Genomic DNA, 57671 nt, shown 5'->3' on the forward strand with positions numbered 1-57671 from the left:
GACCACCCATGAATCATTGAACAATTGATTCGGGAATCCTATAAATCGCGGCAAAATCAACAATCTGCCAAAGTAGTGCTAAGCTGTCCGACATCATTTTCAGCTTGCCTCGGCCCGCGCCGCAGCGTTCACTCCGGCTCCAGCCTGCTGACAACATGCGGGCGACAAAAAGCGTGGGGGGAGACTGATGCGGGGGCTGTGGGCCGGATTGCATAATCATGCGATCGTCATTGCTGGGCTGATCGCCTATGGGTTGATCGCGCCGCTAAGCGCCCAGCCGTTTCCGTCGCGGCCGATCACCCTCGTGGTGCCGTTCGCGGCGGGCGGTCCGACCGATACGCTGGCGCGCATCCTGTCCGAACGCATCGCCGCTGAATTGCACACGTCGATCGTGGTGGAGAACATCGCCGGCGCCTCCGGCAGCATCGCCGGCGCCCGCGTCGCGCGCGCAACGCCTGATGGCACCACGATCACGATCGGCCATTGGGGCACGCATGTGCTCAACGGCGCGATCTTCAAGCTGCCATACGACGTGATCGCCGATTTCGAGCCGGTCGCGACGATCGCGATGGGCACGCAGCTCATCGTCGGCCGGAAGACGCTCGAAGCCAACACTCTGAAAGAGATGATCGCGTGGCTGAAGGCCAACCCCGGCAAGGTGACTGCCGGCACGGCCGGCGCCGGCACGGGGGCCCACGTCGCCGGTGTCTTCTTCAAGGAGAGGACCGGCACCGACTTCCAGTTCGTGCCGTATCGCGGCGCGGGGCCCGCCATGATCGACCTCGTGGCCGGGCAGATCGACATCATGTTCGATCAGGCCTCGAACTCGCTGCCGCACTACAAGAACGGTGCGATCAAGGCGTTCGCGGTGACGTCGCCGACGCGGCTCGCCTCCGCGCCCGATATCCCGACGGTCGACGAGGCGGGGTTGCCCGGTCTCTACATCTCCTACTGGCACGGCATCTGGGCACCGAAGAACACGCCGAAGGAGATCGTCACAAAGCTCAACGCGGCCATTGTCACCGTGCTTGCCGATCCCACCGTCAAGCAGCGGTTTGGCGAATTGGGGCAGGAGATTCCTCCGCCCGATCAGCAGACGCCCGCAGCGCTCGGAGCCTTCCAGAAGGCCGAGACCGAGAAATGGTGGCCGATCGTGAAGGCCGCCGACATCAAGGCGGAATAATACCACTGCCTCATCCTGAGGAGCCCGCGGAGCGGGTGTCTCGAAGGATGCGCCGCAAGCGAGAGCAGGGCCTGCGTGGTTCGCCCGGCGATGCAAAGCATCGTCCGGAGACGCGCGTTCCGCGCTCCTCACCATGAGGAGAACGACAGCCTCGCGGCGTTAACCTTTTCGTGCGCACGACGACCGGTCTGTCACCAAAACCTCGCTGCGGTGCGGGATCACAATGCTTGCCGCAGTTTTCTGCGTCCTTGATCTCAGGTGAGTGCTGGCCGACAATGCTCGCCCTTCAATAAGAAACTCCCTGGGGGAATTCGTGAATAGACCTGCTCGGGTCAGCGCCCATTCGACATCGTCCGATTCCGTGCACGGCATGGCGCTGCTGCGCGATCCCCTGCTCAACAAGGGCACCGCCTTCTCCGCGCAGGAGCGCGACGATCTCGGCCTGCGCGGCCTGCTGCCGCCTTGCGTGCTGACGATGGAGACCCAGGTCGAGCGCGTGCTGGTCAATCTGCGCACGCTGCCGACCGATCTCGAGAAATATGTCGCGCTGAATGCCTTGCACGACCGCAACGAGGCGCTGTTCTTCCGCGTCGTCGTCGACAATATCGACGAGATTCAACCGATCATCTACACGCCGACGGTCGGGCTCGCCTGCCAGAAATACGGCCTGATTTTCCAGCGGCCACGCGGCATGTTCATCTCCTCGCGCGATCGCGGCCAGATCGCCGAGATCCTGAAGAACTGGCCCTATCCGGCCAAGCTGATCGTCGTCACCGATGGCGAGCGCATCCTCGGCCTCGGCGATCTCGGCGCCAACGGAATGGGCATTCCGGTCGGAAAGCTCTCGCTCTATTCGGCCTGCGCCGGCGTGCATCCCGAAACGTGCCTGCCGATCGTGCTCGACGTCGGCACCAACAACGAAGAGCTCCTGAAGGACCCGTATTATCTCGGCCTGCGCGAGCGGCGGCTCACGGGCGAGGCCTATGACAGCTTCGTCGACGAGTTCATGGTCGCCGCGCGAAAGACCTTTCCGGGTGTGCTGATCCAGTTCGAGGATTTCGCCAACCACTCGGCGTTCAAGCTGCTGCACAAATACCGCGATGAGGCCTGCGTCTTCAACGACGACATCCAGGGCACGGCTGCGGTGGCGCTCGCCGGCCTGTTTTCGGCGCTGCGCGTCAACGGCGGCAAGCTGAAGGACCAGCGCATCCTGTTCCTCGGCGCCGGCGAGGCCGCGACCGGCATCGCCGATCTCGTGACGTCCGCGATGATGGCGGAAGGTGCCTCTGAAGCCGAGGCGCTTCGGCGCAACTGGCTGGTGGATTCCCGCGGCCTCGTCGTTGGCGCCCGCCAAGGCCTGTCCGGTCACAAGCTCCGTTATGCCCATGCCGGTCAGGCGCCGATCGCCGATTTCCTCACCGCGATCAGGACGCTGAAGCCGACCGCCATCATCGGTGTTGCCGCGGTCGGTGGCGCCTTCACGCCCGACGTGCTCAAGGCGATGGCCGAGCTCAACGAGCAGCCGATCGTGTTCGCGCTCTCCAATCCGACTTCGAAGGCCGAATGTTCGGCGGAGGACGCCTACCGCTACACCGGAGGCCGCGCGCTGTTTGCCTGCGGCAGTCCGTATGACCCCGTCAAGCTCAACGGCCGAACCTTCGTGCCGCGCCAGGGCAACAACTCCTACATCTTCCCGGGCGTCGGCCTCGGCGTCATCGCCAGCCGCTCGCGGCTGGTCACGGACGAGATGTTCATGGCGGCCGCCCATACGCTCGCCGATTGCGTCGGCAAGGACGATCTCGCGCAAGGCAGCCTCTACCCGGCGCTGCCACGCATCCGCGAAGTCTCGGTGCGTATCGCCGCCGCCGTCGCCGATGTCGCCTTTCAGCGCGGGCTCGCGGACGGACCCGCGCCGAACGACGTGAAGGGACTGGTTCAGTCCCAGATGTACGAGCCGCAGTACTGAGGCCTCCGCCTCGTCCTGGCCGGGCATAGCCGTCCGAAGGACGGCGTCGCTTCCGCTCGCCTATGTCCCGGCCATCCACGCCTCGCCGGATGGTACGAAGAACGTGGATGCCCCGGACAAGCCCGGGCCCGACGACCGCTTGAAGCAAGCCACGTTAGGTCAGCACAGCGATACCATTTCAGGTAGAAACCCGGTTGCGCGGCGCGGCCGTATATGCGACGCTCTGTAGCGTTACAAGAAATTCAATCAAGGTAAGCCGCCATGGACGATCGTTTGCCCGAACTGGGCGACCTCGAGCACGAGGTCATGCAACTGGTTTGGGCCCATGGTCCTGTGACGGCCGAAATTGTGCGCGAGAAGCTGTCGCGTCGGCTGAAGGAATCGACAGTCCGCACGGTGCTGCGCCGGCTGGAAGAAAAGGGCTATGCTCGGCACACGGTGGACGGACGCACCTATGTCTACCACGCAGCCGAAGAGCGCGCGCGGGTTGCGGCCAAGGCGGTGCAGCGCATCGTCGACTGGTTCTGCAACGGCTCGATGGAGGAGGTCCTCGTCGGCATGGTCGACAATGCGATGCTCGATCAGCAGCAGTTGCGCACACTGGCCGACCAGGTGGCCAAGGCGAAGAAGGCGAGGGGAGTGAAGAAAGAATGATCGCAACTCTGGCGGAGGCGGCGCTGCGCTCCCTTGTGCTGGGAGGCGTCGTCTGGTTCGGCCTCAACCTGTTTCGCGTGCGCAATCCGCACGTCCACATGACGGCGTGGGTCGTCGTGCTGCTGGCGTCGCTGGCGATGCCGTTCGTGATGCATTGGCCGACGGTCACGATCACCCGGCTGCCATCGCCGGTATCGGTGCCGGCTGATGTCATGCCAGTTGATATCTCGACGTTCGAGATGCCGCAGCCCATGCAGCCGATGACGCCCGGCGCGGCGATTCCGCCGTCGAAGAACGGCGTCTCAATCAATTGGTGGCTGATCGCTACCGTCATCCATGCCGGCGTCGCCAGCCTGTTGCTGCTGCGGCTGGCCATCGGCCTCTGTCTGACCTGGCGCCTCGCGCGCGCGGCAAGGCCGATCAACGGTCCGCGCATGGTCGACGCCGATGTGCGCGTCAGCCGCGACGTCGGCGGTCCCGTCACGTTTGGCTCGACCATTCTGGTGCCGCCGCAATTTTCCGGCTGGGACGCCAAGAAGCGCCTCGCGGTGCTCGCGCATGAGGGCGCGCATGTCGCCAACCGCGATTTCTATATACTCCTGCTCGCCTCCCTCAATCGCGCGGTGTTCTGGTTCAGCCCGTTCTCGTGGTGGCAGCTCGCGCGTCTGGCCGAACTTGCCGAGATCATCAGCGACGCCGAGGCCATCGAGGTGATCGACGACCGGCTGTCCTATGCGGAAATCCTGCTTGATTTTGCAAGCACGGTAAACCCGCGGCCGGTCGAGCTCGCGATGGCGCGGGCCTCGACCGTGCGCGCCCGCGTCGAGCGCATCATCGCGGCCGCCGCGATGCCCGTCGCGGTCGGCTGGCGCAAGCGGGCGTGGATCGCGGCTGCGATCGTCCCGGCCGTGATCGTGTCCGCCGGCATGATCGCCTATCGCACGCCGGAGCCTGCGCCGCTCGCCGCGGATAGTGGAGAGGTGCCGGCCCAGCATTACCGCCCCTTCGTCAATTTCTACGCCATGGGTCCGACCTCGGTGTTCGCGATCTTCCGCGACGGCGACGAGGTCTACGGCCAGCTCACCGGGCAGCGCAAATTGCGCCTGACGGTCGGCACTGACGGCATCGCATCCTACCCCGCCTCGTCCGGTGAGATCACGTTCCCGCTCGATGCGGAGCGCCGCTCCGCCGAGCTGATGCTGCGCATGAATGGACGCGACATCCGCGCACTTCTCGTTGCCGAGATGCCGACGGCGGCCACCGATTCCGGATCACTCGATCAATATGTGGGCTGGTACAGGATCGCACCGAACCGCGTGCTCACGGTGGACCGCGACGGGGATCGGCTCCAGGTGCAGGAAACCGTACAGGGCCGGGCTGCGCTCCTCGCTGAGGGGGCCGACGCCTTCTCGATCCGTGGCGACAATCTGCTGGTTTTCCTGCGCGACGAGCAGGCCAGGGTCTCGCGCGTGCTGGTCCAGAACGCGGTGTTCGGCGCCCGCCTCGCACCGCGGATCGATGCGGCCGCGGCGCAGGCGATCGAGGCCGACTTCGCGCGTCGCGTTGCGGAAGTCCCCGATCGTTTCCGCGAGCAGGTCCCGGTCGCCGGCGGCAAGGAGATGATCCTGCGCGGGATCGAGGATCTGCGCAGCGGCACGCCGAACTACGACCGGATGAGCGCACCGCTCGCCGCCAAGGTCCACCGCCAGGTCGACGAGTTGCACGCGACCTTCGTCGCCCTCGGTCCGGTGGAGTCGCTGTTCTTCCGCGGCGTCGGACCGGGCGGCTACGACATCTATGGTGCGAAATTCGAGAACGGCACGGCGGAATTCCGCCTGCTGCTCGAGCCAGACGGCAAGGCCGGCGACGTCATCTTCCGGGCCGACGGCAATGATGAGCTCGGCGGCATCGTCACGTGCGCCGAGGAGGCGAATGTGCGCGGCCGCGCCGGCACTTCGCCGATCCGGATCATGGTCTACAACGAGATGGGCGAGGACATCCGCGTCTTCAATCTCGATGCCGACGGCAATCGCAAGGCCCAGAGCGTGGTCCGGCCCAACATGAGCTGGGCGGCCACGACCACGGTGAACAATCCCTGGGTGATCGCCGACAATTCCGGACGGTGCCTCGAGGTGCTGATGCCGGGTCGGCAGACGCGCTTCCACAATGTCGAGGCTTCCAACATGGGCGCGAAGCCGGGGCGCGCCGCCCGCCGCGCCGTTCCGATCGCCAATGGCGAGGATATGCTGCGCCGCTATATCGCTGATGTCGGCAAGGGCCAGCCGGACTACGAGCACATGACGTCGGAAGTCGCCGACATCACGCGGCAGCAGCTTCCGTTCGACCAGGCGATCCTGGCGAAGCTCGGCGCGCTGCGTGCGGTCTCGTTCCGCGGCGTCACCGCGCTCGACAGCGACATCTACATCGCCCAGTTCGCCAACGGCTCGGCGGAATGGCGGATCGGCGTCAGGAACGGCACGATCACCAAGATCGCGCTCGGGCCGAATTTCTAGGAGCGTTGCGGCCGTCCATCAGTCACGCCGGATGGGCGGCTCGCGATATCGGACGGGACAGCGCAATCTCTGCTTGCGGGCCAGCACCGCAAATGCTACGATATGTAGCATTACGGTTCGTAGCCTTGCGCGGCGTGCCGCTGGCAGGCTCGAGAAAATCAGGCGTTCGCGATGACCAATTCCGCAAAGGCCGAAGCTGTGCTGGCGCTTCATCGCTTCGGGATGGGGCCGCGACCGGGATCGATCGCCGCCGTCGGCACCGACCCGCGCGGCGCACTGATCGCCGATCTCGACCGGCCGCTCACGCTGACCGCCGCCGCCGTCCTTCCCACCAGCGCAAAGGCCTATCGCACCGTTGCCGACGCCAATGCGCGGCGCGCGGCTAGGGCCAAGCAGGCGCAGCAGCAGGCCAAGAGGCAGCAGACGGCGTCCGCGCCGACAATGTCGGAAGACCAGACGCAAGGGCAGGGTGCGGACAAGGACGCCGCCGAGATGGCGGCCAAGCAGGCGGCCGAGGCCGTGCCCGATCCCGGGCGTCCGATCTATTTGCAGGAAGCCAAGCTGCGCACGGAAGCCGCGCTTGCCGCCGAGATCGGCTTCGCCGAGCGGCTGGTGTGGTTCTGGTCCAACCATTTCTGCATCTCGGCCAACAAGATCCAGAGCATGTCCGGCGCCTATGAGCGCGAAGCCGTTCGCGCCAATATGCTCGGCCGCTTCGTCGATCTCCTGTTGGCCGTCGAGGGCCATCCGGCGATGCTGTTCTATCTCGACAATCTCGGCTCGATGGGTGCGAACTCGATCGCCGGCATCAACCGCAGCCGCGGCCTCAACGAGAACATCGCGCGCGAGATCATGGAGCTGCATACGCTCGGCGTGCGCGCCGGCTACACCCAGGACGACGTCATCAGCTTCGCCAATGTGTTGACGGGATGGACGCTGGTGCCGCCCGGCGACAATCCCGAGCACGGTGGCGAGTTCACCTTCAATCCGCGGCTGCACGAGCCCGGCGGGCAAACCGTGCTCGGCAAGCGCTACGAGCAGGAGGATGCCGAGCAGGGCCGCGCGGTGCTGCGCGATCTCGCCGCGCATCCGGCGACCGCAACCCATATCGCGACCAAGCTCGCGCGCCATTTCGTCGCCGACGAGCCGCCGCCTGTGCTGATCGAGCAGATGGCGAAGACTTTTCGCGACACCGAGGGCGATCTTAAGCAGGTCGCGATCGCGATGGTGTCCTCGGACGAGGCCTGGCGCGGGCCGCCGTCGAAGCTCAAGCGTCCCAGCGAGTGGGGCGTTGGCATGGTGCGCGCGACCGGCGCCACGACGGTCGATCCAGTCCGCTTCACCGGCGGGCTGGAGCTGCTCGGCGAGGCGCTGTGGCGTCCATCCGCGCCCAAGGGCTATCCGGACGACGAGGCGAGCTGGATCGACGGCGTCGGCCGGCGGCTCGACATCGCCAACAATTTTGCCGAGCGCCTCGCCGGTACGGCTGATCCGCAGGCGATCATCGAGGACGTCTTCGCATCGGAGATATCACCCGAGGTGAAGCAGGCCGTCGGCCGCGCCGAGAGCCGGCAGCAGGCGCTCGCGCTGTTGTTCATGTCGGCGGATTTCCAGAGGAGGTGACCATGGGCTTTGACCATCATCTGCCCACGCGGCGCGAGCTTCTGGTCGGCTCCGGCGCGCTGTTCACGTGGAGCCAGATGCCGCGGATCGCGCGTGCCGAAGGGCGCGATCCGCGCCTGCTGGTCATTGTGCTGCGCGGTGCGCTCGACGGCCTTGGCGCGGTTGCGCCGGTCGGCGATCCCGACTGGATCTCCTTGCGCGGCGATCGTGCGCTGGTGCTGGACGGCAAGCCGCCCGCGCTGCCGCTCGATGCCTTCTTCGCGCTCAATCCGGCGATGCCGAATCTGCATCGGCTCTACAAGAGCGGCAAGGCTGCGATCGTCCATGCCGCCGCGACGCCCTATCGCGAGCGTTCGCATTTCGACGGCCAGGACGTGCTGGAAAGCGGGCTCGTCAAGCCGGGCATGACCAGCTCGGGATGGCTCAACCGCGCGCTGCTCGCGCTGGAATCCAGCGGGCGTGTCGACCCGCGCGGCAGCCGCGCGCTCGGCATCGGCTCCGTGACGCCGCTGGTGGTGCGCGGTTCGGCGCCCGTCATGACATGGGTGCCGCAGAGATTGTTGCCGGCGAGCGAGGACACGCAGAACCGCCTGCTCGATCTCTACCAGCACACCGATCCGAAGCTTGCGACCGTGCTCCAGGCCCGCATGAGGCTCGCTTCGCTCGGCGGCGCACCAGGCGCGGGCGATCCGATGTCCGACGATCCGACCTTGCCGCCGCCCGGCATCGCGCGCGTGCGCGCCTATTTCGCCGAAGCCGCCGGCACGGCCGCGCGCTATCTCGCCAAGCCTGACGGCCCGCGTGTCGGCGCCATGGGCTTCGTCGGCTGGGATACGCACATCGCCGAGGGCGTGGCCTCGGGCCAGCTCTACAATCTGCTCGGTGCTCTCGACGGCGCCTTTGCCGCGATCGAGAGCAATATGGGCGAAGCGTGGCGCGAAACAGTCGTGGCCGTCGTCACCGAGTTCGGGCGAACCGCGCGCATCAACGGTACGCAGGGTACCGACCACGGCACGGGCACGGTCGCTTTCCTGATCGGCGGCGGGCTCAACGGTGGTCGCGTGATCGCGGACTGGCCCGGTCTGAAGCCGGCGCAACTCTTCGAGGATCGCGATCTCAAGCCGACCACGGATTTGCGCGCGGTGCTGAAAGGCCTGCTGAGGGATCATCTGCGCGTCGAGGAGAAGGTGCTCGCAGAAGCCGTCTTCCCGGGCAGCGCCGACGTCAAACCGATGGGAGGCCTCGTCGGCTGACGACGCGGCTCTCGCAACCGGATCGGGTTCATGATGTGCACGCTGACACAACGGGAGCTCGACTTTCTCGCCAGCTTGAAGACCGGCTGGCAGCGGCTCTATCGGCGCGAGCTCGCGCGGCTCTCGAGGAGCGGCGCCGAACCTGACGAGGTTCCGCCGGAGACGCGCCCGATCTGGCGCGTCGTATCGGGCTTATCCCACGAGCCTGTCTCGATTCAGGACAAGCCAGTGTGGTGGAATCGCCACAGCTAACCCGAAACGGCTGCGGCCTCAGGCGCGCTTTCGTTCCGACAAGGTTCTGCCCTCATTGCCCACCGAAACTCGGGGCCATTCGGAGGGCGCATCATGTCTTGCTTTGCACGTGCCGAAAATGCCCGGATTTCGCCGGCAAGCCTGTGCCGGATCCTGCTCGCCACCATCGGCGCGGCGTCGCTTGCGGCGTGTGCGCAATCGCCGGTCGGCCACCAGAAGGCCGATCTCGGCACCCACCGCCAGGCCGCTGTCGAACGACCGCACAGGGTGGCGGCGCTGCATCCGCGTCCGATCAGCCGGGCGCGCATCCCCGACGGTGATGCAAAGCAGAGCGTCTCCCACGGCGTCGCCAGTTTCTATTCGGACACGGAGACGGCGAGCGGCGAGAGGTTCGACAAGAACGAATTGACCGCGGCCCATCCCAGCCTGCCGTTCGGCACCAAGCTGCGCGTCACCGATGTCTCATCCGGCCGCTTCGTCACCGTCAGGATCAACGATCGCGGGCCGTATGTTCGCGGACGCGTGGTCGACGTCTCTCCCTCCGCGGCGGAGGCGCTCGGCATGGTCGACAAGGGTGTCACCAATGTCCGGCTCGACGTGGTGCAATAATTTGCGGCTGCATCGATCCGAAGCGCTGTGCTTAACCGGCTGTTAGCCGCCTCAAGCCACCATGGATACCCAATCATTCGGGACTAGATCTAAGCTCTTGGGAGGCGGCGTTTGACCACGATCCAGTATCTCGAAGATCAGGCCGCACGCGCCGAGCGGCTGGCCAAACGGATCACGGATACATTGACGATCGAAAAGCTCCTGACCTTCGCGCACGAACGCCGCCGCGAGATCGAGGTCATCGCCGGCAAGTACCGGCGCGCCTGATTCTCATCCCCATGCGCGCTCAGCTGTGGCTTTCGACGAAGTCGCTGAGATAGTCCGGCAGCGTCATGCCATCAATGTCACAGCGCGCCCGGATCTCGCCGGCGACATCGGTCGAGATGTCCTTCATCCAGTGCTCCAGCGTGTTGAACGAGATGACCTTGATGGGGTCGTTGAAGCAGCCAGCGACGAGCTCGCCGATCGTGGCGTCGAGATCGCTTCGCTCGACGCGAATTTCGGTCGCCTTGTCGAGGCGGTCGATCACCACGAACAGGGTCTGGTCTGCGCCATAGGGCACGACAGGGGCTGGCACGCCGGCTTCAAGCATGTGAGGCACTCACGCCTTCGCTTCCGATCACCATCAACGGGAAAAACCGGCAGAAGGTTCCCGCGCTCAGCCGGTGCTTCTGCGAGGATCAGAGAAATTCGCGCAGCCGCGCCAGCTCCGTGATGTGCTCGGGCGAGAGAATGTCCGTGACCAGCGGCGGTTGCGCGATGGTGCGGATCTCATAGAGATGCCTGGTCGCCGCCGGCTTCGCCATGAACGCCGAGATGCATTCGTCGAGCGTACCCTCGATCACCTGGTAGGACGCTCGGTCCGACCGTCGCTGGTTCGCAAGCGACGGCCATTTATGCAGCACCGCAAGGACACCAAAGTCGACCTTTGAATCCCCAACCACGTCCCCCATCGTCCCGCCTCACGCAAAAAGACCCCGGCACACGATCGTGCGTACCGGGGCCTACACCCATTACTGCATCTCAATGCCTCAGCACCAAACGCGATGACCGGGAAATAGTTCCCGGCAAATGTTTGCTTTCAGCTCGCGGCCGCCGCGATTTTATGGCCCGGGCTGGTGTGCCCGTGGCTGGTCTCATCGCCGCGACCAACTTCGGGCGGAAGCCCGGCAAAGCGCCGCAAGGCCTCGGCCATCTGCACCCGGCTCGGCGCGCCGGTGATGATCACGTCCACCATCGTGAAGGACGAATGGAAATGGCCACGCGCCTTGAGTTGCTCGACCGGGACGCCGGCGGCTGCCATCGCCTCGGCATAGGCGATGCCTTCGTCGCGCAGGGGATCGAATTCGCAGGTGACGACGAAGGCCGGCGGTAGCCTTTCGACCTTGCCGCGGAGCGGCGAGGCGCGTGGATCGGTGCGGTCGGTCGGCGAGCAGTAGAGGTCCCAGAACCAGTACATCAGCGAGCGCGTCAGGAAATAGCCGGTCGCATTGTCGTTGTAGGAGGGGCGGTCGAAGGTGCAGTCGGTGACCGGGCAGATCAGGAGTTGGCCCGCGATCTCAGGGCCGCCGCGATCGCGCGCAAGCTGGCAGGTGACGGCGGCGATGTTGCCGCCGGCGCTCCAGCCCGCGACCAGCACCGGGCCCGGCCTGCCGCCGAGCTCGGCGGCGTGCTCGGCGATCCAGCGCGTCGCCGCATAGCCGTCTTCGGCCGCGGCCGGGAAACGATGCTCGGGCGCATGACGATAGCCGACGCTGACCAGCATCATGCCGGTCCGCCGCACCATGTCGCGGCAGAACGGCTCGTCCGACTGCTCGTCGCCGAGCACCCAGCCGCCGCCGTGGAAATAGACCACCACCGGATGCGGCCCCGGCGTTGCCGGCCGGTATACCCGGTAAGGCAGCGGACCGTCGGCGCCTGTCAGGGTGCCGTCGACGATCTCGCCGATCGGCCGTCCCGCCGGGCGGCCCTTGTTGAACTCGTCGACGAAGGCGCGGGCGCCGAGGGCGCCCATCGACTCGATCGGCGGCAGGTTGAGTGACGCCAGCAGGTTCAGCACCAGCCGCACGTCCGGCTGCAGCCGCACCACCTCGCCGTCATTGCATTGCGCGGCGACGTCGGGGCCGGTCAGCTTGAAGCCGAGCATGCCGCGGCTGACCACCTCGTCGCAGATGCTGCGATAGGGACCGACGCCGCCGGTATAGGGCATCAGGCCCTGCACCTTGCCGGGCACGTTGGCGCCCGTGTACCAGGTGTTGGCGAGCCGGTGCAGCGTCACCATCGAGCAATCGGCCATGTGCCTGTTCCAGCCGGCTTGCGCCGTCTCGGTCGGCTCGATCGTGGTGAAGCCGCCGTCGCGCAATGCTTTGAGCCGGTCGACGACCCAGTCGACATGCTGCTCGATTGACACCGCCATGTTCGACAGCACCGACGGGCTGCCGGGACCGGTGATCATGAAGAAGTTCGGGAAGCCTGCGACGGTGAGGCCGAGATAGGTCTGCGGCCCCTGCGCCCAGACGTCGGTGAGCGACTTGCCGCCACGTCCGGTGATCGGATGCACGGCGCGGATCGCGCCGGTCATGGCGTCGAAGCCGGTCGCGAACACGATCACGTCCACGTCGACGCTGCGCTTGGCCGTCGTGATCCCACTTGCGGTGATCGCCTTGATCGGCTCCTGACGCAGATTGACCAGCGTGACGTTCGGCCGGTTGTAGGTCGCGTAATAGTTGGTATCGAGGCAGGGGCGTTTGGCGCCGAACGGATGATCGTCCGGCATCAGCGCCGCGGCGGTCTCGGGGTCTTTGACGGCGGCGCGGATCTTCTCGCGGATCAGGTCCTGGACGATCTTGTTGCCGTCGATGTCGACCGCCTGGTCGGCCCAGAGCTGGGTCAGGATGTGGACGAGGTCGCCGGCCGCCCAAGCGCGTTCGAACCGCTCACGACGCTCGGCATCGCTTAATTGCCAGCTAACGACCGTCTGCTGCGGATAGGGCACGCCGGCCATCGACTGGCGCGCCTGCTCGCGATAGGCCGCGCGATCGCCTTGCAGCAGGCTCATGCGATCGGACGGCGCGGGACCGTTGTGCGCCGGAAGCGCGAAATTCGGGGTGCGCTGGAACACGGTCAGGTGCGCAGCCTGCTCGGCGATCAGCGGGATCGACTGAATGGCCGACGATCCCGTGCCGATCACCGCGACGCGCTTGCCGCCGAGATGGACGCCGTCATGCGGCCAGCGTCCGGTGAAATAGACCTCGCCCTTGAAGTCCTTCACGCCGTCGATCTCCGGCGGCTTGGGCGCCGAGAGGCAGCCGGTGGCCATGATGTAATGGCGGCAGGAGACCGGCGGGCCATTATCGGTGGTGAGCTGCCAGCGCTCGATCGCCTCGTCCCATTTCGCTTCCGTGACCTTGGTCTTGAAGCGGATGTCACGCCTGAGATCGTAGCGGTCGGCGACGAAGCCGAGATAGCGCAGGATCTCGGGCTGGGTCGCATATTTCTCCGACCAGGTCCATGCGGTCTCGAGGTCGGGATCGAAGGTGTAGCTGTAATCAATGGTCTGGATGTCGCAGCGCGCCCCGGGATATCGGTTCCAGTACCAGGTGCCGCCGACGTCGCCGGCTTCTTCGAGGCCGACCGCCGTCAGGCCGGCCTTGCGTAGCCGATGCAGAAGATAGAGGCCGGCAAATCCGGCACCGACCACGGCAACATCGACCTGCTGGCTGGTTCCGCGCCCCGTGTCCGAGGCACGTGCAGCAACCATTGCATCAGGCATGGCATTTCCTCCCGTGTGTTTTGTTTTGCCCGCAGGCTATCGCTGCAGGTTCGGCTTGTCATCACGGCATGTGCAATCTTCGGTAGCCATTTGCGGCGTCATCATGGCCGCGTGAATGTTGCGGCGGCACACGCATCGCGATGCACAAGGGCCGTGATTTCCCGGGCTAATCAGGGTCGATCCACCTGTGTATGCTCTTGTTTTTGCCACGCGTGCAAACGGGCGTCATGACAGAGTTGAGTGAGCGGACCAAAGCGAACATGGACGTCGTCCTGGAGGAGACGTGCCGCCAACTGCCTCACGGCGGCGATCACGACAGCCGCAGGTTCATCGCCGAGCGGCTGATCGAGGCGGCGCGGTCCGGTCACTCCACGCTCGGCGAGCTCGGCATCATCGCACGGCACGCACTGGCGGAGCTTGCCGCCAAGCGGAGCTAGGCGCAGCCGCGGCGCTTGCTTCGCGGCGGGCCACGGACATAACCTGCCCAAAATCCTTCCGCGCGTCGAGATGCTCCGAAGATGCGGTCCGTGTTCGCGCTTTTTGCGACGTCACTCGTCCTCTGTTGCGCCGGCTCGGTCGTGGCCCAGCCGGTCGGCCAGTTTCCATTTGCGCTGACGCGCGAAGGACAGATGCTTGGCGCCGTCGAAGGCGAGGTGGCCTCGTTCAAGGGGCTGGCCTATGTGGCCGCGCCGCTCGGACCGCTGCGCTGGCGTCCGCCGCAGGCTGCACCCGAGAGTTCGGAGATGCGCACCGCCTATGCCTATGGCGCGCCGTGTCTTCAGCCCTCGCTGCCGGGATCGAGCGAGGATTGCCTCACGCTGAACGTGTTTCGTCCGTTCGGGGTCGACGGCCCGCTACCGGTGATGATGTTCATCCACGACGGCGCTTTCGTCAGCGGCACCGCGAATGATCCGCTGTTCGACGGTGCCAGGCTCGCGCAAGCCGGCCTCATCGTGGTGACCGTGAATTTTCGCCTCGGCGCGTTCGGCTGGCTCAGCGATCCCGCGCTGTCGGAAGGCGGCTCCGGCAATTTCGGCCTGATGGACCAGATCGCGGCGCTGCATTGGGTGCACGACAACATCGCGGCCTTCGGCGGTGATCCCACCAACGTCACCTTGTTCGGCAGTGGCGCAGGCGCAACGTCGATCGCGCTGCTGATGCTGTCGGAGCAATCGCGCGATCTCTTCCAGAAAGCCATTCTGCAATCGATCCCCGGCCGTGCGCGCCTGCGTTCGGCACAAGAGGCCGAAATTGTGGGGCGGCAATTCGTGGCGGTGCTGGGGCGACAGGCCGATTTACGTACAGCCGAACCGCAACGCCTGCTTGCCGTCGAAAAACATTTCCTGGAAAAATCGCCGCGCAGCTTCGCGCCGACGATCGATGGGAGTCTGGTGAGCGAGGAGGTCGCCGCGGGCTTCGCAGCTGGACATGAGAGCCGCATCCCCTTGATCATCGGCTCGAACGACGACGAGACCGGTTTCGACGGCGAGCTGGATATCCGGGAAGAGCTGGCATCGTCAGGCACCACCAGCGATGAGCTGCGCAGGCTCTATCCCGATCTCGCCAGACCTTCGGACCGCGCGGCAAGGTTCTACACCGACAGGGTCTTCTCCGAGCCAGTGAGACTGCTGGCGCGCCTGCATGCCGCCAGCGGTGCGCCGACCTTTCGCTATCGCTTCACCTATGTGCCGGAGGCACGGCGCGCAAACCCCGAGGGCGGTCACGGGCGGGAATTGCAGTTCATCTTCGGCGTCGAAGGCATGCCCGGTGCAGGCATCTTGTCAGGAGCCGATCGCGAGGTCGCAAATCGCATGCGCGCCTACTGGATCAATTTCGCCAGGAGCGGCGATCCCAACGGTGCGGACCTGCCGCATTGGGATTCGGCCGCAGGCAGCGATCGCCTGCTGCTGATCGCGAACGATGGCATCGCGAGCGGAGACGACCCCTGGTCGGAGCGTCTGGACCGGTTCGCGCATTAGAGGGATGAGTTGGACTTAAGCCGCGAGCTCGACGCGCGGCGCCGGGCTTAGCCGGTCTTCCTCCAGATAATCCATCGCGCCGTCTTTCTCGACGGCGTAGAACTGCTGGCCTTCCTTCGACTTGTAGGCGGCGCGAACGACGCCGCGGCGGCCCTTGTCACTGTTGACAACATCCCCCAACGCAAACTTCTTCATTTCACGTCCCTGGCTGCTGGCCGACTCCTTCGGCTACGCCCGGGATTCTGGGCAGCAAATCGTTAACGTCTTGCTAACCATACGGGTTTGCCTATGCTCGCGGCCGATCGCGCGGGCAACTCGCACGCGCATGTTGCCAACGAAACGAGCCTTCGCCCATGGTGCGATTTCCCACCTTCTTCCTGTCGCATGGCGGCGGTCCGTGGCCGTTCATGGAAGACAGGCGGGTGCAATACGCGAAAACCGCCGAGGCGTTCGGCCGGCTGCCACAGCTCTTGCCGGAGAGGCCCAAGGCCGTGCTCGTCATATCAGGACATTGGGAGGCTGACGCCTTCACCGTGTCGACTTCCGCGCATCCGCCGATGGTGTACGATTATCACGGTTTCCCCGAGCACACCTATCACCTCAAATACCCGGCGCCGGGGCGGCCCGAGCTCGCCGCGGAGGTAAAGGCGCTGCTCACGCGCGCGGGTGTTGATTGCCGGGAGGATCCCAACCAGGGGTTCGATCACGGCACCTTCGTGCCGCTCGGGCTGATGTATCCGAACGCCGACATGCCGATCGTGCTGCTGTCGCTGAGATCGAGTTACGATCCGGCCGAGCACATCAGGATGGGGCAGGCGATTGCCTCCCTACGCGACGAAGGCATTCTGATCGTCGGCAGCGGACTCACCTATCACAACATGCGCGGGTTCGGCCGTGCCGAATCGAAGCCGGTCTCGTATGATTTCGAGGCTTACCTGAACGAGGCGATCAGCCACAAGGACGCGGCGCGGCGCAACGCGATGCTGGTTGACTGGGAGAACGCGCCGAGTGCGCGCCTGGCCCATCCGCGCGAAGATCATCTGCTGCCGCTGATGGTGGCCGCCGGCGCCGCCGTCAGCGACACGGGCAAGCGCGTCTTCGTCGACGAGGTCGCGAATGTCGCGATGGCGTCGTATGTGTTTGGCGGGTGATCTTCTCCTCTTCCCGCAAGCGAGGAGAGGTGAAGAAGAGTGGCTCACCCGTATTTCAGCTTCATGAACAGGATGCCGCCGGCGAGCACCATGGTGATGGCGTTCGCGGCGACGAGGGGCGCATCGCCCGACAGCAGGCCATAGACGAGCCAGAGCGCCAGCCCAAGCACCATGACCAGGAACATGCCGAGCGAAATATCGCCGGTGGAGCGGGTCTTCCACACTTTGATGGCTTGCGGCGCGTAGGCCACGGTGGTGCAGGTCGCGGCGGCAAAGCCGATCAGCTTGATCAAGAACGGGTCCATGGCGGCTCTATAGCATTGATTCGAGGATGGTCGCGCCTCAGGCGCGCGCGGTCATGAGGCCGCGATAGAGCGCGGCATAGTCACCGGCGCGGTTGCGCCAGGACACGTCGGTCGCAAGGCCGCTCAGTTGCAGCCGGCGCCAGGTCAGCTTGTCGTGGAAGGCGATGTTGGCCTTGCGCAGCGTGCCGGCGAGGGCATCCGCGGTGACGGGTGCGAACTTGAAGCCGGTGGCATCGCGGCCTGATTTATCGGCCTCGCCGATATCGACGATGGTATCCTCGAGGCCGCCGACCCGCGAGACGATGGGCACGGCGCCGTAGCGCAACGCGCAGAGCTGGGTCAGGCCGCATGGCTCGAACCGCGAGGGCACGATGAGCGCGTCCGAGCCGGCCTGGATCAGATGCGCCATGATCTCGTCGTAGCCGATCACGACCCCGATCCGGCCAGGGTTCGCGCGCGCTACGGCCTGATAGCGATCCTGGAGATCGCGATCGCCGCTGCCGAGCAAAGCGAGCTGCATGCCTTCGCGCAAAATGGTCGGAATGGCTTCGAGCAGGAGATCGAGCCCCTTCTGCCACGACAGGCGGCTGATGACGCCGAGCAATGGCGCTTCGTCCGAGGAATCCAGATTGAACTGTTGCTGAAGCACCGCCTTGTTCGCGGCCCGGAACGTGAGGTCCTCCGCGCCGAAGCGGTAGGCGATGTGCGGATCTTCTTGCGGATTCCAAACGGATACATCGATGCCGTTGAGGATTCCGCTCAGCGCGTTCGCGCGGGCGCGAAGCAGGCCGCCGAACCCCATGCCGCCCTCGTCGGTCTGGATCTCCTGCGCATAGGTCGGCGAGACCGTGGTGATGCGATCGGCGAATTGCAGGCCGGCCTTCAAGAAACTGATGCCGCCGAAATATTCGAGGTCGTTGACGCCGTAGGCGCGCCACGGCAGGCCAATCGAACCAATCAGCTCGGGCACGAACTTGCCCTGATAGGCCATGTTGTGGATGGTCATCACGGTGGCCGGCCGCGGCCGATTGTCATAGTGCAGATAGGCCGGCGCGAGCCCGGCCTGCCAGTCATGGGCATGCACCACGTCGGGCACGAAGGCGGGAACGAGGCCGTGGCCGATATCGGCCGCGATGCGCGAGAGCGCGGCGAACCGCACGCCATTGTCCGGCCAGTCGACGCCTTCGGGCGTCACGTAGGGGTTGCCAGGCCGTGCGTAGAGATGCGGCACGTCGAGCACGAACAGATCGAGGCCGTCATGCGAGCCGGCGAGCAGACGTCCGGGTCCGCCGAAATAATCCGGCCAGCGCCGGATTTCGTCGGCTCCCCCCAGCACCCGCATCACGTCAGGATAGCCTGGCATCAAGGTGCGCATCTCGACGCCATGCGCCTTGAGCGCAATCGGCAGCGCGCCCGCGACATCGGCGAGACCGCCAGTCTTGACGATGGGATAGACTTCAGAGGCGACCGCGAGGACGCGAACAGGCGTCATGTATTGAGCCTGTCGAGCATCGGCTGGGTGATGAGCGAAATGCCCTGCTCGGTGGTGCGGAAGCGTCTTGCGTCCAGCTCGGGATCTTCGCCGACGACGAGCCCTTCCGGGATCTCGACGCCGCGATCGATCACGACGTTCTTCAGGCGCGCGCCGCGGCCGACATTGACATAGGGCATGATCACGGCGTTCTCGACATTGGCGTAGGAGTTGACGCGCACGCCGGTGAACAGCAGTGAGCGCCGCAGCGAGGCGCCGGAAATGATGCAGCCGCCCGAGACCAGCGAGCTCACGGCCTGGCCGCGCCGGCTCTCCTCGTCGTGGACGAATTTTGCCGGTGGTGTGATCTCGGAATAGGACCAGATCGGCCAGGCGCTGTCGAACAAATCGAGCTCGGGCACTACGTCGGTGAGGTCGATATTGGCGGCCCAATAGGCGTCGACCGTGCCGACGTCGCGCCAATAGGCGCGGGGGTCGCTGCCCGAGCGAACGCAGGAGGTCGAATACTGGTGCGCCATGGCGCGGCCGTTCTTGACGAGGTAGGGGATGATGTCCTTGCCGAAATCGTGGTTGGAATTCGGATCCTCGGCGTCGCGCTTGAGCTCTTCGAACAGGAATTTTGCGTCGAACACGTAGATGCCCATGCTGGCGAGCGAAACGTCCGGCTTGCCCGGCATCGGCGGCGGATCTTTCGGCTTTTCCAGGAACTCTTTGATCCAGCCGTTCTCGTCGATATGCATGATGCCGAAGCCGGAAGATTCCTGGCGCGGCATCTCCAGGCAGCCGACGGTGACGTCGGCGCCGCTGTCGACGTGCTGGCGCAGCATCACCTCGTAATCCATTTTATAGATATGGTCGCCGGCGAGAACGACGATGAAGCGGCAGGCGTGGGATTCGATGATGTCGATGTTCTGGTAGACTGCATCGGCCGTGCCGACATACCACATGTTTTCGGAGACGCGCTGGCTCGCCGGGAGGATGTCGAAGCTCTCGTTGCGCTCGGGGCGGAAGAAGTTCCAGCCCATCTGAAGGTGCCGGATCAGGCTGTGCGCCTTGTACTGGGTGGCGACGGCGATGCGGCGGATGCCCGAGTTCACCGCGTTCGACAGCGCGAAATCGATGATGCGGGATTTTCCGCCGAAATAGACCGCAGGCTTGGCGCGACGGTCGGTCAGCTCCAGCAGCCGGCTGCCGCGTCCGCCGGCCAGGACAAACGCCAGCGCCTGACGGGCAAGCGGCTCGGGTCTCGCGGCACTCATGTCATCCTCCCACAACTCTTGCGCTCGCGAGAAGCCTCCCGGCCGCGCTCATTTGGAACCGATAGTAACGGCACGAATAGTAAATCGGGAAGGTGGTTGTTGGTTGCGAATGCGCCGGAAGCTTAATGCTTTGCCGCCGTGATCGGGCCCCAGGCACCGTCCTGCCGGTGTCACTCGCGGCAAGGTTGTCGAGCCCGTCAGGTACCGGTTGATCAGAATGGAGGCATGCGTCTTGTGCGGTGCACGCAAAACTCGAGGCTTTGACCTCGCGCCAGGATGCCCGATGATGGCGCTGCGATCCATGTCCAAGCCAAACGTCAGAAAGGAGTAAGACGATGAGGGTCTGGAAAACGGCAGTCGCCGGTTCGCTCGCCGCCGCGGTCATGGCGGGGGGGATTCAGCAGGCGGCGGCGGCTCCGCTGCCCACCAATGTCGCAACCATGAAGGCCGCCGTCGGCGACGATGTCACGCAGGTGCACTGGCGCGGCCGAGGTTTTGGATGGGGTCTCGGCGGCCTTGCCGCTGGCGCGATCATCGCAGGTGCCATCGCCAGCAGCGCGCCCTATGGCTATGGCTACTATGGCGGCGGGCCCTATTATGGCGGCTACGGATACCCGGGCTACGGCTATGGTTATGCGCCGGCCTATTACGGCTATGGTCCGGCCTATGCTTATCCGCGCTACTATCGGCCTTACCGCCCGTATTTCGGCCCTCGTTACGGCTACTACCGGCCGTATTACCGGCACTATCACCGCGCGTATTGGTGATCGATCAAACGGGCGGACCCGCTCGCCGCAGGGCGACGACGCTGAAGAGGTTTGAGGGCCGCTGAATGCAAGCGGCCCGATCGGCTTGCGCGCGCTGAACCCGGTGATGCGGCACGACGAGCCGGCCATGCCCGCCCACGACAATCCCGATGCAGATCGCGACGATGATCGCGATCTCGATGCACCATTCGAGCGGTCCCGAGCTCATGGCAGCGCGATGGCGTTGGCGAGATCGAACTCGGACAGGCCCGGGCCGCCGCACGCAAGGTAGATGGCGACGAGGAAGATGCGGCTGAGGACGGTGAGGCCCAATATGACCCTGATGTCGTAATGGCGAATGGCAAAAGCGAGAGGCGAGATCGCCAGATGTTTTAGAATGCTCATGGCCAACTCCTTGCCAAAATTCAGGCATCGACTGCCTGCCGACTGAAATGACAGCGTGATGAAAAGGCCGTCCGACGCCTTGCCGGCGTCTCTGAAATGGACAGGCCAATGCTAGTGCCGGCGCAGGGCGCAGGTCTTTATCGCGTCCTTACATTTGGCTGAGCTTTCCCTTAAGATGGGCGAGCATCCGGGGGTCTGAGCCGTGCGTAGAGACGCGCTTGCCTTTGGTGAATTCTGCCTCGACCGTGCCAACGCGCTGTTGTGGCGAGGCGGGGAGCGGATCGCGCTGGCGCCGAAGCCGTTCGAGGTTCTTTGCTATCTCGTCGGTCGGCCCGGTGAGCTCGTCACCAAGGAAGAGTTGCTCGACGCGGTCTGGTCCGATCTGCACGTCAGCGAGTCGAGCCTCGCCGTTGCCGTGAACGCGCTACGCTCGGTGCTCGGCGACGACAGGCAGTCCCCCAATTACATCGAGACGGTCACGCGGCGCGGCTATCGTTTCATTGCGCCGGTCGCGACCGCCGACTTGCCTGCGATCGAGCGGGCGCCCGAAGAAGAGACCGCTTCCGTCACGGAGCAGGTCGTCGATCGACGCCGGCACTGGAGAGTCGGGCGCACCGGGGCACTCGACACGCTGGAGAAGGCATTGCAACTCGCTCGCACCGGACAGCGTCAGGTCGTCTTCATCACCGGCGAGGCCGGGATCGGCAAGACCACCCTCTTGCAAATGACGCTCGACAGGATGAACCAGCAGGGACTGGGCGTGCTGCATTGTAGCTGCAACGAGTTGTTCGGCACCCATGAGGCCTTTCTTCCGCTGATCGGAGCGCTGAACGAGTGCTGCCGTCGCACCGATGGAGCATCGCTGCTGACGTCCATCCACGAGCACGCGCCGACCTGGCTCGCGCAGATGCCCGGTTTCCTCGGCGAAGCAGAGCGGGCCACATTCCAGCATGAGGTCTTTGGCGCAACGCGGGAGCGCATGCTGCGCGAATTTTCCGATCTCATGGAACATCTCGCTGTCACGCGACCATGGGTGATCATCCTGGAAGATCTGCATTGGAGCGACTTTGCCACCGTGGATGTGCTCTCCCGGCTGGCGCGGCGGGATCGGAGGGCTTCTATCCTCGTGCTCGCCACCTACCGGCCGATGGAAGTCGCCGTCGGCGGACATCCTATCCGTGCCGTTCATCAGGACTTGCGGATTCACGGACACGCCACCGAGCTCGCGCTCGATCGACTGACCGGCACCGACGTCGAACGCTATCTGTCCCTGCGCTTCAGCTCGGCCGATTTCGCCAGAGAGCTGGTCGAGCGCATCTTCGCGCGAACCGGGGGGCATCCTCTGTTCGTGTCGTCTCTGCTCGATCATCTCGTGGCGCAAGGCGCGCTGGTCGAGCACGAATTGGGCTGGCGGCTGGTCAGCGAAGACGCGGCCTCGCATGACAGCATGCCGCGCGATCTGGAAGGAATGATCAAGCAGCAGATCGATCACCTCACCGTGGACGAGCGCTGCCTGCTCGAGGTCGCCAGTGCGGCGGGAGCGGAGTTTTCCGCGCTCCATATCGCCGGTGCGCTGGACCGTCCCGTGCTGGATGTCGAGCAGATGTGCGAGGACCTGGCACGGACCGATCGCATTATCGTCGGGGCCGGCATGACCGAGTGGCCGAACGGAAGCGTCTCCGGTCGGTATGCGTTCCAGCACGCGCTTTACCAGGAGATCCTCTACCAGCGGCTCGCACCAGCGCGCTGCGCGAAAACCCATGCGCTGCTTGGGGCGGGGCTCGAGCAGGGCTATGGGCCGCAGGCTGCGGAGATCGCCGCCGTTGTCGCGCGCCATTTCGAACTGGGCCGTGATTTCCCGAAAGCGATGCATTATCTGGGCGCGGCGGCCGAGGGCTCGGCGCGAAGGTTCAGCACGCGCGAGGCCGCCAATTACCTGTCCCGCGCCTTGGAGCTGGTGCCGCATCTGCCGCCGGAATTTCGGGTGACGACACGTCTGAAGTTGCTGCTTCAGCGCGCCTGGGCCTGGCGGGCCAGTGGAGATTTCCTGAATTCCCTGCAGGATCTCAGCGCTATCGTGGCGCACGCGGCGGAGAACGGGCACGTGCGCGAAGAGGTGAACGCGCTGGTCGATCTCAGCAGATTCTGTCTTTACGTCGATCGGCGCCAGAGCCTGCCTGTTGCGGAACAGGCCCTTATCAAAAGCAGGGCGATCGACGACGCCGCATTCAGCGCTCTGGTCCAGGGCAACGTTGCCAATCTGAAGCTGATGCTCCGCGGCTGGGATCGCGAGAATGCGGACCTTGCCGAGCGTGCGTCAGCACTGATCACCGGAGAGCAGGATCTGAGCATGCGGCTGCGACGCTGCTCGATGGAGATGGTGCTGGAGTTTCTGCGCGCGAATTATCCGGCCTGCTGCGATGCGACGACCAGGGGAAAGGAGCTCGCCCGCCTGGTCGGTGACGTCTATCTGTTCGTGCTTTATGAATCAGTCGAGGCGTTTGCCCAGATTTATCTCGGCGAATGGGGCCAGGCGCAACGAAACCTCGTCTCCGCGTTGGCTATCTCGGAACGGAATGCAAATCCGCAGGCCGTCGCGCTGTGTCATCTCGCGATCGGATGGCTGTACTCCGAGGCGGAGGAATATGGCAGCGCGTCACGGCGTGCGGAGGATGCGCTCGGCCCGATGATCGAGGCCAATCCGTTCACGTTCTTCGTTGGCAGAAACCTGCTGGCGCGAGCTTATGTCAGGATGGGCGACCTCGCTCGGGCGCGGCAGCATCTCGATGCGATGGAGCGGCGAATGGAGGTCGACCGGGTGCCGATGGAGTCGCTGGTCATCCCCCATTATCTGCTGACTTGCTGCGACTATTGGATCGCGATCGGCGATCTGGACCGTGCCCAGGGCTCGGCCAGCCAGTTTCACGAGGTGACGAGCGCGGCACCTGACCGGCCGTTTCTCGCGCTGTGCTACGAGGCCATGGCGAGAATTGCGATGCTGAAGCACGATGCGCAACTCGCCGGCGGGCATTTGTCGGCGGCCATGTCGATCCTCCGCCATGCCAGGTTGCCGCATGCCACCTGGCGCGTTTACCGCACGACCGCGGTGCTCTATGGCAGCCTCGGACAAGCGCAAAGGGCTGCCAAGTGGCGGGGCCGCTCCAGCCAGGTGATCGCATCGCTGGCAGAGACGCTTGATCCCAATGATCCGCTGCGCTCGGCATCCTTTTTCGACGCAGGCCGGGACACCGGGCCCGATATTGCGGGACGGTGATCGGCTCAATCCGGCAGGTCCGCGATCTCTCGCGGTTCGCCGGGCCGTTGCTTGACCTTGAATTGATTTTGCTGCTGTCGCAGCGTGCGGGAGGCACGGTAGGCATCCCTGCGCAATCGCATGATCGAGCCCAGCGGCTGATGCGCGGCGAGACATCGCCATGGATCGAACGAAAGCACCTCGTCGGAATAGACGCGACGCGCGGGGCTGTCGGCGGTCTGGCGCGGAAGCGTGATCTTGCCGAGTGCTTGCGGCGGCGCGACGTCTTCAGGCCAGTCGATCGAGGCATCTTCGATCGGTGTTCGCTCGAGGTCGGTGCAGAGCTGGGCGAATAATTCGTACTCGGCCGCATTATCCTTGAAGAAGGCAACGACGCTGTTCAGCACGGCATCATCGGCATCGTGGCAGGGTCGGCCGGTGAGTTGGCGAACCGACGCCGACATCGGCATCAGGCGAAGCCTTGCGATATAATCGCCAAACCGCAATGCACCCTCGGTGTGAAAGGTCTCTCCGAGGATGTTGCTGCCGGCATCACCGAGCGCTTTCAAGACGATCGGGATCGGAATGCCTGTTCTGTCCGATGCGGCGACCAGGGCGCGCGCCAAAAAGCCTATGGGTCCGTACGCCAGATCAGGCAGGAACAGGGTGTGCTCGACCTTGTGCTGTGCGCGCATATAGGCCATCGCATCCGCGAAATAGCTGGGGTGATTGACGAGCAGGAGATCCTGGTTCGTCGAATCGTCGTCGCCGAGCGCCTTAGCCCCCGTCACACCCAAAACCTTGATGGCAAACCCTCGCGGCGAACGTACACGATCGCTCCTGTTGAATGCGGTGGAGAGGCGGACGATGATCGGGAAGTGGCCAGCCTGCTTGAACAGGCCTTGGCGCAGATGATCCGGCAAATTGTCGTAGACGATCAGCTCGCCCCGGAGATAGCCGGCGCCCTTGGCGTGCTGCTGCCGGGTCCCATGCTTGTTTTTGCGAAAAGTGCGATCACTCGTTCGCGAAATCGAAGCAACGATCTCCTCGACCGCCGCCGCTTCCTCCGGCAGGATGTGTTCGACGGACGGATCGTAACGAAGATACTGATCGGCTGACATGGCGCTGATCTCCAGCCCGAAGGTCGCCTTCCCATTGCAAGCGTCGACGGCCGCAGGGCGGATCACTGTAAGCCCGTCCAGTCGGGATCGGCAACCCGAGAGCGAGTTGTGATTGCCTGGACAAGCCGCGGGATGAGGCATCCTGTTACCGACGCGATCACGCGGTCGATGCTAGGCCAGCGGCGTCTCGTAAGTCCTTATGGGTTCCTTATGTTGTCCTGATTTTTTCCTTAAGGCCGGGCCGGCGAGCGGGGGTCCTGGCTGGCGTCTAAAGCGACAGCCACACGATCAGGCTCATGCAGGCCAAATGCGCGAGTAAGATCGCGGCGAGATGCAGCGGGCCAGCATTGAGACGGAGCCCGCGCATCCCGCCGCCTCCGCCTAGTTCGATCCCGCGGCCGCAGCGGTGAAGCTGCGGTCGACGGCTTTGCTGACGTCGAGCTTCTTCGGCAGGATGCCGTAGCGCGTCGAGCGGTCGGAGGCTTCCTGCACCTCCTTCACGACGTTCTCGTCGATCGGAATCGGGCTGGTGCGCTGCGCGGTGTAGGCCGAGAGCAGCACATCCTCCGGCAGCTTGGTCAACTCGGCCGTGCTCTTGGCGTACTCGCCGAGATGATCCAGCGACCACAGCCGCGCCTTGTTCAGCCGCTGCACGAGGTCCTGCACCGCTGCGCGCTTGGTGGCGATGGCGTTGTCGGAAGCGACGATGAAGGTGATGGTCGGCGTCAGGCCCTCGCCATTGGCGATGACGCGGGCCTTGTCCTTGAGCGTCGCGAACGAGACGTAGGGCTCCCACACCGCCCAGGCGCCGATCGAGCCCGCAACCAGCGCGATCTTGGCGTCGACCGGGCCGAGCGGCGCGAAGGTCGCGTCCTCCAGCCTGATCTGCGCCTTCTCCAGCGTGGCGTCGATCAGAAACTGGCCCCAGCCGCTGCGCGTGCCGGCGAGGCGTTTTCCCTTGAGGTCGGCGGCCGATTTGATCGGGGAATCCTGGCGCACGAGGATGGCTTGTGTCTTGGCATCCGACCTTGTGCCGCCGATCGCCTTGATCGGCGCGCCGGCCGCGTAGACGGAAAGGAACGAAAGGTCGCCGGTATAGCCGACGTCGAGCGCGCCGGCGTTGAGCGCCTCCAGGATTGGAGCTGCCGCGGGGAATTCCGACCACTCGATCTTGTAAGGCAGATCCTTCGCGTAGCCCGAGATCTCGAGCAGCGAACGATTGCCGCCCTTCTGGTCGCCGACCCGCAGCACGACGGCATCGGCTGCGAACGACGCCGCGGCCGTCGACAGGGTGATGGCGGCGGCAAGCAGCGATGCAGCGAGCCGGCGCGCGATGGAATGATCGAGGGAGTTGATGCTCATGTGGCCTGTCTTGTTGCTTTGCCCACGACGCGTGAGCGAACGATGCATCGAGACGATCAAGTCTATGGCCGCATGATGCGCGGTCAATGAAATGGCTAACCGTATTGCGCGCGCGATCGGCAAGGACGTTTCAGCGAGGCGCCGATTTCGAGAACGTGCGGTATGCGCCACTGATGCTGCGCAAAAATGAAGCAGGAGAGGGAGTAGCCCCGTGCTCCGTCAATCGATCCATCGGCGGAAATCCTTTCGTCGTCCTCGCACGCACCGGTGGAGAGAATGACTTCGCTTCGTGCCACATTCGAAATTCCATTTCATTGACGATACGGCGAACGCGCCGCATGATTTGCGCATCGCATCAAGGCACCGAGCAGGCGCCGGCGAAAAGATTTTCTCTCGACGCAGGTCCGCACGGAACAGGCGCAACGCAAGCTGTTGTGCCGATGGCGGAGCCGTGCCAGCGCAGGAGTGGAGACGGATGAACGACGACGACAAGCGCGACGGATCGAGGCTCGACCGGCGCCATTTGCTCCAGGCGGGATTAGCTGCGGCATTCGCTGCGCCGCTCGGTGCCTTCGGTGCGGCACAGGCCTTTGCGCCGCGGACAATCGCGCCCGGCGTCGATCTCTCGGAGTTTCCGCTGTGCCGGACTGCGTCGGATGTGCCCGCGCTCACCGGCGCGCCGCGCAAGCTCAAGCTATCCTGGAACGCGGGCGCGGTCTGTCTCGCCCCGGTGCCGGTCGCCATCGAGCACGGCTTGTTCCAGAAGCATAATCTCGACATCGAGCTCATCAATTATTCCGGTTCGACCGACCAGCTGCTCGAGGCCATCGCAACCGGCAAGAGCGATGCCGGTCTCGGCATGGCGCTGCGCTGGCTAAAGCCGCTGGAGCAGGGCTTTGACGTCAAGATTGCCGCCGGCACCCACGGTGGCTGCATGCGGGTCCTGACCCGCGCCGATTCCAGCGTGAGCAAGCTTGCCGATCTCAAGGGCAAGATCGTCGCGGTCGGTGATCTCGGCGGCCCAGACAAGAATTTCTTCTCCATTCAGCTCGCCAAGCTCGGTATCGATCCGAACAAGGATGTCGACTGGCGCGCCTATCCCGGCAACCTTCTCAACGTCGCCGTCGAGAAGGGCGAGGTGCAGGCATTCCTGTCGTCCGACCCGCTGGGTTATCTCTGGCTCAAGGACAGCCAGTACAAGGAGGTCGCCTCCAATCTCGATGGCGAGTATCGCGACAAGAGCTGCTGCATCCTCGGCCTGCGCGGCAGCCTGGTGCGCGAGGAGCCGCTGGTCGCGCGCGCCCTGACGCAGGCGCTGCTTGATGCCGCGATGTTCACCGCGCAAAATCCGTCTGTGACGGCGAAATCGTTCCAGCCTTACGCGCCGAAGACGGCGTCGCTCACGGATATCGAGGGCATGGTGCGCTACCACACTCATCACCATCACCCCGTCGGCGAAGTGCTAAAGCGCGAGCTCAAGGCCTATGCCGACGATCTCAAGAGCGTGCAGGTGTTCAAGCAGAGCACCGATACGGCCAGATTCGCGGAGCGCATCTATGTCGACGTATTCGCTGTCTGACGGCCTTGCCTCCGGCGCGCCGCGCCTCTCGCGCGCACCCTGGCTGACGAGCTGGGTCCGGGACTCCGGTGCCGGCATTCTCGCCAGCGTGGCGTGGATTGCCTTCGGCCTGTCCTGCCTGTGGTGGGAGGACGTCGGCGACTGGTCGCGGACCCATTCGCTCGGCATTGCCGCGTTTGTCATCGCAGCGATCGCGTTGTTCGGGACGGTCGGCGCCGATTACCTCGGTTCGACGGGCCGGGCCTTGCGCCAGCGCGCGCCGTGGCTCGTCGTGCTCGGCGTTGTCCTGACCCTGTGGGAAGTCGCGACGGCAAAATTCGCCTGGCTACCGTTGCCGTTCTTTCCGCCGCCGCAATCGATCATCGAGGTCTACACCGACGATCTGCCAAAACTGCTCGACAGCGTGTTCGCCTCGGTCAAGCTCCAGCTCGGCGGCTATCTGATCGGCGCGACGGTCGGCTTCCTGACCGGCGTCTCGATCGGCTGGTCGCGCGCGGTCGGCTATTGGGTGCATCCGGTGCTGCGCTTCATCGGCCCGTTGCCGGCGACCGCCTGGCTGCCGATCGCCTTCTTCACCTTTCCGTCGAGCTGGAGCGCATCGAGCTTTCTGATCGCGCTGGCAACCGGCTTCCCGGTCACCGTGCTGACTTGGTCGGGTGTCGCGAGCGTGAGCAACGCATATTACGACGTCGCGCGGACGCTCGGGGCGAAGCCTTCCTTCCTGGTGCTGAAGGTCGCGATCCCCGCGGCCTTGCCGCACGTTTTCGTGGGCCTGTTCATGGGGCTCGGCTCGTCCTTTGCCGTGCTCGTCGTCGCCGAGATGATCGGCGTCAAGGCAGGGCTCGGCTGGTACCTGCAATGGGCGCAGGGCTGGGCCGCCTATGCCAACATGTATGCGGCGCTGATCGTGATGTCGTTGCTCTGCTCCGGCGCGATCACGCTGCTGTTTGCGATCCGCGATCGCCTGCTGGTTTGGCAAAAGGGGACAGTGAAATGGTAGCCGCAACCGCACTGGCTGACTTCGACGCTCACCCGGCGGCCGGTGCCGCGCTCGACATCGAGCAGGTCAGCCACGCCTTCGACATCGACGGCGCCGAGCTGCCGGTGCTCAGCGACGTCAGCATCTCCGTCGAGCCGGGCGAGTTCGTTGCGCTGCTCGGCCCCTCCGGCTGCGGCAAGTCCACGCTGCTGCGCCTCGTCGCAGGCCTCGACAAGCCCCGGTCCGGAACGCTGCGCGAGGACGAGGCGCGCATCACGCGACCGCACCCGTCGCGCGTCGTCGTGTTCCAGGATCCCACCTTGTTTCCTTGGCGCACGGTCTGGGACAACGTCGCGCTCGGGTTGGAGGCGCAGGGCATCTTGAAGAGCCAGCGTCATCGCGTCGATGCCGCGCTCGATCTCGTCGGGCTATCGTCCTTCCGCAATGCCTATCCGCACCAGCTCTCGGGCGGCATGGCGCAGCGCGTCGCGCTGGCCCGCGCACTGGTCAATGATCCCAAAATCCTCATCCTCGACGAACCGCTCGGTAAGCTCGACTCGCTGACCCGCATCACCATGCAGGCCGAGCTGGTCTCACTGTGGCAGCGCAAGGGTTTTACCACGCTGCTGGTGACGCATGACGCCGAGGAGGCGCTGGTGCTCGCCAACCGCGTCATCGTGTTCAGCGACCGCCCGGCGCGTGTGAAGGCAGACATCCGTGTCGACCGGTCCTATCCGCGCCATCGCGGCGATCCGTATCTGGTGGATTTGCGCCGCCAGATCCTTGGCCTGCTCGGATTGGACGCCACATGGTGACTTCGATCGCCAAGGGCCGCGCGGCGCATCACGAGCCCGACTACATCGCACGTGCCGAGGCGCTGGCCGAGGCTTTCGCCGCCCGCGCGGCCGAGCACGATCGCACCGGCAGCTTCCCGTTCGAGAACTTTCGCGAGCTTTCCGAAGCAGGCCTGCTGTCGCTGACGGTGCCTGCCGCCCATGGCGGGGCCGGAGCTGGCGCACGATACGCCGCCCGCGTCCTCGGCATCATCGGCAAGGCCGATCCGTCGACCGCGCTGGTGCTGTCGATGCACTACATCAACCATCTGGTGATGGCACGGAGCCCGACCTGGCCGGCGCGGCTGTCGCGCAAGCTCGCGCGCGAGAGCGTCGAAGGCCTTGCGCTCGTCAATGCGCTCCGCGTCGAGCCCGAACTGGGCTCGCCTGCGCGCGGCGGCCTGCCCGCGACCATTGCACGTCGGACCGAGACCGGCTGGCGGCTCTCGGGGCACAAGATCTATTCGACGGGATCGCCGATCCTGAAATGGTATCTGGTCTGGGCGCGGACGGACGAAGCCGAGCCGCGCGTTGGACAGTTCCTGGTGCCGGCGGGCCTGCCAGGCACGCGCATCGTCGAGACATGGGATCATCACGGCCTGCGGGCCAGCGGCAGCCACGACGTCATCTTCGAGGACGTCGTGATACCCCTCGATGCCGAGATCGATGTGCGCGAGCCGGCGGACTGGCGCGCACCTGATGTGGCGCAGGCGACGGTCCACACGATCTTTGTCGCCGCGATCTATGACGGCGTTGCGCGGGCTGCACGCGACTGGCTGGTCGGGTTCCTGAAGCAGCGGGTCCCTGCCAGCCTGGGCGCGCCGCTTGCGACCTTGCCGCGGGCGCAGGAGATCCTTGGCGCGATCGAGGCGCGGCTCATCGTCAATGCACGGCTGATCGCATCCTTTGCCGGTGATTTCGATGACGGTGTCGCGCTTTCCGCGGCCGAGTCCAACGTCATCAAGCTGGCCGTCACCAATAACGCCGTCGCCGCGGTCGAGAATGCCTTGTCGCTGACCGGCAATCACGGCCTGTCCCGCGCCAATCCGCTGGAGCGGCACTATCGCGACGTCCTGTGCGGTCGCGTGCACACGCCGCAGGACGATTCCACGCGCACCGGCCTCGGCCGTGCCGCATTGGGCCTCTAGCCTGCCGCCAAACATTCAGGGAGAACATCATGTCGGTCGAGTTCATCGGCTTTATCGCCAACAGCAATGCTTCCGAGACCATCGTACGCCAGGGCCCGGTGCTCGATGCCGCCTATATCGAGACGGTGGCGAAGGCGCATGAGCTCGCGGGTTTCGATCGTGCGCTGCTGGCGTTCCATTCAACCACGCCCGATGCGCTCCAGGTCGCACAGCATGTGCTGACCATCACCAAATCGTTGAAAGTGATGATCGCGCAGCGACCGGGCTTTACCGCGCCGACGCTGCTCGCGCGGCAGCTTGCGACGCTTGACCAACTCTATGGAGGCCGCGTCTCGCTCCACGTCATCACCGGCGGCAATGCAGCCGAGCTTAGGCAGGACGGCAATACGCTCGACGACAAGGACGAGCGTTACGCCCGCACCAGCGAGTTTCTCGACGTGGTGAAGCTGGAATGGACCAGCGAGAAGCCGTTCAACTACAGCGGAAAGTACTACAACGTCGAGAACGGTTTTTCGCAGGTGAAGCCGCTGCAGAAGGCCGGCATCTACACCTTCGTCGGTGGTGGCTCTGACGCTGCGATCGACGTCGCGGGCAAGCATGCCGACACCTTTGCGCTGTGGGGTGAATCCTATGCGCAGGTGCGCGACGTCACCTCGCGGGTTCACAATGCGGCCGTCAGGCAGGGCCGTCGGACGCCGCGCTTCAGCCTCTCGGTGCGGCCGATCATCGCTCCGACCGAGAAGCAGGCCTGGGAAAAGGCGGACGAGATTCTTGCGCGCGCCACCGCGCTCCAGGACAAGACCGGCTATCGCAAGCCCGCCGACGGCCATGCCACCGCTGGCGCGCGGCGTCTGCTCTCGCTCGCCGACCAGGGCAGCCGCATCGACAAGCGGCTGTGGACCGAGATCGCAAAGCTCACCGGCGCCAACAGCAACACCACCGCGCTGGTCGGCACGCCCGAGCAGGTCGCCGAGGTCTTCGGCGACTATTGCGACCTCGGCGTCAGCCATTTCCTGATCCGCGGCTTCGATCCGCTTCCCGATGCCATCGAGTATGGCCGTGAGCTGATCCCGCTGACGCGCGAGCTGATCGCCAAGCGCCAGCCTGTTCGCGGCGAGGCGGCGGAATGATCCGTCTCATGCTGGCCGACGCGATAATGTTCGGCTGGTCGCGGACGAGCAGAGCGAAATCGACCTCTACCTTCACTGGGGTCTGATCAAGCAGAAGCTCGAGGCGGCCGAGATCGCTACTGCGCAGAGCCGGGACCCATGCCGCACAGATGCTCCCGGTGAGATAGGCCCCGGCTCAGCAGCGTACCACTGCGTGATGCGCTGCGTCCGGGGCACGAGATCTCAAAAGGCTCTCAAGCATCCGTGAAGCGGGCAGGGCGCATTCCAACCCGGCCGGATTTCGCGATGCGTTTGTTCTGCGTTTCATGCCAGCGACAGCACTCGCATTGCTATTTGCACCAACTCCCTTGCAGTACGCCCGGTGTCTTCAAAAATCATCCAGACGACCACATCGGGAGACCGGCCATGGGCCTGCAAGAAACAAAAATCGAATCGCTTCCCTTCGTCACCGCTGAACTCAATTACCTCGCGCCGGTTTCGGGCAAGCCGCGCACTTACGCCTTCGATCCACCGCCTGGCGAGCCCAAAAGCACGTCATTGCCGGAGCCGCATCAGGTACCGATCTTCGATGCCCGGCTGATCGCACAAAACATCTCGCTCGACCGCGAAGGCTTTGCGCTGGTGCGGCATCCACATCAGGTGAAGGACTTCTCTAATGAGGAGGAAATCAAGGCGGTCTACTATCCCGCCGTCGAGGCCTTCCTGCGCGCAACGCTGAAAGCCGACCGCGTCGTCATCTTCGACCATACCGTGCGCAGGCGCGTTGAGGGTGCCGCGGACATCCGCGACGGTGGCCCGCGTCAGCCGGCAACGCGCGTCCACGTGGATCAGACCGCCGTCTCAGGCGCCAACCGCGTGCGCGAGCATCTGCCCGACGAGGCCGAAGAGTTGCTGAAGGGCCGCGTCCAGGTGATCAATCTGTGGCGGCCGATCCGCGGTCCTTTGCGAGATTCGCCGCTGGCGATGGCCGACGGCACGACGGTTGCGCCCGACGATCTCGTCGCCTCGGATCTGATCTATCCCAACCGTCGCGGCGAAATCTATTCGGTGAAATACAATCCGAACCATCGCTGGTTCTATTTCCCCGAGATGACGGCGGACGAAGCACTGCTGCTCAAGTGCTACGATTCCGCAACCGATGGCCGCACCCGCTTCGGGCCGCACGCCGCGTTCGTCGATCCGACCACGCCGGCCGATGCCGCGCCGCGCGAGAGCATCGAGGTTCGGACGCTCGTATTCCACAAACAGTAACAGAACTGTGATGGCACTGCCGGGCGCGGCCCGGCAGTGGCTCAGGAACCCACGGGAACCGACAAACGTTTGCGCCCGGGGCAGGCCAACCCGGAGGGGTGCCGTGCGAGCGCAGACCACGTTATTTTCTTGCCTTGCTACGTTTTCGCTTTCTGCAGTTTCCTTTGCCCAGGCCGAAAGCGGGCTTGCCTCCTATTACAGCTACGGAAAAGCCGGGAAAGGTGAGCTGACCTGCGCGCACCGGACGCGTCCGTTCGGAAGCGTGCTGAGGGTGTCCTACGGCAGCCGCTCGATTCAGTGCCGCGTCAACGATCGCGGCCCCTTCATCCGCGGCCGCATCGTCGATCTCTCGGTGCCGGCTGCCAAGGCGCTGGGCATGATGAGCGCCGGCGTGGTGCGGGTCTCGGTGGAATAGACCTGCCAGCACGCTATAGTGCCGCCCAAAGCGGGGGGCGCTATGGCCAGGATCAGGGTGGGACTCGTCGGCTGCGGCTTCGTGTCGGAGCTGCATATGTATGCGTTCCGGCGCGTCTACGGGGTGGATGTCGAGGTCGCGGCGGTCGCTGCGCGCGGCGACCATGTCGTCGAATTCGCCGGCCGCCACCAGATCCAACGGGTCTATCGCAGCTTCGCCGAGCTGATCGCAGACCGCGAGCTCGATGTCATCGACATCTGCACGCCGCCCAATCTTCATGCGGGGATGATCGTCGCCGCCATGCAGGCCGGCAAGCATGTGATCTGCGAAAAGCCGTTCGCCGGCTATTTCGGCCGCGACGGCGACCGGCAGCCGATCGGCAGGCATGTGCCGAAGGCGCTGATGTATGAGCGCGTGCTGGAAGAGATGGACGCCACGCGTGCCGCGATCGAGCGCACCGGAAAGCTCTTCATGTATGCCGAGGACTGGATCTACGCGCCGGCCGTGACCAAGACCGCGGAGATTCTGAGAGCGACCAAGGACAAAATCCTGTTCATGAAGGGCGAGGAGAGCCATTCCGGATCGCATGCGGCCCATGCCGCGCAATGGGCGATGACCGGGGGCGGCTCGCTGATCCGGATGGGCTGCCATCCGCTCTCGGCGGTGCTGTATCTCAAGCAGGTCGAGGCCAAGGCGCGCGGTGAAACCATCCGCGTCGCCAGCGTCAGCGGCGATGTCGGCAATGTCACGGCCATCCTCAAGCCGGAGGAGCGCACCTACATCAAGGCCAATCCTGTCGACGTCGAGGATTGGGGCACGCTGACCGCGACGTTTTCGGACGGCACCAAGGCCACCGTGTTCTCCGGCGACATGATCATGGGCGGCGTGCGCAATCTGATCGAGACCTACACGTCAGGCGGCTCGCTGTTCGCCAACATCACGCCGAATGATCATCTGATGAGCTACCAGACCTCCGAGGAGAAACTCGCCTCCGTCTACATCACCGAGAAGGTCGACCGCAAAACCGGCTGGCAATATGTCTGCCTCGAAGAGGAGTGGACGCGCGGCTATCTCCAGGAGATCCAGGACTTCATGGAATGCGCCGCGACGGGACGGCAGCCGCTGTCGGACCTCGCGCTGGCGTACGAGACAATCAAGGTGAACTACGCGGGATACTGGGCGGCGGAGGAGGGACGAAGGGTGATGATGTAGGGCGTGATGAACTCACTGAGCTAGCCGCAGGCACGGTGCCAATCCTTCTCCCCTTGCGGGAGAAGGTGGCATAGGCGGCCTTCGGCCGCCGTTCTCAAGAACGCCGAAGCGTAGCTTCGGCTATAGCGCCGGATGAGGGGTTCTCTCCGCGGTTTAAAATGAGAGAGGTTTGCTCGCGGAGGCAACCCTCACCCGTCTCGCCGTTTCGCGGCGAGCCACCCTCTCCCGCAAGCAAGGGGAAAGGGTGCACCGTCGGCGCGGCGCGTAGCCTCACGTCCCGTAGGTCGAGCCCTTCGGCAGCGGAAACACCGGGTCCCGCGTCCGGATGTTCGTCGGCCACACCACCGAGATGTGTTCGCCGGCATTCTGCATCACCACCGGGGTCGAGCGCTCGTTCTGGCCGGACATCGGCGTGCCCGGCGGGAAGAATTTCACGCCATAGCCCTGGATGGTGCCGCCGGCTGGAATGTCGACGTCGAGCGCGGCCTTGCGAATGGCCTCGGGCTCGAAGCTGCCGTACTTCTCCTTGGCGACCGGCAGCACGTTGTTGAGCAAGATCCAGGTCTGGTTGAAACCCATCGAGCAATGCGGCGGCACGTCGGTGGCGCTGGTCTTGGCCTGGTAGCGCGAGACCATGGTCTTGGTCAGGTCGCCGATTCCAGGCGCGAGCTTGGAGGCATCGAGCAGTTGCGCCGGCACCGGATCGATGTTGCAGAAATTGTCGATGTCGGGGCCGAAGGTCGCGCGCAGCTTGTCGAGCTGGCTGTAGCCGGCGCCCGCGCCGAACAGCATCTTGAAGCGCAATCCGCTCTCGCGGGCCTGGCGCAGGAACAGGGTGATGTCGGGGTTGTAGCCGGCGTGCGAGATCACATCGACCTTGGCGCGCTTGAGCTTGGTCACGAGCACCGAGAGATCGGGCGCGGAAGCCGAATAGCCTTCGCGCATCACCACCTGGATGCCCGCCTGCTTGGCATAGGCCTCGTCGGCCGCCGCGACGCCGACGCCGTAAGGGCCGTCCTCGTGGATCAGCGCGACCTTGACGTCCTTCGGGTCCATGCCGAGCTTGCCTTGCGCGTGCTCGGCGACGAAGCCCGCGAAGGCCTGGCCGTACTGATCGGAATGGATCTGCGCGCGAAACACATATTGCAGGTTCTTGTCCTTGAACACGGCGGTCGAGACCGCGGTGGTGATCCAGAGGATCTTCTTCTGCTGCTCGACCTTCGCCGCCATCGGCACCGCATGCGCGCTGGAATAGACGCCGTTGATGATGTCGATCTTTTCCTGGCTGATCAGCCGCTCGGCCTCGTTGATGGCGACGTCGGCCTTGCTCTGAGAGTCCGCCGCGACCGGCACGATCTTGGTCTTGCCGCCGATGCCGCCCTTTTCGTTGACGAGGTCGATGGCGATCTGCGCGCCGACCGAGGAGGCGACCGAGCCGCCGGCGGCAAACGGACCGGTGAGGTCGTAGATCAAGCCGATGCGCAAATTCTCGGCTTGCGCCTGGGCCCGTGTCCAATCGAGGCTGAGTGCGGCGGCGGCAGCCGCCGAGCTCTTCAGCAGCTGCCTGCGTGAAGTGGGCATCCTATCCTCCCTCAAAGATCGTCTTATGATTTGGTCTTGTTATTCTTTTTCGAAGTATGGGGAGCGGGGCGGCGGAAAGTCAACATGGCGAAAGTCGGGGTCCGGTCTCCGCGACGCAGAACGCAATTGCGAAATGGGTGATGAGCGCGCCCGTTACTGTTTCAAGCGACGGGCAAGATAGCCAGCGGTCTTCCCGCCGGCCGCGGCGACCTCTCGCGGCGTCCCCGACGACACGATACGGCCGCCTTCCTCGCCGGCGCCGGGACCGAGGTCGATGATCCAGTCGCTATGAGAGACGACATCCATGTCGTGCTCGACCACGACCACGCTGTTGCCGGCGTCCACGATGCGCTCGAGTTGGGCGATCAGCCGCTCGACATCCCTGGGATGAAGACCGGTGGTCGGCTCGTCCAGGACATAGAGCGTGTGACCGCGTTGCGGCCGCATGAGCTCGGTCGCAAGCTTGATGCGCTGGGCTTCCCCGCCCGACAATTCGGTGGCGGACTGACCGAGACGAATATAGCCGAGCCCGACCTCGCGGACGACCGATAGGGACCGGTTGAGGGTTGGATCTTCGTGGAAGAATTCGAAGGCTTCGTCGACGCGCATCGCCAGCACATCCGCGATGGATTTTCCGCGGATCTTCACCTCCAGCGTCTTGTCATTGTAGCGCGCGCCCTTGCAGGTCGGGCAGGGCGCATAGACGCTGGGAAGAAACAGAAGCTCGACGCAGACAAATCCTTCGCCTTCGCAGGTGCTGCATCGGCCCTTCGCGACATTGAAGGAAAAGCGCCCGGCATCGTAGCGGCGGGACTTTGCCTGCGGCGTCACGGCGAACAGCTTCCGGACGTGGTCGAACAGGCCGGTATAGGTTGCAAGGTTGGATCGCGGCGTGCGGCCGATCGGCCTCTGATCCACCACGACGAGACGATCGACCTGGTCGAGGCCGGCGACGATCTCGCCGCCCAATGTCTCGACCGTGGGTGCCAGGCTATCGTCGTCCGCGTCCGCAGCCCGTGCATGGCCGAGATGCTCCGCCATGGCATCGACGAGGAATTGGCTGATCAGGCTCGATTTGCCGGAGCCCGACACGCCGGTCACGCTGGCGAGAACGCCGAGCGGGATATCGACGTCGAGGCCGCGGAGATTATTCCGGGTCACACCCCGGACTTTCAGATGCGCCTTCGGCTGGCGGCGGACCATCGGCAGCGGCTTTCGTGGATGCGCGAGATAATGGGCGGTTCGCGATTGCGCGACCTGCCCGAGTCCTGAGGGCGGTCCGCTATAGAGGATGTTCCCGCCGCCTTCGCCGGCATCAGGCCCGACATCCACCAGCCAGTCGGCATGCTTGATCACCTCGATCTCGTGCTCGACCACGAAGATCGAATTGCCCGCGTGTTTCAGCCGGTCCAGCGCCCGCAGCAGCGCCTCGGTGTCGGCGGGATGCAGACCTGCCGACGGTTCGTCGAGCACATAGACGACGCCGAACAGGTTGGAGCGAACCTGGGTCGCAAGCCGCAGCCGCTGCAACTCGCCGGGCGACAGCGTTGGCGTGCTGCGCTCGCAGGCGAGATAGCCGAGGCCGAGGTCGAGCAGGACGGCCAGCCGCGCCGACAGATCCTCGCAGATGCGCCTGGCGACGATGGTTTTCTCCGATGCTCCGACGGTCGAAGTCTCCGCGAAAGGGTTCATCACCTCCTGCAGCTTCTCGAGCGGCAGATGAGACATCTCGGCGATATCAAGTCCGGCGAATTTGACCTTGAGTGCCTCGGGCTTCAATCGCGTGCCATGGCAGGTCGGGCAGTCCTGGGTGATCATGAATTGCGCGACGCGGCGCTTCATCATCGCACTCTCGGACTTGGCAAAGGTCTGCATCACGTAGCGCTTGGCGCCGGTGAACGTGCCCTGATAGCTCGGCTCCTCCTTGCGGCGCAGGGCCCGTTTGACCTCGGCCAAGTCGTAACCGGCATAGACCGGAACGGTCGGCTGCTCCTCCGTGAACAGGATCCAGTCGCGGTCCTTCCTGGGCAGCTCACGCCAGGGCTTGTCCACGTCGTAGCCCAGCGTGGTCAGGATGTCCCGGAGGTTCTGCCCCTGCCAGGCACTCGGCCACGCCGCGACGGCGCGCTCGCGAATGGTGAGGGTGTCGTCGGGCACCATGGACTTCTCGGTGACGTCGAGCATCCTGCCGATACCGTGACAGGTCGGGCAGGCTCCTTCCGGCGTGTTCGGCGAGAACGATTCCGCATAGAGCATCCTTTGTCGGCGCGGGTATTCGCCGGCACGGGAATAGAGCATCCTGAGCAGGTTCGAGATGGTCGTCACGCTGCCCACGGACGACCTCGTCGTCGGCGCGCCGCGCTGCTGCTGGAGCGCTACGGCGGGCGGCAGGCCTTCGATGTCGTCCACCTCAGGGATCTGCATCTGGTGGAAGAGGCGCCGCGCGTAAGGCGACACCGATTCCAGATATCGCCGTTGCGCCTCGGCGTAGACCGTTCCGAAGGCGAGCGAGGATTTTCCGGAGCCCGACACGCCGGTGAACACGACGAGGGCGTTGCGCGGAATACTGACGTCGACGTTCCTGAGATTGTGCTCACGCGCGCCCCGCACGCGAACGAAGCCGTCATCCTGCATCAGGTCATCGGGGTGTCTTGATCGGTCGTCCATCTCGCTGCTCCGGCCCACGCATGGGAGATAACGGCAGGATCGCAGGATGGGTCCACAGATGCCAGCGCATCGGTTGCGTTCTGCACAAAGCGAAGGCCCGCCGCGATTGAAGCGACGGGCCATGCAAGGGCGATGGGGCGCTCGGGACGGGCCCCTGGTGCCCAGCCCGGCGTGTTACTGCGACAGCTTCACGAAGCTCGGAAACTTCAGCTTGCCCTCCGCGATCTTCTCGGGCCAGACCACGACCTGCTTGGAGTCCTGCCACTGGAAGACCAGACCGGATACGGTCGTGGGACCCGACTTGATGCCGTGGGTGAACTCGTCGTCCTTGCCGTAGAACTGGATGCGGCCGATCGTACCCTCGTAGTCGGTCTTTTCAAGCTCAGCGACCATCTTGTCCGGATCGGTCGAGCCGGCGCGCTTGATCGCCTCCGTGATGAAGTAGACTTCGTCATAGGCGGTGTAGCCGGTGTAGGCCGGCGGCGAGCCGAACTTGGCCTTGAAGGCGGCTGCGAACGGCTTCGTCTTGGAGGTCACGGCGACGTCGGGTGTTGCGACCGCCAGCGACGGCACGCCGTCAGCGGCGCCATTGGTGTCCTTCCAGAAGGTCGGGCTCAGCGCCTGCGCGCTGATACCGAACATCGGGATCGGCACCTGCTGGTTCTTCCACTGCACCGTCGGCTGCACGCCGACATGCGAGATGCCGGTGACGATCACGTCCGGCTTCTTGGCCTCGATATTGTTGAAGATCGGCGTGAAGTCGGTGGTATCGGGCGAGAACCGCACGTGCTCGACGACCTTGAGGCCTGCTTTCGGAAGACAGGCTTCGTAGCCGACGTCGAGCGGCTTGGTCCAGGCGGCGTCCTCGCTCATGATCGCGGCCGTCTTGAACTTGAGCTTGTCGACCAGCAGATCCTTGGCGGCGTCGCAGACGAGCTGCGCTTGTGCGGCCGAGGTCAGATAGCCGTGGAAGGTGTATTTGTTCTTTTCGTAGTCGTTATGAATCGCCTTGGTGATCTCGTTCGAGGCCGCGCCGGGGGTGATCAGCGGCATCTTCAGCCGCGCTGCCCAGGGCTCGAGCGCCAGCACGACCTCGCTGATATAGCTCGCGATCACGGCGGAGACCTTGTCCTCGCTCACCGCGCGCTGGAACGCGCGCACCGAGTCCGCCGAGGAGCTCTTGTTGTCGTAGGTCACGATCTCGATCTTGCGGCCGAGAATGCCACCCTTGGCGTTGATCTCGTCGGCGGCGATCTGCGCGCCGCCGGGCGTCGCGGCACCAGCGATCGACTGCACCTCGGCGATGACGCCGATCTTGATAGGATCGTTCGACTGCGCATAGGCGGGAGCAGCAAGGCACAGCGCCAGCGCGGAGGCGAGGAGGAAGCTGCCGCTCAAACTCTTCGATGGTCGCATGGTCGTTTCCTTTTGCTTGTTTTGTTGTTGGTATGGGCGAACTAGAGAAAATCGGCGCCAGCCTCCGCGGCGAAGCGGCCCGGATCGCCCTCCCAGACGATCCTTGCATGCTCGAGCACATAGACGCGGTCGGCATGCGGAAGCGCGAAGGTCACGTTCTGCTCGCCGAGCAACACCGTGATCGATGTCGTCTGCCGCAGCCTGGTTAGGGCCTTGGACAGGAGTTCGAGGATGACGGGGGCGAGACCCAGCGTCGGTTCATCCAGGATCAGGATCTGCGGCTGCATCATCAGCGCGCGGCCGATCGCAAGCATCTGCTGCTCGCCGCCGGAGAGCGTTTGCGCCATCTGGCCCTGACGCTCTTTCAGGATCGGGAATAGCTCGAACAGCCAGGCGAGCTGTGCCGCGCGCTTGTCGTCGGCCAGATGTTGCCCGCCGAGATCGAGGTTTTCGCGCACGCTCATCTCGCCGAACAGCTCGCGCGATTCCGGGCACTGCACGAGGCCGCTGCGGGCGATCTTCGCCGGCGTCGTGCCGCGCAGCTTCTCGCCGTTGCGCACGATCTCGCCGCTATAAGGCAGGAAGCCCGAGATGGTGTTGAACAATGTGGTCTTGCCGGCGCCGTTGAGACCGACGATCGAGACGAACTCGCCCTCATGGACGTGGATCGAGACGTTCTCCAGCGCCTGCGCCTTGCCGTAGAACACGCTGACATTCTCGACCTGGAGCAGCGGCACCTTGTCCTTGAAGCTGGTCTCGGGCCGCGCATGGGTCTCGATGGCGCCGCCGAGATAGACCCGCCGCACCGTCTCGTTCTTCATGACGTCCTCGGCCTTGCCGGTGACGATCTCCTCGCCGAGATACATCGCGAGCACGCGGTCGACCAACGCCGCGACGCTCTTGACGTTGTGGTCGACCAGCATCACCGCGCGGCCCTCGTCGCGGAAACTGCGGATCAGGTCGGAAAACATTTCGACCTCGGCCCGCGTCAGCCCGGCAAAGGGCTCGTCCACCAGCACGACCTTGGGATCGCGCGCGATAGCCTTTGCCAGCTCGAGCCGGCGCAAGTCGGCGAAGGGCAGCGTCGGCGGGCGGCGGTTCATCACGTTGCCGAGCCCGACGCGATCGGCGATCCATTTGGCGCGCTCGAGCAGCGCCTTGTCCGGAAACAGCATGAACAGGCTGTCCGGCAGCAGCGCGACCATGATGTTCTCCAGCACAGTCTGCCGGTTCAGCGGTCGCGAATGCTGGAACACCATGCCAAAGCCCTTGCGCGCGATCTTGTGCGCCGGCAAGCCCGCGACGTTCTCGCCCTCGAATACGACTTCGCCTGATGTCGGGCGTTCGATGCCCATGACGCTCTTCATCGCGGTCGATTTGCCCGAGCCGTTCGGCCCGATCAGGCCAAAAATCTCGCCGCTATTGACCTCGAAGCCGAGGTTCTTCACCGCCGTCAGTCCGCCGAAGCGCTTGGTCAGGCCGCGGACTTCGAGCACGGCCCGGTTTGAAGATCGCATATCCATCACGAGCGCGCCTCACGCGAGAGGGCCGCTCCGAGAAAGCCGCCGGGGAAGAACAGCACGACGAGCAGCGCGACAGCTGAGACGATGAAGGTCGCGAGCTCGCCGGTGGGCCTGAGGAATTCGCCGGCGACGATCAGGAAGATCGCGCCGAGTGCCGCGCCAAGCACGGTGCGCCGGCCGCCGAGCACGGCTGAGACGATCACGTTGACGCCGACCGCGACGTCGACGACGGTGCCGACCGAGGCGGTGCCGAAGTAGAACACCAGCAGCGCGCCTGATAACCCCGAGAAGAACGCACTGACGATGAAGGCGGCGAGCTTGTGCTTGACGATGTTGAAGCCGAGCGCGCCGGCCTGGACCGGGTCCTGGCCGCTGGCTTGCAGCACCAGGCCAACAGGCGATTGCGACAGGCCATAGAGAATGGCCGCCGAGATCGTCATGAAGCCGAGCGCGATCCAGTAATTGACGCCGGCGTTGATGGAGATGACGTCGGGAATGGTCAAGCCGATCTCGCCGCCGGTGAGGTCGGCAAACACCACGATGAAATTCTGCAGCATCAGCACCGCGACCAGCGTGGTCAGGCCGAAATACGGTCCGCGCACCCGAAGCGCCGGCAGCGCCAGCACGAGGCCGGCGATGACGGAGGCGAGCGCGCCGAGCACGATGCAGAGATAGACTGACCAGCCGAACTGGGCATTCAGGATGCCGGCGGTGTAGGCGCCGACGCCGATCAGGAAGGTCGGCCCGAAATTGACCTCGCCGGCGAAGCCGAACAGCAGGTCCCACGCCATTGCAAACACGCCGAAATAGAAGGCGACGGTGAGAAGCCCGAGCACGTAGCCGGAGACGTAGAGCGGCAGCGTCGCCGCGATGACGACGAGCGCGAATGAGATGAAGAACAGGCGTGTCGTAAAGAAGCTGGCCATCTCAGCGCCTCCCCAGAAGGCCCTGGGGCCGGATGTACATCACGAACACGAGCAGCAGCAGCGCCGGAATGGTGCGGTAGGCTGGCGAGACCAGATAGGCCGTGAGCGTTTCGAGATAGCCGACCACGAAGGCTGCGATCAGCGAGCCGGAGACGCTGCCGAGGCCGCCGAGCACGACGATCGAGAACGCGCTCGCGGTCAGCGGTCCGACGCTGTAGGAGCTGACGCCGAGAAACATTCCGAGCAGCACGCCGGCGATGCCGGCGAGGATGCCGTAGATCGCCCACACCACGACGTAGATGTTGGTGAGCTCGAGGCCGAGCAGGGTGACGCCGCGTGGGTTCATCGAGGCCGCCAGCACCGCCTTGCCGGTGCGGGTGCGGTTCACCAGGAGCCACAACAGAGCGATGACGAAGCAGCACACGATCGCGGTAAAGATCTCGTTCCTGGGCGTGCGGACGCCGAGAATCTCGACCACGCCCTCGACGATCGGCAGCACGGTCTTGGCGTTGTTGGTGAACAAATAAGCGATCACCTCCTGGATCATGATCCCCCATAGCAGCGTGCCGGTGAGGACGAAGATCTCCTTCTCTTCATTCGGGATGCGCCGGGAATCCTGGATCGGCTTCACCACCGCGAAATAGGTCGCAAAGGATGTAAGGAGGGCGACACCGACGCCGATCAGTGCGCCGGCATAGGTGCCGACATTCAGGATGCTGGCGGCAGCCCAGGCCGCCACCGCTGCCGCCACCATGATGGCCCCGTGGGAGAGGTTGAGGACGCCGGAGACGCCGAAGATCAGCGTGAAGCCGGTGGCACCGAGAGCATAGAGAGCGCTGATGGCAAAGCCATCGATCAGAATCTGGAAAGCACGCATCTAGGGTTGGCAATCCGATTTATGAGAGACGATGTTGCTGGAGCAACGTGCTGCGGGGGCCGCATGTGGAAGCTCCCGGGAGCTGGTCCCGGGAGCGTGTCCTGCTAGTTCGAGAGCTTGATGAAGCTCGGGAACTTGACGTCGACCTTGGCGACTTCCTTGGGCCAGACCGCGCTCTGCTTGCCGTCCTGCCATTGCAGCATCAGCCCGGTGATCAGGCCCTTGCCGTATTTGATCGAGTGCGTGAACGGATCGTCCTTGCCGTAGAACTGGACACGGCCGATCGTGCCTTCCCAGTCGGTCGTCTCCAGAGCGGCGACCAGCTTGTCGGCGTCGGTCGAGCCCGCGCGCTTCACCGCATCGGCGATGTAGTAGACCTCGTCATAGGCGGTGTAGCCGGCATAGGAGGGATAGTTGCCGAACTTCTTCTTGAAGGCTTCGGCGAACGGCACTGATTTCGGCGTCACCGCGACGCCTGGGCCGGAGACGCCCTGGTAGAGTACGCCCTCGGCCGCCTGATTGGTGTCCTTGCCGAAGGTCTCGTTGGTGGCCTGCGAGGAGATGCCGAACATCGGGATCGGCACCTGCTGGTTCTTCCACTGCACCGTCGGCTGCACGCCGACATGGGAGATCCCGGTGATGATCACGTCGGGCTTGGAGCCTTCGATCTTGTTGAAGATCGGCGTGAAGTCGGTGGTATCGGGCGAGAAGCGGATGTGGTCGAGCACCTTCAGCCCGATCTTGGGCAGGCATTCCTCGTAGCCGATGTCGAGCGGCTTGGTCCAGGCGGCGTCCTCGCTCATGATGACCGCGGTCTTCATGTGCATCTTGTCGACGAGCAGGTCCTTGGCGCCGTCGCAGACGGAAAGCGCCAGCGCGGCGGAGGTCAGATAGCCGTGGAAGGTGTACTTGTTCTTCTCGTAGTCGGCATGGACGCTCTTGCTGATCTCGTTGGAGGCGGCACCGGGCGTGACGAACGGCGTCTTCAGCCGCGAGGCCCAGGGCTCCAGTGCCAGCACGACTTCGCTGATGTAGCTGGCGATGACCGCATTGACCTTGTCCTCGTTCACCGCGCGCTGGAAGGCGCGCACTGAATCTGCCGAGGAGGAATGATTGTCGTAAGAGACGATCTCGATCTTGCGGCCGTCGACGCCGCCATTGGCGTTGATCTCGTCGGCGGCGAGCTGTGCCGCCTGGGGGATGGAGGCGCCGGCAATCGCCTGCGCTTCCGCGATCACGCCGATCCTGATCGGGTCGGCCGCAAGCGCCGCGCCTGAGCTCATCAACACAGCGGCCGCGGCGGTACCGAGTGCTATTCGCAACGCAACAGAGAGCGGTTTCTTCATCTTGTTCTCTCCCTTAACAGGCCTCTTATGAGCCATTATGCCGCGACTATACCGGCGGAGACATTCTCGGCAAGTGAAACCGCGTTCAGGATTGTGAGGCACGAACTAAAGTCTAGCGCTGGGCAATAGCGGGCAGGAAAGCTGTCGGACCCGTTTCACGCGCAGGCATGCAGATTTCGTCGGTAGGCATGCGCAGCTATCGCGGGCGCACAGCAACCGGAACGCTGAATTGCGATGCCGTCGCGTCGGCTCAGCGCGCTTGCAGCAGCGATGGATCGAGCGGCGCGAGCCGGGCCGGATCGAATGGCGAGATGTCGACGTTGCGCGTCGCACCCTCCACGATCAGCTGCGCCATGACCTCGCCCGTGGCGGGCGCATTCAGGATGCCCCATACATTGTGCCCCGTCGCAACATACAGACCTTCACTTCGCGGCACCTTGCCGATCAGCGGCAGGCCGTCCTGTGTCACCGGCCGGAAGCAGGCTTGTTGCGCAATGATCCTCTCGGAGCGGAACAGCGGCGACAGCCGCTCGGACATGGTTTGCAGGCGCGCGATCGCGTCCTTGTCCGGCGTCACGGCCGCCGGATCGAGCGGAAGCGGCGCGATGTCGGAGAGAGCGGTGATATGCGTGCTGCCGTCGGCGCGAGGAAAGACCTCGATCGACACGGCACTGCCATTCTCTTCATACTCCAGGAACAGCGCATCGGCCGGCGCATCCGTGCCGGTGTCGTACACGATGCTCGGGCTGCGCTGGCCGTAGACGGCGGGCAGGCTCATCCATTGCGCCGCGAGCAGCGACCATGGTCCCATCGCGATCACGACGGCGTCCGCCTCGACGATGCCGCCGTCGACCTCGACGCCCGTCGCGGTGGTGCCGTTCGCATCGCGCATGATGCCGGTCACCTGGCCGGGACGAAACTCGGCGCCTTCCGCGAGCGCCGCGTTCATCACGGCTACGGTGAATTTTTTGGGGTGAACGATCGCGGCGGTCTCCATCGTGCCGATGCGCTGGGCGATGATGACGCCGTTGCTGAGCCAGCCGAGCGCGGACGGTGCATCCCGGCGCGGGTGGCCATCGGCGGCAACGAAGCCGCTATAAGCGGTCATCGGGCGATAGCCCCAATCGCCTGCGATCTGTTCCGGCAGCTGCGCATGGATCGCAAAGCTCCGTCGCGCCAGCGCATCGAGCGGCGAGCCCTCGCACCAGTCGCGCGCGAGGAAGCCGCCCGCCTTGCCTGATGCTGCGGCCGCGACGTCTGCGCGCTCCACGACGATGACGTCGATGCCGCGGCGGCGGAGAAACCAGGCGGTGCAGGCGCCGATGACGCCGCCGCCGCAGATCACAACGCGCACGAATGCTCTCTCATACAATGAAATCCTTTGCATGGAGATCCGCGGTATGGATCCCCTCCAGCGTAATCGTATCGGTCGCCGTCAGGTGGATCACCGCGCTTCCTGTGCTGTCATCGCTGATCAGGCTTTTCAGCGCCGCCCAGTCTGCGAAGCCGTAATCGTGCAAATTGATCAAATCATGCTCTCGCGCCGTGCTGCCGACAGCCTTGTTGCCCTGGTCGAAATCGTTGATCACGTCCAGGCCCGAATTTTTGTCGAAGACGAATCTGTCGTCGTTCGGTCCGCCCCAGAGCTGGTCATTTCCGCCACCGCCATTCAACATGTCCTTGCCGCCGGTGATCGAGCCGGCTGTGAACGGAGCGTAGGTCTGTGCGTCGCCATACAGGAAATCGTCGCGGCTGCTGCCGAGGAGGATATCATCTCCGCCATGCGCATTGCCTGACATGTTCGAGGCGTCTCCGACGAGCACGATGGACGTGGAGTCCGGGTTGCCGTCGACGGTCGCGATCAGGATATCGTTGCCGCCACGGGTATCGTCGCTCATGTAGCCGGCGTCTCCGACCAGAGACGCGCCGCCAGATCGGGCTGGGGCACCGACGGTGTAGATGAGCATGTCGTTGCCGCCGTGCGCATCGCCGCTCATGGAGACGAGGGCATCGCCGGAGATTGAAGCGCCGCCGTAACTGCCGCCCTGGGTCACGCTGAGGATATCATTGCCGCCACGCGCGTGATCGCTCATGGAACTGCCGGAATCTCCGCCGAACGTGCCGGACGATCTGTTTCCCATCGATGCAATGACGACGTCATTGCCGCCCCCCGTGTCGGCTGACATGGCGGTTTCGGCATCGCCAAAAATGCCGAGAGACGCGTAGATCGATGTCGATGCATCGACATGAAGTACATCGTTGCCGCCATGGGCGTCGCCGGACATCGCCTGCGCATCGCCGTCCAGGAACACGTAGTCCCCGAAGCCTGTGACGGTCGCGGCGAGATGGTCGCCTCCTCCGTGAGAATGTCCTTGGAGGGTCTGGTCGTCGCCAACGAATATCAGGACCGCGTTGCCACCGTCGACGGTCGCGATCATCTTGTCGCTGCCGCCGCGGCCTCCGTTCGGAAGGCCCGGGTCTCCGAACTCCGTCACGAATTGCTGGTTCCCCACGCTGACGATGATGGTGTCGTTCGGCATACGGCGCATCGCGCAACTCCCGGTTCAAGTCGGGCGCGAGAACGAAGAGCATCATGCCTTTGCACCGCGCTGCGGCCTTGCCGCGCGATTCAATCTTCGTTGGATTAATGGCGGAGATTTGCCCGCGGCGTAATTTGATTGCGATCAGGGAACCGCGGGCGCCGGCGATCCACGCCGACGCCCGTGCTTGCGATCTTGCGCGCGGGCTCAGCCCGGTCCGGCGCCTTGCGTGGCCGTGTACACCGCATAGAGCGATTGGCTCGCCGCCATGAACAGGCGATTGCGCTTGGGGCCGCCGAAGCAGACGTTGCCGCACACTTCGGGCAACCGGATGCGGCCGAGCAGCTTGCCCTCCGGCGACCACGTCGTCACGCCGCTGTAGCCGACGGCGCGGCCGGCATTGCTGGAGGCCCAGACATTGCCGTTGACGTCGCAGCGCACGCCGTCCGGTCCGCACTTCACACCGTCAATCACGCACTCGCTGAACCGCTTGTGGTTGGTGAGCTTGTTGTCGGCACCGACGTCGAACACGAATATTTCGCCCTTGCCGCCGGGGCCGGTGTCGCCGGGTCCCTTGCCAGTCGAGACGACGTAGAGCTTCTTGAAGTCCGGCGAGAAGCACAGCCCGTTGGGATCGGGCACCTGCTCCTCGGTGACGACGAGATCGACACGGCCGCTAGGGTCGATGCGATAGCAATTGGTCGGAAGCTCGCGCTTGCCCGGTGCGAAGCCGGCCGGCTGTCCAATCCGAGGATTGAGCTTGCCGCCGGAATTGCTCGGACCGCCCACGGCATCGGGCTCACCTTCGTAGAGCTGGCCGCCATAGGGCGGATCGGTGAACCAGTAGCTGCCGTCAGGATGCGCGACGACGTCGTTCGGCGAGTTCAGCTTCTTGCCGTTGTAATTGTCGCAAAGCACGGTCGCGGTGCCGTCATGTTCATAACGCGTCACCCGCCGGGTCAAATGTTCGCAGGAAAGTTGACGGCCCTGGAAATCGAACGAGTTGCCGTTGGAATTGTTGGACGGCGAGCGGAACACGCTGACGCGACCGTCGTCTTCGCTCCAGCGCATCTGCCTGTTGTTGGGAATGTCGCTCCATAGCAGATAGCGGCCCTGTGCACTCCACGCCGGGCCTTCAGCCCACAGCAAACCCGTATAGAGACGCTTGATCGCAGTGTTGGGCTGCGCGAGATCGTTGAAGGACGGATCGACTGTGACGACATCGGGGTCCCAGAAATAGGTGGTCGGCGCGCCGTTGGGACCGAAATCGCGTGGCGGGGTGGTAATCGTCGTCGGCGGTGCGGCTGGTCCGGTCTGGGCCAGCGCGGAGCCGGCGCCGGCAAAAGTGGCGGCGCCGAGCGCAAACCCCTGAACGAGCGTTCGTCGTGAAAGCGCAGCATCCTGGTCACGCTGCTTTTGGCGTGTCATCGCGTCCTCCCGGTCATGTTCGGCTAGCCGGTTGATCCGGCCGAGCAGGGCAAGGTTAGTCCGGTCCGATGACGGTTGCGAGGGGGAGGTACGCATCCTCAGCGAGATCGGGGCGGCAAAGCGCTGCAACGTCGAACATGGAAACGACAAATTCATCAGGCGTGACGGGGTTTACCGGAGCTGTCTTCGGGACATTGCCAAGCAGGGGAATGTCAAGCCTTGACCTCCTGCGCGATGCTGGCAGAACGTCATTCGGGGCGTAAGTCGGAGTTTACTGTGGTCGCTGTCGTCGTACTGGTTTTGCTGCTCGGGATTGCATTTGCGGCCGGCTATTTCACCCGCGACTACGTCTCCCGAAAAAGACGAGCCGAGGCGCGCCGCTGGCGTGAGTACAGCGAGCCGGATTGGCTCAGTGCCAACGCACCAGCCAACACCAACGATATCGCGATCGCTGGCACGGCTACGCCGGTTGCCACCAGCGAGCTCGGTCAGATGCTGAACCGCTGGGAGAGCAGGGCTCGCGCTCGCCGCTCGGCATAGCTTGACCGCCTTGCCGGCGTTCGGTCGGCCAAACAATTGGCACCGGTCACGCATCCGGCGCTGCGATCATGTCAGCCCTTCTGTCCATCTTTTGGCGTTGCGGTTGCTGCCATTTCTCGTCTAGAAACGACGCATCGAGCCTCCCGGCAACCAACCGTCAACGGTTTTGACCGAGGATTTGAGGGCTCAAAGGGTCCGGTAATGCTGATTCGCGGCCAAATCGATGGGATTTCGGGGGAGGTGGCTCTTGCCGCCGCCGCGATCCCGGCCGCGCTGCTGCCTACCCTCCTGATTGGCGGGCTTCTTCTTACTTGCCCCTGAGGGCCGGCTGGGCGCCATGCGCCTGGGCGCTCAGGGGTTGGTCGAGATCACCGGACACCTCAAGCGCCCAGAAGACTGACGGCGCAAAAAGCTCAAAAGGAAATTCAAATGGCCCCCGTGAACAAGTCCGATAAGGACCGCGTCATCATTTTCGACACCACCCTGCGCGACGGCGAGCAGTGCCCCGGCGCCACCATGACCTTCGAGGAGAAGCTCGAGGTCGCCGAGATGCTGGACGATATGGGCGTCGACGTCATCGAGGCCGGCTTCCCCATTACCTCGGAAGGCGACTTCCAGGCGGTCAGCGAGATCGCCCGCCGCTCCAAGAACGCCGTCATCGCCGGTCTGTCGCGTGCCCATCCGGCCGACATCGACCGCTGCGCAGAAGCGGTGAAATTCGCCAAGCGTGGCCGCGTCCACACCGTGATCGCGACGTCGCCGCTGCATATGCGGGTGAAGCTGAACAAGACCCCGGAGCAGGTGCTCGAGACCTCGGTGGCCATGGTCGCGCGCGCCCGCAACCAGATCGACGACGTCGAATGGTCGGCCGAAGACGGCACCCGCAGCGAGATGGACTATCTGTGCCGCATCGTCGAAGCCGTCATCAAGGCTGGCGCCACCACGGTGAACATTCCTGATACCGTCGGTTACACCACGCCCGACGAATACACCCACTTCATGAAGACGCTGATCGAGCGCGTGCCGAACTCGGACAAGGCGGTGTTCTCCGTGCACTGCCATAACGACCTCGGCATGGCGGTGGCGAACTCGCTGGCAGGCGTCATTGGCGGCGCGCGCCAGGTCGAGTGCACCATCAACGGCATCGGCGAGCGTGCCGGCAACGCCGCGCTGGAAGAGATCGTGATGGCGATCAACGTGCGCAACGACAAATTCCCTTTCTGGAATAAGATCGACACGACGCAGCTGACCCGCGCCTCGAAGGTGGTGTCGGCGGCGACCTCGTTCCCGGTGCAGTACAACAAGGCCATCGTCGGCCGCAACGCGTTCGCGCATGAGAGCGGCATCCATCAGGATGGCGTGCTGAAGGACGCTTCCACTTACGAGATCATGCGGCCCGAGATGGTCGGCCTCAAGCAGTCCTCGCTGGTGCTGGGCAAGCATTCCGGCCGCCACGCCTTCGTGCACAAGCTGGAGGAGATGGGCTACAAGCTCGGTCCGAACCAGCTGGAAGATGCGTTCACGCGGATGAAGGCGCTGGCCGACCGCAAGAAGGACATCTACGACGAGGACATCGAGGCGCTGGTCGACGAGGAGATGGCGGCTTCGCACGACCGCATCAAGCTGACCTCGCTGACCGTGATCGCCGGTACCCATGGCCCGCAGCGCGCGACGATGAAGCTCGATGTCGACGGCCAGATCAAGATCGAGGAGGCCGAAGGCAACGGGCCGGTCGATGCCGTGTTCAACTGCATCAAGCGCCTGGTGCCGCACGAAGCCAAGCTCGAGCTGTACCAGGTCCACGCCGTGACCCAAGGCACCGACGCGCAGGCCGAAGTCTCGGTGCGGCTGTCGCACGAGGGACGCGCGATGACCGCGCGCGCGGCGGATCCGGATACGCTGGTGGCCTCAGCAAAGGCCTATCTCGGCGCGCTCAACAAGATCGTCATGAAACGCCAGCGCGACACCGTAACGACCGCGGCGGCGAGCTGAGGTGGCTACTACCGCCTCTTCCGGAAGCGGGAGAGGCGGTGCTTGCGGCGTTCACCATGAATGGCTGCCCTGCTAACGACCAATAGCAGCTGGTGATGTCGACCTGTATTGATGCTGACGGCATAGGCCACCCGCGCGCCCGGTGGCCCAAATAACAACAGGGAGAGATTATGCGCACCTTCGCGATCGCTGCGTCCATCGCGGTCCTGGCACTTGGCTTGACCGGGCCGGCATCGGCCCAGTCGCCCATCATCATCAAGTTCAGCCACGTGGTGGCCACCGACACGCCGAAGGGCAAGGCGTCGGAGAAATTCAAGGAGCTCGCCGATAAGTACACCGGCGGCAAGGTCAAGGTCGAGATCTACCCGAACTCGACGCTTTACAAGGACAAGGAAGAACTCGAGGCGCTCCAGCTCGGCAGCGTGCAGATGCTGGCGCCGTCCAATTCCAAGTTCGGCCCGCTCGGCATCCGCGAGTTCGAGGTATTCGATCTCCCCTACATCCTGCCTGATCTGAAGACGCTGCGGAAGGTGACGGAAGGTCCGCTCGGTGCCAGGCTGCTCAAGCTGCTCGAACCGAAGGGCATCACCGGCCTCGCCTATTGGGACAACGGCTTCAAGCAGATGAGCGCCAACAAGAAGCTGGTGACGCCGGCCGACTATCAGGGCGTCAAGTTCCGCATCCAGTCCTCGCGCGTGCTCCAGGCCCAGTTCAAGGCGCTCGGCTCGCTGCCGCAGGTGATGGCGTTCGGCGAAGTCTACCAGGCGCTGCAGACCGGCGTCGTCGACGGGCAGGAGAACACCTGGTCGAACATCTATACCCAGAAGATGCACGAGGTGCAGAAGTACATCACCGAGAGCAACCACGGCTACATCGGCTACGTCGTGATCGTGAACAAGAAGTTCTGGGACGATTTGCCGGCCGACATCCGCGACCAGCTGACGAAGGCGATGAAGGAAGCGACCGACTTCAACAATACGCAGTCGCAGAAGGAGAACGAGGACGCGCTCGCCGAGATCAGGAAGAGCGGCAAGAGCGAGATCATCAAGCTCACGCCGGAGCAGGACGAGGCGATGCGCAAGGCCATGGAGCCGGTCTACAAGGACGCCGCAGGCCGCGTCGGCCAGCCGCTGATCGACGAGTTCCAGAAGGAAGCGAAGAGCACGACGAACTGATTTGAACGGAGGTTGAAAGGGGCTTCCGTGCCTGGCGCGGAAGCCCCTTTTGTTGCGAATGATTCCGATTGCGACTGAACTAAAATTCAGGAGCGTTACATCTTGGAAAGGACTCGCTCCCTGTCCAAGTTGTAAGTTGCGCGTAAGCCGCGCTGCGCTCATCCTCACGACATCCTTCCAGAGGAGAGTTCGCATGAGGAAATTCACCATCGCCGCCATCGCCGTGCTCAGCATCGCCGGCTCGGGCGCGGTCTATGCCCAGTATCATCGCCCGTGGATGCACGAGCACATGCGCCACATCCGCATGAACCCGGAAGACCGCGCCGCCATGGTCGACGCGCGGATCGCTGCCGTCCATGCCGGGCTGAAGCTCAACGCCGACCAGGAAAAGCTGTGGCCGCCGGTCGAGGCCGCCGTGCGCGACTTCGCCAAGCTGCGCATCGACCGCGCCAATGCGCGGATGAATGCCGGAGCCGGCGATGCCGGCAAGGACGCTAACAAGGACGCCGTCAGGCCGGAGGATCCGGTCGCCCGCCTGCGTCAGCGCGCCGAGGACATGGGGGCAACGTCGGCGGCCCTGAAGAAGATCGCCGATGCCGCCGATCCGCTCTACAAGACCCTCGACGAGGGCCAGAAGCGGCGCCTCGCCGTGCTGACCCGTCACCGCGGCCCGTTCGGCGGCGGCGAAGACGGCCCGCGCCGCCACTTCATGGAGCGTGGCATGGACCGCATGATGGAGCGCGGCATGGACCACTTCCACCGCGACCGTTTCGACCGCGACGATGGCCCGGACCGGGACCGCGAGGGCCGGCTCTGAGCCTACAAGGGTTGCCGCGATCAACCCTGGCGAAGCCGCTGGAATCCAGCGGCTTTTCGCTTTTTTGGGGGATGTGGGCACGCCCTTGGCGTACCCTTGGCGTACCCTTGGCATACCCTTGGAAAACTTACGTGCCATCGCTTGCCAGACCCGGATCGCTTTGCTAAACGACCGGCCTCGCAAGGCTTTAACCGCCTTTCGGGCGCATAGCTCAGTTGGTAGAGCAGCTGACTCTTAATCAGCGGGTCCCAGGTTCGAGCCCTGGTGCGCCCACCATATAATTCAAACACTTTGCGGGCTGAGCAAACGGCAAAACCAGCGCCGTTTACACCACCGTTTACAGTTTTGTTCTCGCTTCGAGCTTCACCACCGCAGCTTCAGCGAGCTGAATGTCGCGACCGAGGTAGTGCGCATCGAGAATGGCCTCGACGTCTTTCAACGAATGACCTGTGACGGCTGCGATCTGTGGCACGCTGGCGCCTGCGATTGCGAGGCGCACCACTGCCGTGCCGCGCAGGTCGTGAAAGGTCAGTTCACCCATACCGGCGCGCTCACATGCCCTTCCCCAGGACGTGCGAAAGCCGTCCGACGTCCATGGCCGACCGAGCGTGTTGGTCAGGATCAGGGGGCCTCGGCGCTCGGTGATATCGAGAAGGGTTCGCAAAGGCGCGCCGGCTGGCATCGCGACGCGCCGCCCGCCTTTAGACTGGCGCAGGCGAATGTAGGGGTTCTCGTAGGCGGACCAGGGCAGTCGCAGCAAGTCGCCTTGGCGCTGGCCACTCCACAACGCCAGGACTAAGGCGGGCTGGATCTCGCTAAAGGCGATCGCAAGAACCGCTGCGATGTCCTGCTCGGTCCAAATCTTGTCTCTGCGGTCTGCTACGTAGAGGCGGCCCCCGCGCTCGCATGGGTTGGTCGCGATGATGCCGCGGTCTTTTGCGAACGACATGATCCGCGCCAACGTGGTCCAGGCGTAGTCCGCCTTACGTGGTGTCTCGGCGAACAGGTCGCGCCAGGCCTTGAACTCACCACGCACTCGACGATCGGCCAGAGCTGCCACCGGCAGGTCGCCGAATTCATCTTCGATCAGCTTAATGTAGGCGAGGTACGCACGACGGGTCGATGCCGCTAGTCCGGTGAACTCTGGTGCGGCCTTGTACTGCGCAACGATCGTCATGAAGGTGCCGGCGCGGGGCTGCCGAAGGCTCGCATGCGCATCGTGATACTCTCGAACGAAGTCTGGCGCACCGGGCTGCGCATGGATGGCGGGGCCCCCACGCCATGCGTAGCAATGTACTTTCGTCTCGCCATTTGCGAGCCGTCTCTTGACCTTATGAATTCCTTTCAGAACGACGCGCACGGTTCATCCTCCATTCGTCCAAGGCCGCACCCTCTGTCTCGCAGTTTTTGGCGTCGCCTACGCCGCTCAGGGTCTGTCGCTCGGCACGGATATGCTGGGCCCATTTCCTCTGCGAGGAACTGGAGCCTTACTTTGGCTACGACAACACCACTAGGGCGACCGATAGGAAGGTTTTCTTCTTCACCCTAGTCGACATCAACTGTGCGAGGTCGCTGAACGAACGCAAGGTCGATCTGAAGCCGATAGCGTGCAAGCTGCAGCGGGGGCTAGCCGACTGCATCGGCCGCCAGGATCGTCGTCAGCCGTCGATTTGGCCGCTCTATCGCCAAATCTCCCTCCTGGCTCGGTCGGACCCAGTCTACGCATTTAGCTCCAGGTGCCAAGGGATTCGGTGATGAGGGGGAGCTGTTCGGTATGTGGGCTTCTGGTCCCTTAACGAGGCATGCATTGATTGCCCGCTTATGGCCCGTTAGCGAAGTACCGGCACATCTCGACTAGGTCCGCTTAATGAGGCATGGCGGACCAGATTTGCTTAGGTTGAGTTCTTCGCACTTTGACCCCTAACAGACATCGCGCCCAGCGGCGTTCACTTTTCGCCTGGGCCACTGTGTTACATTGGGCAAGACGTCCGGCGCTTCGGTCGACAGATGTGCCTTCGCAAGCCTCTCCAATGTGCTATTCTCATCGTATAAGCCATAGGTATACCATGGCAGGTATTGCAGAGTGGCTAGCATCGATCGGTTTGGGCGAGTACGCCGAGCGATTCCGCGAAAACGCCATCGACCTCTCGGTCGTTCGCGATCTCACGGAGCAGGATTTAAAGGATTTGGGCGTCCTGCTTGGGCATCGCCGCAAGATGCTGCGCGCGATCGTAGAACTTCAGAGAGAGGTCCTGCGAACGCCTCAAGCGGGCGCTAAGCCGGCCTCGACGGATCACGCCGGCCGGCGTCAGCTTACAATCATGTTTTGCGATTTGGTCGGCTCGTCGGCACTTGCGGCCCGCCTTGATCTGGAGGACCTGCGGGCCGTAATGGGCACCTATCACCGCTGCATCGCGGAGGTTGTTGCCAGGAATGAAGGGGTTATCGCGCGGTACATGGGAGATGGCGTGCTCGCCTATTTCGGTTATCCCCAGGCCCACGAGGATGATGCCGAACAAGCGACACGCGCCGGGCTGGCGCTGGTCGATGCCGTAGCTAGCCTCCGGACAGAACCCGCCACCGAGCTGCAGGTTCGCGTTGGCATCGCTACCGGTATGGTGGTCGTGGGCGATTTGACCGGCGAAGGTTCAGCTCAAGAGCAGACGGTCATTGGCGAGACGCCAAACTTGGCTGCGCGCCTGCAGACCTTCGCCAATCCCGGTACCGTGCTGATTTCCGAAAGTACGCACCGGCTCACTGATGGGCATTTCGAGTTCCGCAATCTCGGCCCTGTCGCGCTTAAAGGATGGGCCGAGCCAATGCCAGCCTGGCAGGTACTGGGAACAACCGAAGTGGAAAGCCGCTTCGAGGCACAGCACAAATCTCGATTGGCGCCGCCAATCGGGCGTGACGAGGAAATCGAGATGCTCTTGCGTCGCTGGCAGCACGCCAGGCGTAGCGAAGGTTGCGCGGTGATGCTCACCGGAGAGCCCGGTATCGGCAAGTCGCACATTGCGCTGGCGCTTGAGGAGCGGCTCCAAGGCGAACCGCATATAACGGTGCGCCAGTTCTGCTCGGCGCACCACACCAACAGTGCGCTGTATCCTTTCACCCGCCAGCTCGAACGCGCTGCCCGGTTCGAGCGGGGCGACCCGCCCGCAGAGAAGTTCGCTAAGCTCGAGGCTCTGCTCGTGCGGGCTGATGCCGACCGCGTGTTGCTACCTCTGGCCAACCTTCTGTCCCTTCCACCGAGTAACCGCTACCGTATGCCAGAGCTGAGCCCGCAGAAGCGCAAGGAGCTAACGTTAGCGGCGTTTTTGTCCCAGCTAACTGGCTTGGCCGCAAGACAGCCGGTGTTCGTCATTGTAGAGGATGTCCATTGGGCAGATCCGACGTCG

Annotated in this window: 47 protein-coding genes and 1 tRNA gene (1 of these 48 running past the window's edge); 27 read left to right on the plus strand and 21 right to left on the minus strand. The window is 64.3% G+C overall.

Translation table 11 applies throughout. The features are described 5' to 3' along the window. Nucleotides 1-187: 187 nt before the first annotated feature. From IVB32_RS27200 to IVB32_RS27235, 8 genes are all read left to right on the plus strand, one after another. Entirely contained in the window at nt 188-1183 is a 996-nt protein-coding gene (locus IVB32_RS27200; protein WP_085350245.1) for a tripartite tricarboxylate transporter substrate-binding protein, read from the plus strand. A gap of 313 nt (nt 1184-1496) precedes the next feature. After that, nucleotides 1497-3149 carry an NAD-dependent malic enzyme gene (locus IVB32_RS27205; RefSeq protein ID WP_083926483.1) on the plus strand — a complete coding sequence of 551 codons (1653 nt, stop codon included), beginning with the start codon at nt 1497-1499 and terminating at the stop codon, nt 3147-3149. A 261-nt stretch (nt 3150-3410) separates the two neighbouring features. Further along, nucleotides 3411-3803 carry a BlaI/MecI/CopY family transcriptional regulator gene (locus IVB32_RS27210; protein ID WP_018457458.1) on the plus strand — a complete coding sequence of 131 codons (393 nt, stop codon included), beginning with the start codon at nt 3411-3413 and terminating at the stop codon, nt 3801-3803. Then, nucleotides 3800-6316, plus strand: coding sequence for a M56 family metallopeptidase (locus IVB32_RS27215; protein ID WP_247368907.1), 2517 nt, complete (start codon nt 3800-3802; stop codon nt 6314-6316). The genes IVB32_RS27210 and IVB32_RS27215 overlap by 4 nt, the downstream gene beginning before the upstream one ends. A gap of 171 nt (nt 6317-6487) precedes the next feature. Continuing rightward, on the plus strand, nt 6488-7939 hold the full coding sequence (locus tag IVB32_RS27220; RefSeq protein WP_018457460.1) for a DUF1800 family protein: 1452 nt from the start codon (nt 6488-6490) through the stop codon (nt 7937-7939). 2 nt (nt 7940-7941) lie between these two features. After that, nucleotides 7942-9192 carry a DUF1501 domain-containing protein gene (locus IVB32_RS27225; RefSeq protein WP_018457461.1) on the plus strand — a complete coding sequence of 417 codons (1251 nt, stop codon included), beginning with the start codon at nt 7942-7944 and terminating at the stop codon, nt 9190-9192. Between the two features lie 345 nt (nt 9193-9537). After that, nucleotides 9538-10053 carry a septal ring lytic transglycosylase RlpA family protein gene (locus IVB32_RS27230; RefSeq protein WP_018457463.1) on the plus strand — a complete coding sequence of 172 codons (516 nt, stop codon included), beginning with the start codon at nt 9538-9540 and terminating at the stop codon, nt 10051-10053. A gap of 111 nt (nt 10054-10164) precedes the next feature. After that, the gene (locus IVB32_RS27235; RefSeq protein WP_018457464.1) at nt 10165-10320 is read left to right on the plus strand and encodes a hypothetical protein; all 156 of its coding nucleotides are present in this window, start codon (nt 10165-10167) and stop codon (nt 10318-10320) included. Between the two features lie 19 nt (nt 10321-10339). Here IVB32_RS27235 and IVB32_RS27240 read toward each other — a convergent pair whose 3' ends face one another. The 3 genes from IVB32_RS27240 to IVB32_RS27250 form a co-directional block, all read right to left on the minus strand. Next, nucleotides 10340-10645, minus strand: a complete 306-nt coding sequence (locus IVB32_RS27240) for a hypothetical protein (RefSeq protein WP_018457465.1) — start codon at nt 10643-10645, stop codon at nt 10340-10342. Nucleotides 10646-10733: 88 nt separating this feature from the next. Continuing rightward, nucleotides 10734-11006: a hypothetical protein gene (locus tag IVB32_RS27245; RefSeq protein WP_018457466.1), complete on the minus strand. Its 273-nt coding sequence runs from the start codon at nt 11004-11006 to the stop codon at nt 10734-10736. Nucleotides 11007-11134: 128 nt separating this feature from the next. After that, entirely contained in the window at nt 11135-13825 is a 2691-nt protein-coding gene (locus tag IVB32_RS27250; protein ID WP_026233376.1) for an alpha/beta hydrolase fold domain-containing protein, read from the minus strand. Nucleotides 13826-14016: 191 nt separating this feature from the next. On the opposite strand from IVB32_RS27250, the gene IVB32_RS27255 reads away from it, so the two are divergent. Both IVB32_RS27255 and IVB32_RS27260 read left to right on the plus strand, forming a co-directional pair. Then, nucleotides 14017-14262 carry a hypothetical protein gene (locus tag IVB32_RS27255; RefSeq protein WP_018457468.1) on the plus strand — a complete coding sequence of 82 codons (246 nt, stop codon included), beginning with the start codon at nt 14017-14019 and terminating at the stop codon, nt 14260-14262. 81 nt (nt 14263-14343) lie between these two features. Then, on the plus strand, nt 14344-15804 hold the full coding sequence (locus IVB32_RS27260) for a carboxylesterase family protein (protein WP_018457469.1): 1461 nt from the start codon (nt 14344-14346) through the stop codon (nt 15802-15804). A 15-nt stretch (nt 15805-15819) separates the two neighbouring features. On the opposite strand, the gene IVB32_RS27265 is transcribed toward IVB32_RS27260, so the two are convergent. Beyond that, on the minus strand, nt 15820-15999 hold the full coding sequence (locus IVB32_RS27265) for a hypothetical protein (protein WP_007601069.1): 180 nt from the start codon (nt 15997-15999) through the stop codon (nt 15820-15822). Between the two features lie 158 nt (nt 16000-16157). Between IVB32_RS27265 and IVB32_RS27270 the strand changes: the two genes are divergently transcribed. Continuing rightward, complete coding sequence (locus IVB32_RS27270; RefSeq protein ID WP_247294809.1) at nt 16158-16955, plus strand: class III extradiol ring-cleavage dioxygenase; 798 nt, start codon at nt 16158-16160, stop codon at nt 16953-16955. A 44-nt stretch (nt 16956-16999) separates the two neighbouring features. Here IVB32_RS27270 and IVB32_RS27275 read toward each other — a convergent pair whose 3' ends face one another. The 3 genes from IVB32_RS27275 to glgC are packed head-to-tail and all read right to left on the minus strand — an operon-like array spanning nt 17000 to nt 20011. After that, nucleotides 17000-17260, minus strand: coding sequence for a SemiSWEET transporter (locus IVB32_RS27275; RefSeq protein WP_018457471.1), 261 nt, complete (start codon nt 17258-17260; stop codon nt 17000-17002). Between the two features lie 37 nt (nt 17261-17297). Continuing rightward, entirely contained in the window at nt 17298-18752 is a 1455-nt protein-coding gene (glgA, locus tag IVB32_RS27280) for a glycogen synthase GlgA (RefSeq protein ID WP_018457472.1), read from the minus strand. Continuing rightward, complete coding sequence (gene glgC / locus IVB32_RS27285) at nt 18749-20011, minus strand: glucose-1-phosphate adenylyltransferase (RefSeq protein ID WP_007613273.1); 1263 nt, start codon at nt 20009-20011, stop codon at nt 18749-18751. The genes glgA and glgC overlap by 4 nt, the downstream gene beginning before the upstream one ends. A gap of 335 nt (nt 20012-20346) precedes the next feature. Here glgC and IVB32_RS27290 point away from each other — a divergent pair, with 335 nt between their 5' ends. Beyond that, a complete protein-coding gene (locus IVB32_RS27290) occupies nt 20347-20778 on the plus strand; it encodes a hypothetical protein (RefSeq protein WP_018457473.1) in 432 nt (143 codons plus the stop codon). A gap of 204 nt (nt 20779-20982) precedes the next feature. Here IVB32_RS27290 and IVB32_RS27295 read toward each other — a convergent pair whose 3' ends face one another. After that, complete coding sequence (locus tag IVB32_RS27295) at nt 20983-21162, minus strand: hypothetical protein (protein ID WP_018457475.1); 180 nt, start codon at nt 21160-21162, stop codon at nt 20983-20985. Between the two features lie 202 nt (nt 21163-21364). Here IVB32_RS27295 and IVB32_RS27300 point away from each other — a divergent pair, with 202 nt between their 5' ends. Then, complete coding sequence (locus IVB32_RS27300) at nt 21365-24436, plus strand: AAA family ATPase (RefSeq protein WP_247411953.1); 3072 nt, start codon at nt 21365-21367, stop codon at nt 24434-24436. Nucleotides 24437-24441: 5 nt separating this feature from the next. Here the strand turns inward: IVB32_RS27300 and IVB32_RS27305 are convergent, their stop codons facing one another. Continuing rightward, entirely contained in the window at nt 24442-25536 is a 1095-nt protein-coding gene (locus IVB32_RS27305; protein ID WP_026233377.1) for a catalase family protein, read from the minus strand. Between the two features lie 381 nt (nt 25537-25917). Beyond that, nucleotides 25918-26898: an ABC transporter substrate-binding protein gene (locus IVB32_RS27310; RefSeq protein WP_247368909.1), complete on the minus strand. Its 981-nt coding sequence runs from the start codon at nt 26896-26898 to the stop codon at nt 25918-25920. A gap of 475 nt (nt 26899-27373) precedes the next feature. Between IVB32_RS27310 and IVB32_RS27315 the strand changes: the two genes are divergently transcribed. The 8 genes from IVB32_RS27315 (at nt 27374) to IVB32_RS27350 (ending at nt 35445) form a co-directional block, all read left to right on the plus strand. Then, nucleotides 27374-28477 (plus strand): ABC transporter substrate-binding protein, encoded by a 1104-nt coding sequence (locus IVB32_RS27315; RefSeq protein ID WP_085360713.1) that lies wholly within the window; start codon nt 27374-27376, stop codon nt 28475-28477. Beyond that, entirely contained in the window at nt 28455-29477 is a 1023-nt protein-coding gene (locus IVB32_RS27320; RefSeq protein WP_247294801.1) for an ABC transporter permease subunit, read from the plus strand. The genes IVB32_RS27315 and IVB32_RS27320 overlap by 23 nt, the downstream gene beginning before the upstream one ends. Further along, complete coding sequence (locus IVB32_RS27325; RefSeq protein ID WP_018457482.1) at nt 29471-30271, plus strand: ABC transporter ATP-binding protein; 801 nt, start codon at nt 29471-29473, stop codon at nt 30269-30271. Before IVB32_RS27320 ends, IVB32_RS27325 begins: the two co-directional genes overlap by 7 nt. Beyond that, nucleotides 30265-31437, plus strand: coding sequence for an acyl-CoA dehydrogenase family protein (locus IVB32_RS27330; protein WP_018457483.1), 1173 nt, complete (start codon nt 30265-30267; stop codon nt 31435-31437). The genes IVB32_RS27325 and IVB32_RS27330 overlap by 7 nt, the downstream gene beginning before the upstream one ends. Nucleotides 31438-31466: 29 nt before the next feature. Further along, a complete protein-coding gene (locus tag IVB32_RS27335) occupies nt 31467-32567 on the plus strand; it encodes an LLM class flavin-dependent oxidoreductase (protein ID WP_018457484.1) in 1101 nt (366 codons plus the stop codon). A 405-nt stretch (nt 32568-32972) separates the two neighbouring features. Continuing rightward, entirely contained in the window at nt 32973-33818 is an 846-nt protein-coding gene (locus IVB32_RS27340) for a CmcJ/NvfI family oxidoreductase (protein WP_247294798.1), read from the plus strand. Between the two features lie 103 nt (nt 33819-33921). Continuing rightward, nucleotides 33922-34233, plus strand: coding sequence for a septal ring lytic transglycosylase RlpA family protein (locus tag IVB32_RS27345; RefSeq protein ID WP_026233379.1), 312 nt, complete (start codon nt 33922-33924; stop codon nt 34231-34233). A 42-nt stretch (nt 34234-34275) separates the two neighbouring features. Continuing rightward, nucleotides 34276-35445: a Gfo/Idh/MocA family oxidoreductase gene (locus tag IVB32_RS27350; protein ID WP_247294797.1), complete on the plus strand. Its 1170-nt coding sequence runs from the start codon at nt 34276-34278 to the stop codon at nt 35443-35445. Nucleotides 35446-35715: 270 nt separating this feature from the next. On the opposite strand, the gene IVB32_RS27355 is transcribed toward IVB32_RS27350, so the two are convergent. The 10 genes from IVB32_RS27355 to IVB32_RS27400 all read right to left on the minus strand — a co-directional run bounded on the left by IVB32_RS27355 (nt 35716) and on the right by IVB32_RS27400 (nt 49749). After that, entirely contained in the window at nt 35716-37026 is a 1311-nt protein-coding gene (locus IVB32_RS27355; protein WP_018457488.1) for an ABC transporter substrate-binding protein, read from the minus strand. A 153-nt stretch (nt 37027-37179) separates the two neighbouring features. Next, the gene (gene uvrA / locus IVB32_RS27360; protein WP_247411956.1) at nt 37180-39693 is read right to left on the minus strand and encodes an excinuclease ABC subunit UvrA; all 2514 of its coding nucleotides are present in this window, start codon (nt 39691-39693) and stop codon (nt 37180-37182) included. Nucleotides 39694-39867: 174 nt separating this feature from the next. Then, nucleotides 39868-41109: an ABC transporter substrate-binding protein gene (locus tag IVB32_RS27365; protein WP_247368912.1), complete on the minus strand. Its 1242-nt coding sequence runs from the start codon at nt 41107-41109 to the stop codon at nt 39868-39870. Between the two features lie 41 nt (nt 41110-41150). Beyond that, entirely contained in the window at nt 41151-42632 is a 1482-nt protein-coding gene (locus IVB32_RS27370; protein WP_026233383.1) for an ATP-binding cassette domain-containing protein, read from the minus strand. Then, a complete protein-coding gene (locus IVB32_RS27375; protein WP_085350215.1) occupies nt 42632-43558 on the minus strand; it encodes a branched-chain amino acid ABC transporter permease in 927 nt (308 codons plus the stop codon). Before IVB32_RS27375 ends, IVB32_RS27370 begins: the two co-directional genes overlap by 1 nt. A gap of 1 nt (nt 43559) precedes the next feature. Beyond that, nucleotides 43560-44435 carry a branched-chain amino acid ABC transporter permease gene (locus tag IVB32_RS27380; RefSeq protein ID WP_018457493.1) on the minus strand — a complete coding sequence of 292 codons (876 nt, stop codon included), beginning with the start codon at nt 44433-44435 and terminating at the stop codon, nt 43560-43562. 104 nt (nt 44436-44539) lie between these two features. Then, the gene (locus IVB32_RS27385; protein WP_085350214.1) at nt 44540-45781 is read right to left on the minus strand and encodes an ABC transporter substrate-binding protein; all 1242 of its coding nucleotides are present in this window, start codon (nt 45779-45781) and stop codon (nt 44540-44542) included. Between the two features lie 250 nt (nt 45782-46031). Then, nucleotides 46032-47135 (minus strand): FAD-dependent oxidoreductase, encoded by a 1104-nt coding sequence (locus tag IVB32_RS27390; protein ID WP_247368915.1) that lies wholly within the window; start codon nt 47133-47135, stop codon nt 46032-46034. Nucleotides 47136-47145: 10 nt separating this feature from the next. Then, nucleotides 47146-48330 carry a hypothetical protein gene (locus IVB32_RS27395; protein ID WP_247368918.1) on the minus strand — a complete coding sequence of 395 codons (1185 nt, stop codon included), beginning with the start codon at nt 48328-48330 and terminating at the stop codon, nt 47146-47148. Between the two features lie 198 nt (nt 48331-48528). Then, nucleotides 48529-49749, minus strand: coding sequence for an SMP-30/gluconolactonase/LRE family protein (locus IVB32_RS27400; RefSeq protein WP_018457497.1), 1221 nt, complete (start codon nt 49747-49749; stop codon nt 48529-48531). A gap of 276 nt (nt 49750-50025) precedes the next feature. On the opposite strand from IVB32_RS27400, the gene IVB32_RS27405 reads away from it, so the two are divergent. The 5 genes from IVB32_RS27405 to IVB32_RS27425 all read left to right on the plus strand — a co-directional run bounded on the left by IVB32_RS27405 (nt 50026) and on the right by IVB32_RS27425 (nt 54549). Further along, a complete protein-coding gene (locus tag IVB32_RS27405; RefSeq protein ID WP_018457498.1) occupies nt 50026-50289 on the plus strand; it encodes a hypothetical protein in 264 nt (87 codons plus the stop codon). Between the two features lie 429 nt (nt 50290-50718). After that, on the plus strand, nt 50719-52281 hold the full coding sequence (locus tag IVB32_RS27410; protein ID WP_018457500.1) for a 2-isopropylmalate synthase: 1563 nt from the start codon (nt 50719-50721) through the stop codon (nt 52279-52281). Between the two features lie 170 nt (nt 52282-52451). Beyond that, the gene (locus tag IVB32_RS27415; protein ID WP_018457501.1) at nt 52452-53456 is read left to right on the plus strand and encodes a TRAP transporter substrate-binding protein; all 1005 of its coding nucleotides are present in this window, start codon (nt 52452-52454) and stop codon (nt 53454-53456) included. 193 nt (nt 53457-53649) lie between these two features. Continuing rightward, nucleotides 53650-54273 carry a Spy/CpxP family protein refolding chaperone gene (locus IVB32_RS27420; RefSeq protein WP_018457502.1) on the plus strand — a complete coding sequence of 208 codons (624 nt, stop codon included), beginning with the start codon at nt 53650-53652 and terminating at the stop codon, nt 54271-54273. A gap of 200 nt (nt 54274-54473) precedes the next feature. Next, nucleotides 54474-54549, plus strand: a tRNA-Lys gene (locus IVB32_RS27425). Nucleotides 54550-54610: 61 nt separating this feature from the next. Here the strand turns inward: IVB32_RS27425 and IVB32_RS27430 are convergent. Then, nucleotides 54611-55633, minus strand: a complete 1023-nt coding sequence (locus IVB32_RS27430) for a tyrosine-type recombinase/integrase (RefSeq protein ID WP_247294793.1) — start codon at nt 55631-55633, stop codon at nt 54611-54613. Between the two features lie 706 nt (nt 55634-56339). On the opposite strand from IVB32_RS27430, the gene IVB32_RS27435 reads away from it, so the two are divergent. Beyond that, nucleotides 56340-57671, plus strand: the 5' end (the start) of a protein-coding gene (locus IVB32_RS27435; protein WP_247294791.1) for an adenylate/guanylate cyclase domain-containing protein. 2019 nt of this gene lie beyond the right edge of the window; only the first 1332 of its 3351 coding nucleotides appear in the window; it begins with the start codon at nt 56340-56342; the stop codon falls past the right edge of the window.

Source organism: Bradyrhizobium sp. 23 (genome assembly GCF_023073295.1).
Lineage (GTDB): Bacteria > Pseudomonadota > Alphaproteobacteria > Rhizobiales > Xanthobacteraceae > Bradyrhizobium > Bradyrhizobium canariense_D.

Bases quoted from the DNA above. Each gene is read 5' to 3' on its own strand.
- IVB32_RS27200 (WP_085350245.1), top strand. From the start codon at position 188: ATGCGGGGGCTGTGGGCCGGATTGCATAATCATGCGATCGTCATTGCT.
- IVB32_RS27210 (WP_018457458.1), top strand. From the start codon at position 3,411: ATGGACGATCGTTTGCCCGAACTGGGCGACCTCGAGCACGAGGTCATG.
- IVB32_RS27215 (WP_247368907.1), top strand. From the start codon at position 3,800: ATGATCGCAACTCTGGCGGAGGCGGCGCTGCGCTCCCTTGTGCTGGGA.
- IVB32_RS27220 (WP_018457460.1), top strand. From the start codon at position 6,488: ATGACCAATTCCGCAAAGGCCGAAGCTGTGCTGGCGCTTCATCGCTTC.
- IVB32_RS27225 (WP_018457461.1), top strand. From the start codon at position 7,942: ATGGGCTTTGACCATCATCTGCCCACGCGGCGCGAGCTTCTGGTCGGC.
- IVB32_RS27230 (WP_018457463.1), top strand. From the start codon at position 9,538: ATGTCTTGCTTTGCACGTGCCGAAAATGCCCGGATTTCGCCGGCAAGC.
- IVB32_RS27240 (WP_018457465.1), bottom strand. From the start codon at position 10,645: ATGCTTGAAGCCGGCGTGCCAGCCCCTGTCGTGCCCTATGGCGCAGAC.
- IVB32_RS27245 (WP_018457466.1), bottom strand. From the start codon at position 11,006: ATGGGGGACGTGGTTGGGGATTCAAAGGTCGACTTTGGTGTCCTTGCG.
- IVB32_RS27250 (WP_026233376.1), bottom strand. From the start codon at position 13,825: ATGCCTGATGCAATGGTTGCTGCACGTGCCTCGGACACGGGGCGCGGA.
- IVB32_RS27255 (WP_018457468.1), top strand. From the start codon at position 14,017: ATGCTCTTGTTTTTGCCACGCGTGCAAACGGGCGTCATGACAGAGTTG.
- IVB32_RS27260 (WP_018457469.1), top strand. From the start codon at position 14,344: ATGCGGTCCGTGTTCGCGCTTTTTGCGACGTCACTCGTCCTCTGTTGC.
- IVB32_RS27265 (WP_007601069.1), bottom strand. From the start codon at position 15,999: ATGAAGAAGTTTGCGTTGGGGGATGTTGTCAACAGTGACAAGGGCCGC.
- IVB32_RS27270 (WP_247294809.1), top strand. From the start codon at position 16,158: ATGGTGCGATTTCCCACCTTCTTCCTGTCGCATGGCGGCGGTCCGTGG.
- IVB32_RS27275 (WP_018457471.1), bottom strand. From the start codon at position 17,260: ATGGACCCGTTCTTGATCAAGCTGATCGGCTTTGCCGCCGCGACCTGC.
- glgA (WP_018457472.1), bottom strand. From the start codon at position 18,752: ATGACGCCTGTTCGCGTCCTCGCGGTCGCCTCTGAAGTCTATCCCATC.
- glgC (WP_007613273.1), bottom strand. From the start codon at position 20,011: ATGAGTGCCGCGAGACCCGAGCCGCTTGCCCGTCAGGCGCTGGCGTTT.
- IVB32_RS27290 (WP_018457473.1), top strand. From the start codon at position 20,347: ATGAGGGTCTGGAAAACGGCAGTCGCCGGTTCGCTCGCCGCCGCGGTC.
- IVB32_RS27295 (WP_018457475.1), bottom strand. From the start codon at position 21,162: ATGAGCATTCTAAAACATCTGGCGATCTCGCCTCTCGCTTTTGCCATT.
- IVB32_RS27305 (WP_026233377.1), bottom strand. From the start codon at position 25,536: ATGTCAGCCGATCAGTATCTTCGTTACGATCCGTCCGTCGAACACATC.
- IVB32_RS27310 (WP_247368909.1), bottom strand. From the start codon at position 26,898: ATGAGCATCAACTCCCTCGATCATTCCATCGCGCGCCGGCTCGCTGCA.
- IVB32_RS27315 (WP_085360713.1), top strand. From the start codon at position 27,374: ATGAACGACGACGACAAGCGCGACGGATCGAGGCTCGACCGGCGCCAT.
- IVB32_RS27320 (WP_247294801.1), top strand. From the start codon at position 28,455: ATGTCGACGTATTCGCTGTCTGACGGCCTTGCCTCCGGCGCGCCGCGC.
- IVB32_RS27325 (WP_018457482.1), top strand. From the start codon at position 29,471: ATGGTAGCCGCAACCGCACTGGCTGACTTCGACGCTCACCCGGCGGCC.
- IVB32_RS27330 (WP_018457483.1), top strand. From the start codon at position 30,265: ATGGTGACTTCGATCGCCAAGGGCCGCGCGGCGCATCACGAGCCCGAC.
- IVB32_RS27335 (WP_018457484.1), top strand. From the start codon at position 31,467: ATGTCGGTCGAGTTCATCGGCTTTATCGCCAACAGCAATGCTTCCGAG.
- IVB32_RS27340 (WP_247294798.1), top strand. From the start codon at position 32,973: ATGGGCCTGCAAGAAACAAAAATCGAATCGCTTCCCTTCGTCACCGCT.
- IVB32_RS27350 (WP_247294797.1), top strand. From the start codon at position 34,276: ATGGCCAGGATCAGGGTGGGACTCGTCGGCTGCGGCTTCGTGTCGGAG.
- IVB32_RS27355 (WP_018457488.1), bottom strand. From the start codon at position 37,026: ATGCCCACTTCACGCAGGCAGCTGCTGAAGAGCTCGGCGGCTGCCGCC.
- uvrA (WP_247411956.1), bottom strand. From the start codon at position 39,693: ATGGACGACCGATCAAGACACCCCGATGACCTGATGCAGGATGACGGC.
- IVB32_RS27365 (WP_247368912.1), bottom strand. From the start codon at position 41,109: ATGCGACCATCGAAGAGTTTGAGCGGCAGCTTCCTCCTCGCCTCCGCG.
- IVB32_RS27370 (WP_026233383.1), bottom strand. From the start codon at position 42,632: ATGGATATGCGATCTTCAAACCGGGCCGTGCTCGAAGTCCGCGGCCTG.
- IVB32_RS27375 (WP_085350215.1), bottom strand. From the start codon at position 43,558: ATGGCCAGCTTCTTTACGACACGCCTGTTCTTCATCTCATTCGCGCTC.
- IVB32_RS27380 (WP_018457493.1), bottom strand. From the start codon at position 44,435: ATGCGTGCTTTCCAGATTCTGATCGATGGCTTTGCCATCAGCGCTCTC.
- IVB32_RS27385 (WP_085350214.1), bottom strand. From the start codon at position 45,781: ATGAAGAAACCGCTCTCTGTTGCGTTGCGAATAGCACTCGGTACCGCC.
- IVB32_RS27395 (WP_247368918.1), bottom strand. From the start codon at position 48,330: ATGCGCCGTATGCCGAACGACACCATCATCGTCAGCGTGGGGAACCAG.
- IVB32_RS27400 (WP_018457497.1), bottom strand. From the start codon at position 49,749: ATGACACGCCAAAAGCAGCGTGACCAGGATGCTGCGCTTTCACGACGA.
- IVB32_RS27410 (WP_018457500.1), top strand. From the start codon at position 50,719: ATGGCCCCCGTGAACAAGTCCGATAAGGACCGCGTCATCATTTTCGAC.
- IVB32_RS27415 (WP_018457501.1), top strand. From the start codon at position 52,452: ATGCGCACCTTCGCGATCGCTGCGTCCATCGCGGTCCTGGCACTTGGC.
- IVB32_RS27420 (WP_018457502.1), top strand. From the start codon at position 53,650: ATGAGGAAATTCACCATCGCCGCCATCGCCGTGCTCAGCATCGCCGGC.